Source organism: Myxococcus eversor (genome assembly GCF_010894455.1).
In the GTDB taxonomy this organism is placed as follows: Bacteria; Myxococcota; Myxococcia; order Myxococcales; family Myxococcaceae; genus Myxococcus; species Myxococcus eversor.
Genome location: NZ_JAAIXY010000016.1, coordinates 172,464 through 228,416 on the forward strand (window position 1 = coordinate 172,464; position 55,953 = coordinate 228,416).

50 protein-coding genes and 1 pseudogene (2 of these 51 running past the window's edge) are annotated in these 55,953 nt (G+C 68.6%); 22 read left to right on the forward strand and 29 right to left on the reverse strand.

From position 1 onward, the window contains the following. The 4 genes in view from G4D83_RS29475 to rimO are tightly spaced (at most 32 nt apart) and all read left to right on the forward strand, a layout consistent with a single transcriptional unit that may run on beyond the window. A protein-coding gene (locus G4D83_RS29475) for a ribonuclease J (protein ID WP_163868183.1) crosses the window boundary here: on the forward strand, positions 1–217 show its final stretch. 1,424 nt of this gene lie to the left of the window's left edge; only the last 217 of its 1,641 coding nucleotides appear in the window; its start codon lies off the left edge, out of view; the stop codon is at positions 215–217. Positions 218–241: 24 nt separating this feature from the next. Continuing rightward, positions 242–739, forward strand: coding sequence for a YajQ family cyclic di-GMP-binding protein (locus G4D83_RS29480; protein WP_163868184.1), 498 nt, complete (start codon positions 242–244; stop codon positions 737–739). 8 nt (positions 740–747) lie between these two features. Then, positions 748–1,860 carry a DOMON domain-containing protein gene (locus tag G4D83_RS29485; protein WP_163868185.1) on the forward strand — a complete coding sequence of 371 codons (1,113 nt, stop codon included), beginning with the start codon at positions 748–750 and terminating at the stop codon, positions 1,858–1,860. 32 nt (positions 1,861–1,892) lie between these two features. Next, positions 1,893–3,290 (forward strand): 30S ribosomal protein S12 methylthiotransferase RimO, encoded by a 1,398-nt coding sequence (gene rimO, locus G4D83_RS29490; protein ID WP_217911968.1) that lies wholly within the window; start codon positions 1,893–1,895, stop codon positions 3,288–3,290. Positions 3,291–3,391: 101 nt separating this feature from the next. Here the strand turns inward: rimO and G4D83_RS29495 are convergent, their stop codons facing one another. From G4D83_RS29495 to rplU, 6 genes are all read right to left on the reverse strand, one after another. Further along, positions 3,392–5,197 (reverse strand): ribosomal eL19 family protein, encoded by a 1,806-nt coding sequence (locus G4D83_RS29495; RefSeq protein ID WP_240356731.1) that lies wholly within the window; start codon positions 5,195–5,197, stop codon positions 3,392–3,394. A 10-nt stretch (positions 5,198–5,207) separates the two neighbouring features. Continuing rightward, positions 5,208–6,098 carry an outer membrane lipoprotein periplasmic chaperone LolA gene (lolA, locus tag G4D83_RS29500; RefSeq protein ID WP_163868188.1) on the reverse strand — a complete coding sequence of 297 codons (891 nt, stop codon included), beginning with the start codon at positions 6,096–6,098 and terminating at the stop codon, positions 5,208–5,210. 77 nt (positions 6,099–6,175) lie between these two features. After that, on the reverse strand, positions 6,176–6,856 hold the full coding sequence (locus tag G4D83_RS29505) for a TrmH family RNA methyltransferase (RefSeq protein ID WP_163868189.1): 681 nt from the start codon (positions 6,854–6,856) through the stop codon (positions 6,176–6,178). Positions 6,857–6,860: 4 nt separating this feature from the next. Next, complete coding sequence (obgE, locus tag G4D83_RS29510; protein ID WP_163868190.1) at positions 6,861–8,390, reverse strand: GTPase ObgE; 1,530 nt, start codon at positions 8,388–8,390, stop codon at positions 6,861–6,863. A 129-nt stretch (positions 8,391–8,519) separates the two neighbouring features. Beyond that, positions 8,520–8,792, reverse strand: coding sequence for a 50S ribosomal protein L27 (gene rpmA, locus G4D83_RS29515; RefSeq protein ID WP_163868191.1), 273 nt, complete (start codon positions 8,790–8,792; stop codon positions 8,520–8,522). A 38-nt stretch (positions 8,793–8,830) separates the two neighbouring features. Beyond that, positions 8,831–9,139, reverse strand: a complete 309-nt coding sequence (gene rplU, locus G4D83_RS29520; protein WP_163868192.1) for a 50S ribosomal protein L21 — start codon at positions 9,137–9,139, stop codon at positions 8,831–8,833. Between the two features lie 264 nt (positions 9,140–9,403). Here rplU and G4D83_RS29525 point away from each other — a divergent pair, with 264 nt between their 5' ends. Beyond that, positions 9,404–9,760, forward strand: a complete 357-nt coding sequence (locus G4D83_RS29525; RefSeq protein ID WP_163868193.1) for a hypothetical protein — start codon at positions 9,404–9,406, stop codon at positions 9,758–9,760. A gap of 38 nt (positions 9,761–9,798) precedes the next feature. Here G4D83_RS29525 and G4D83_RS47105 read toward each other — a convergent pair whose 3' ends face one another. Both G4D83_RS47105 and G4D83_RS47285 read right to left on the reverse strand, forming a co-directional pair. Further along, positions 9,799–11,679 carry a PilZ domain-containing protein gene (locus G4D83_RS47105; protein WP_420826666.1) on the reverse strand — a complete coding sequence of 627 codons (1,881 nt, stop codon included), beginning with the start codon at positions 11,677–11,679 and terminating at the stop codon, positions 9,799–9,801. 45 nt (positions 11,680–11,724) lie between these two features. After that, positions 11,725–12,726, reverse strand: a pseudogene (locus G4D83_RS47285) (serine/threonine-protein kinase); the annotation flags it as partial. 178 nt (positions 12,727–12,904) lie between these two features. On the opposite strand from G4D83_RS47285, the gene G4D83_RS29540 reads away from it, so the two are divergent. Then, complete coding sequence (locus G4D83_RS29540; RefSeq protein WP_163868194.1) at positions 12,905–13,867, forward strand: isopenicillin N synthase family dioxygenase; 963 nt, start codon at positions 12,905–12,907, stop codon at positions 13,865–13,867. A gap of 62 nt (positions 13,868–13,929) precedes the next feature. Then, positions 13,930–14,994 carry a carbon-nitrogen hydrolase family protein gene (locus G4D83_RS29545; protein ID WP_163868195.1) on the forward strand — a complete coding sequence of 355 codons (1,065 nt, stop codon included), beginning with the start codon at positions 13,930–13,932 and terminating at the stop codon, positions 14,992–14,994. 1 nt (position 14,995) lies between these two features. Here G4D83_RS29545 and gatB read toward each other — a convergent pair whose 3' ends face one another. Genes gatB through G4D83_RS29565 form a run of 4 tightly spaced genes read right to left on the reverse strand, consistent with a single transcriptional unit; the run spans position 14,996 to position 18,590 of the window. Then, the gene (gene gatB, locus G4D83_RS29550) at positions 14,996–16,435 is read right to left on the reverse strand and encodes an Asp-tRNA(Asn)/Glu-tRNA(Gln) amidotransferase subunit GatB (protein ID WP_163868196.1); all 1,440 of its coding nucleotides are present in this window, start codon (positions 16,433–16,435) and stop codon (positions 14,996–14,998) included. 29 nt (positions 16,436–16,464) lie between these two features. After that, positions 16,465–17,925 (reverse strand): Asp-tRNA(Asn)/Glu-tRNA(Gln) amidotransferase subunit GatA, encoded by a 1,461-nt coding sequence (gatA, locus tag G4D83_RS29555; protein ID WP_163868197.1) that lies wholly within the window; start codon positions 17,923–17,925, stop codon positions 16,465–16,467. Positions 17,926–17,946: 21 nt separating this feature from the next. Further along, complete coding sequence (gatC, locus tag G4D83_RS29560) at positions 17,947–18,234, reverse strand: Asp-tRNA(Asn)/Glu-tRNA(Gln) amidotransferase subunit GatC (protein ID WP_141646512.1); 288 nt, start codon at positions 18,232–18,234, stop codon at positions 17,947–17,949. A 26-nt stretch (positions 18,235–18,260) separates the two neighbouring features. Beyond that, on the reverse strand, positions 18,261–18,590 hold the full coding sequence (locus tag G4D83_RS29565) for a TFIIB-type zinc ribbon-containing protein (RefSeq protein ID WP_163868198.1): 330 nt from the start codon (positions 18,588–18,590) through the stop codon (positions 18,261–18,263). 203 nt (positions 18,591–18,793) lie between these two features. Between G4D83_RS29565 and G4D83_RS29570 the strand changes: the two genes are divergently transcribed. From G4D83_RS29570 to G4D83_RS29580, 3 genes are all read left to right on the forward strand, one after another. Next, on the forward strand, positions 18,794–21,868 hold the full coding sequence (locus tag G4D83_RS29570) for an FtsK/SpoIIIE family DNA translocase (RefSeq protein WP_205522737.1): 3,075 nt from the start codon (positions 18,794–18,796) through the stop codon (positions 21,866–21,868). A 118-nt stretch (positions 21,869–21,986) separates the two neighbouring features. Then, positions 21,987–22,271, forward strand: a complete 285-nt coding sequence (locus G4D83_RS29575; protein ID WP_163868200.1) for an antibiotic biosynthesis monooxygenase family protein — start codon at positions 21,987–21,989, stop codon at positions 22,269–22,271. Between the two features lie 51 nt (positions 22,272–22,322). Continuing rightward, the gene (locus tag G4D83_RS29580; protein WP_163868201.1) at positions 22,323–23,570 is read left to right on the forward strand and encodes a THUMP domain-containing class I SAM-dependent RNA methyltransferase; all 1,248 of its coding nucleotides are present in this window, start codon (positions 22,323–22,325) and stop codon (positions 23,568–23,570) included. On the opposite strand, the gene plsY is transcribed toward G4D83_RS29580, so the two are convergent. Together plsY and G4D83_RS29590 are read right to left on the reverse strand one after the other, a co-directional pair. After that, a complete protein-coding gene (gene plsY, locus G4D83_RS29585) occupies positions 23,487–24,065 on the reverse strand; it encodes a glycerol-3-phosphate 1-O-acyltransferase PlsY (protein ID WP_163868202.1) in 579 nt (192 codons plus the stop codon). The two genes, G4D83_RS29580 and plsY, sit on opposite strands and share 84 nt — an antisense overlap. Before the next feature lie 9 nt (positions 24,066–24,074). Beyond that, positions 24,075–24,506, reverse strand: coding sequence for a DUF2752 domain-containing protein (locus G4D83_RS29590; protein WP_163868203.1), 432 nt, complete (start codon positions 24,504–24,506; stop codon positions 24,075–24,077). Positions 24,507–24,595: 89 nt separating this feature from the next. Between G4D83_RS29590 and G4D83_RS29595 the strand changes: the two genes are divergently transcribed. Continuing rightward, entirely contained in the window at positions 24,596–25,192 is a 597-nt protein-coding gene (locus G4D83_RS29595; RefSeq protein WP_163868204.1) for a DUF4920 domain-containing protein, read from the forward strand. Between the two features lie 3 nt (positions 25,193–25,195). After that, positions 25,196–25,915 carry a hypothetical protein gene (locus G4D83_RS29600; RefSeq protein WP_163868205.1) on the forward strand — a complete coding sequence of 240 codons (720 nt, stop codon included), beginning with the start codon at positions 25,196–25,198 and terminating at the stop codon, positions 25,913–25,915. A 375-nt stretch (positions 25,916–26,290) separates the two neighbouring features. On the opposite strand, the gene G4D83_RS29605 is transcribed toward G4D83_RS29600, so the two are convergent. From G4D83_RS29605 to G4D83_RS29620, 4 genes are all read right to left on the reverse strand, one after another. Further along, a complete protein-coding gene (locus G4D83_RS29605; protein ID WP_176437383.1) occupies positions 26,291–27,208 on the reverse strand; it encodes a hypothetical protein in 918 nt (305 codons plus the stop codon). A 94-nt stretch (positions 27,209–27,302) separates the two neighbouring features. After that, complete coding sequence (locus tag G4D83_RS29610; protein ID WP_163868206.1) at positions 27,303–28,847, reverse strand: radical SAM protein; 1,545 nt, start codon at positions 28,845–28,847, stop codon at positions 27,303–27,305. A gap of 137 nt (positions 28,848–28,984) precedes the next feature. Continuing rightward, positions 28,985–29,707 carry a hypothetical protein gene (locus G4D83_RS29615; RefSeq protein WP_163868207.1) on the reverse strand — a complete coding sequence of 241 codons (723 nt, stop codon included), beginning with the start codon at positions 29,705–29,707 and terminating at the stop codon, positions 28,985–28,987. A 36-nt stretch (positions 29,708–29,743) separates the two neighbouring features. Then, a complete protein-coding gene (locus G4D83_RS29620) occupies positions 29,744–32,956 on the reverse strand; it encodes a TonB-dependent receptor (protein ID WP_163868208.1) in 3,213 nt (1,070 codons plus the stop codon). Between the two features lie 231 nt (positions 32,957–33,187). Between G4D83_RS29620 and G4D83_RS29625 the strand changes: the two genes are divergently transcribed. From G4D83_RS29625 to G4D83_RS29645, 5 genes are all read left to right on the forward strand, one after another. Further along, positions 33,188–33,940 carry an energy transducer TonB gene (locus G4D83_RS29625; protein WP_163868209.1) on the forward strand — a complete coding sequence of 251 codons (753 nt, stop codon included), beginning with the start codon at positions 33,188–33,190 and terminating at the stop codon, positions 33,938–33,940. Positions 33,941–34,012: 72 nt separating this feature from the next. Continuing rightward, positions 34,013–34,696: a MotA/TolQ/ExbB proton channel family protein gene (locus G4D83_RS29630; RefSeq protein ID WP_141647756.1), complete on the forward strand. Its 684-nt coding sequence runs from the start codon at positions 34,013–34,015 to the stop codon at positions 34,694–34,696. 132 nt (positions 34,697–34,828) lie between these two features. Next, complete coding sequence (locus G4D83_RS29635) at positions 34,829–35,242, forward strand: ExbD/TolR family protein (RefSeq protein WP_163868210.1); 414 nt, start codon at positions 34,829–34,831, stop codon at positions 35,240–35,242. Beyond that, positions 35,242–35,745 (forward strand): ExbD/TolR family protein, encoded by a 504-nt coding sequence (locus G4D83_RS29640; protein WP_163868211.1) that lies wholly within the window; start codon positions 35,242–35,244, stop codon positions 35,743–35,745. The genes G4D83_RS29635 and G4D83_RS29640 overlap by 1 nt, the downstream gene beginning before the upstream one ends. An 80-nt stretch (positions 35,746–35,825) precedes the next feature. Continuing rightward, a complete protein-coding gene (locus tag G4D83_RS29645) occupies positions 35,826–36,449 on the forward strand; it encodes a DUF2378 family protein (RefSeq protein ID WP_163868212.1) in 624 nt (207 codons plus the stop codon). Here the strand turns inward: G4D83_RS29645 and G4D83_RS29650 are convergent. After that, positions 36,350–36,994, reverse strand: a complete 645-nt coding sequence (locus G4D83_RS29650; RefSeq protein ID WP_163868213.1) for a hypothetical protein — start codon at positions 36,992–36,994, stop codon at positions 36,350–36,352. The genes G4D83_RS29645 and G4D83_RS29650 overlap by 100 nt on opposite strands. A gap of 226 nt (positions 36,995–37,220) precedes the next feature. Between G4D83_RS29650 and G4D83_RS29655 the strand changes: the two genes are divergently transcribed. Then, positions 37,221–38,855, forward strand: coding sequence for a YifB family Mg chelatase-like AAA ATPase (locus tag G4D83_RS29655; RefSeq protein WP_163868214.1), 1,635 nt, complete (start codon positions 37,221–37,223; stop codon positions 38,853–38,855). 11 nt (positions 38,856–38,866) lie between these two features. On the opposite strand, the gene G4D83_RS29660 is transcribed toward G4D83_RS29655, so the two are convergent. Further along, positions 38,867–40,246, reverse strand: a complete 1,380-nt coding sequence (locus tag G4D83_RS29660; RefSeq protein ID WP_240356733.1) for an NAD(P)/FAD-dependent oxidoreductase — start codon at positions 40,244–40,246, stop codon at positions 38,867–38,869. A gap of 331 nt (positions 40,247–40,577) precedes the next feature. Between G4D83_RS29660 and recA the strand changes: the two genes are divergently transcribed. Beyond that, positions 40,578–41,606 (forward strand): recombinase RecA, encoded by a 1,029-nt coding sequence (gene recA, locus G4D83_RS29665; RefSeq protein WP_163868215.1) that lies wholly within the window; start codon positions 40,578–40,580, stop codon positions 41,604–41,606. On the opposite strand, the gene G4D83_RS29670 is transcribed toward recA, so the two are convergent. From G4D83_RS29670 to pssA, 4 genes are all read right to left on the reverse strand, one after another. Next, a complete protein-coding gene (locus tag G4D83_RS29670; protein ID WP_163868216.1) occupies positions 41,603–42,106 on the reverse strand; it encodes a DUF1285 domain-containing protein in 504 nt (167 codons plus the stop codon). The genes recA and G4D83_RS29670 overlap by 4 nt on opposite strands. Positions 42,107–42,164: 58 nt before the next feature. Further along, positions 42,165–43,631, reverse strand: coding sequence for a hypothetical protein (locus tag G4D83_RS29675; protein WP_163868217.1), 1,467 nt, complete (start codon positions 43,629–43,631; stop codon positions 42,165–42,167). Next, entirely contained in the window at positions 43,628–44,893 is a 1,266-nt protein-coding gene (locus G4D83_RS29680; protein WP_163868218.1) for a CinA family nicotinamide mononucleotide deamidase-related protein, read from the reverse strand. Before G4D83_RS29680 ends, G4D83_RS29675 begins: the two co-directional genes overlap by 4 nt. A gap of 204 nt (positions 44,894–45,097) precedes the next feature. Continuing rightward, on the reverse strand, positions 45,098–45,961 hold the full coding sequence (gene pssA / locus G4D83_RS29685; RefSeq protein WP_163868219.1) for a CDP-diacylglycerol--serine O-phosphatidyltransferase: 864 nt from the start codon (positions 45,959–45,961) through the stop codon (positions 45,098–45,100). A gap of 119 nt (positions 45,962–46,080) precedes the next feature. Here pssA and G4D83_RS29690 point away from each other — a divergent pair, with 119 nt between their 5' ends. Continuing rightward, positions 46,081–47,205, forward strand: a complete 1,125-nt coding sequence (locus G4D83_RS29690; RefSeq protein ID WP_163868220.1) for an alpha/beta fold hydrolase — start codon at positions 46,081–46,083, stop codon at positions 47,203–47,205. On the opposite strand, the gene G4D83_RS29695 is transcribed toward G4D83_RS29690, so the two are convergent. Further along, positions 47,206–48,579, reverse strand: a complete 1,374-nt coding sequence (locus G4D83_RS29695) for a right-handed parallel beta-helix repeat-containing protein (protein ID WP_240356735.1) — start codon at positions 48,577–48,579, stop codon at positions 47,206–47,208. Positions 48,580–49,074: 495 nt separating this feature from the next. Between G4D83_RS29695 and G4D83_RS29700 the strand changes: the two genes are divergently transcribed. Then, a complete protein-coding gene (locus G4D83_RS29700; RefSeq protein WP_002635502.1) occupies positions 49,075–49,344 on the forward strand; it encodes an HU family DNA-binding protein in 270 nt (89 codons plus the stop codon). 121 nt (positions 49,345–49,465) lie between these two features. Here the strand turns inward: G4D83_RS29700 and G4D83_RS29705 are convergent, their stop codons facing one another. Together G4D83_RS29705 and ltaE are read right to left on the reverse strand one after the other, a co-directional pair. Then, positions 49,466–50,374 carry a M23 family metallopeptidase gene (locus tag G4D83_RS29705; RefSeq protein ID WP_420826663.1) on the reverse strand — a complete coding sequence of 303 codons (909 nt, stop codon included), beginning with the start codon at positions 50,372–50,374 and terminating at the stop codon, positions 49,466–49,468. A 356-nt stretch (positions 50,375–50,730) separates the two neighbouring features. After that, a complete protein-coding gene (gene ltaE / locus G4D83_RS29710) occupies positions 50,731–51,756 on the reverse strand; it encodes a low-specificity L-threonine aldolase (RefSeq protein ID WP_163868223.1) in 1,026 nt (341 codons plus the stop codon). A gap of 48 nt (positions 51,757–51,804) precedes the next feature. Between ltaE and nth the strand changes: the two genes are divergently transcribed. Further along, on the forward strand, positions 51,805–52,527 hold the full coding sequence (nth, locus tag G4D83_RS29715; protein ID WP_240356736.1) for an endonuclease III: 723 nt from the start codon (positions 51,805–51,807) through the stop codon (positions 52,525–52,527). On the opposite strand, the gene def is transcribed toward nth, so the two are convergent. Then, on the reverse strand, positions 52,481–53,014 hold the full coding sequence (gene def, locus G4D83_RS29720) for a peptide deformylase (protein ID WP_163868224.1): 534 nt from the start codon (positions 53,012–53,014) through the stop codon (positions 52,481–52,483). The genes nth and def overlap by 47 nt on opposite strands. 88 nt (positions 53,015–53,102) lie before the next feature. Continuing rightward, a protein-coding gene (locus G4D83_RS29725) for a hypothetical protein (protein ID WP_163868225.1) crosses the window boundary here: on the reverse strand, positions 53,103–55,953 show its 3' portion. It continues 3,719 nt past the right edge of the window; the window shows 2,851 of its 6,570 coding nt (coding positions 3,720–6,570); its start codon lies beyond the right edge, outside the window; the stop codon is at positions 53,103–53,105.

Genomic DNA, 55,953 nt, shown 5'->3' on the forward strand with positions numbered 1-55,953 from the left:
TGGCCCGCAACTCTCCGGCCAGGGCCTGTCCCTGGACGAGCAGGTGATCCTCCCCCGGGTGGCCCAGGAGGCCCGGGCGCTCTTCGAGGAGCTGTCCGTCCAGCTGCGGGGCGACGACGCCCTGGTGCGAGAGGAACTCACCCGGGTGGTCCGCCGTGCGTTCCGGCTGTACACCTCCAAGCGCCCCCTGGTGGTGCCCATGGTCGTCAGGGTGTAGGTATGTTAAGGGCCGCTGCTGCCCATGCCTTCGTTCGATGTCGTCTCGAAAATCGACCTCGCCGAGCTCGACAACGCGGTCAATCAGACCAAGAAGGAGCTCAGCACCCGCTATGACTTCCAGGGCGCCCAGGCGGACGTCCTCGTCGCTCCGGACCACACGGCCCTCACCGTGAAGGCCAACAGCGAGGAGCGCGTCCAGGCCGCCAAGGAAGTGCTTCTGGTGAAGCTGGCCAAGCGGAACATCAGCTTGCGCGCGCTCGAGTACGGCGACGTCGAGAAGACGGGTCTGCACAACGTGAAGCAGGTCATCAAGCTCCAGCAGGGCATCCCCGTGGAGAAGTCCAAGGAGCTGGTGAAGCTGCTGAAGGATTCGAAGATGAAGGTGCAGGGCTCCATCCAGGCCGACCAGCTGCGTGTCACCGGCAAGAACCGGGATGACCTCCAGGCCGCCATCGCCCTGTTCCGTGGGGAGCAGGACCGACTGAAGCTGGACATGCAGTTCACCAACTTCCGCGATTGAAATAGCCCATGCGAGCCGCTGCTGCCCTGTCCCTCTGCTGGTTGTTCTGCGTTCCGGCCGTCGCCTCCGCCCAGGAAGAAGCACCCCGTCCGTCACGGCTGGTGCCCAACATGACCAAGCCGCCGCGCTTCCAGGGAGGCCTCAAGGGCTTCACCTCGCCGCTGGCGCTCAAGTCCCTGGACACCGAGGGCGCCAGCGCGTCCTTCACCGCCAAGGTGGGCTTCCGCAAGGACACGCTCTACGTGGGCGTGGACGCCAAGGATGATCAGCTCCTCGCGGGCGACGTGCTCACGGTGTCCATCTACTTCCCGGACACCGGGCCGCTGACGACGGGCTACACGTGGCGCTTCGGCTTCGATGGCAAGCGCGCGTCGGGAGCGGACAGCGGCACGCCGGAGTTCGCGCAGCAGAAGGTCAATGGCGCGGTGGAGCGCCGGGGCAACACGCTGTCGCTGGTGGCCGCGGTGCCGGTGCGCGCGCTGCCCCGCTTCCCGGCTCGGGACCCGATGGTGATGGACGTGTGCATCACCTACGAGGACCAGGATGGCGCGGGCACCAAGGCGGTTCCCGTCTCCAACTGCCAGAGCGGCACCATGGTGGGTGACGCGCTGAGGCTGCCGGACGAGCCGCGCAAGGCGCTCAAGCTGAAGCCGCCGGAGCACGTCACCGCGCTGGAGCCCGCGGCCACGGGCTGGCTGGGGTGGGACTTGCTCAGCTACCCGGCCTGGGCGCAGGGTGATGAGGACCTGACGCCGGAGTCGCTGCGCAAGCTGGTGGTGACGGACGCGCTGGAGGCCGCGTCGGTGAACGTGAACGTGCCGGATACGTTGAGCCTGCCGGACGGGCGACCGGTCGTTACGGTGCTCTCCGGGAAGAATCCCTATGCCGTCGCGGGTCAGTGTGACGCCGAGAAAGAGCTTCGACTGGGGTTTTACATCGTGACGGGGAAGACGGCGGCTCGAGTGCTCGAGTGGCCGGCTGCTACGTGTGCCCTGGGGCGTGCGTCCTCGGTGGAGCTGGATGAAGAGGACGGGTTGACCATCCGTTACTCGAACGGCGCGACCATGAACTTTGCCTGGAGTGGTGACCACTTCACGCGAACCGAGCTTGGAAATAGGTAGACGCGGTGGAACCAACCAAGAACCTGTACATGATGACCCTCGGCTGCCCGAAGAACCGGGTGGACTCCGAGGTGATGCTCGGCACGCTGAAGCACCGCGGATACACGCTGGTGCAGGAAGCGTCCGAGGCCCAGGTCATCGTCGTCAACACCTGTGCCTTCATCGGTCCCGCCAAGCAGGAGTCGGTGGACTCCATCCTGGAGATGGCCGAGCTGAAGAAGTCGGGCAGCTGCAGCACCCTGGTGGTGACGGGGTGTCTGTCGCAGCGCTACGGCGAGGAGCTGGCGAAGGAGATGCCGGAGGTGGACCACTTCCTGGGCACCAGCGCCTACGCCCAGATTGGCGACCTGCTGGCGGCCGAGGCCTCCCCGCGTCAGGTGATTCCGGACCCCGACTACATCCACGACGCGAACACGCCGCGCATCAACTCGATGCCGAAGTACACCGCGTACCTCAAGGTGTCCGAGGGCTGCGACAACGCCTGCGCGTTCTGCATCATCCCCACGCTGCGCGGTGGACAGCGCTCGCGGCCCATCGACGACATCATGATCGAGGCCCGGCGGCTGGCGGACAGCGGCGTGCAGGAGCTGAACCTCGTCGCGCAGGACCTGACGGCGTACGGGCATGACCTGCCGGGCCGCCCGAAGCTGCATGACCTGCTCAAGGCGCTGGTGCAGGTGGACGTGAAGTGGATTCGCCTCCACTACGCCTACCCGCGCGTGTTCCCGGACGAGCTCATCGACGTGATGGCGTCGGAGCCGAAGATTGCCCGCTACCTGGACATGCCGGTGCAGCACGTCAGCGACAAGCTGCTGTTGTCGATGAAGCGTGGCCGCAACTCGGAGTTCCTCAAGGGCCTCCTGACGAAGCTGCGTGCGCGCGTGCCGGGGCTGGTGATGCGCACCTCGCTCATCGTCGGTCTGCCGGGTGAGACGGAAGAGGACTTCGAGATGTTGAAGGAGTTCGTGAAGACGCAGCGCTTCGAGCGCCTGGGCGTCTTCCAGTACTCCGACGAGGAAGGCACGGCGGCGTTCGATTTGCCGGACAAGGTGCCGCAGAAGACCATCGAGCGCCGGTGGCGCGAGGTGATGGCCATCCAGAAGCGCATCAACCGCGAGCAGAACAAGAAGCTCGTCGGCAAGCGGCTGGAGGTGCTGGTGGAAGGCCCCGCGCCGGAGACGGAGCATCTGCTCGTGGGTCGGCACCAGGGACAGGCGCCGGACATCGACGGGCTCGTCTACATCAACGACGGCCTGGCGTACCCGGGTGAGCTGGTCACCGTGGAGGTGACGGAGGCGCACGACTACGACCTGGTGGCTCGCGTGGTGGAGCGCCCGGACCCGAAGCAGCGTCAGCACACCGCGCGTGACGCGCACCCGGCGCCGATTTCGCTGGTGCCCGCGCCTCGGCCGGTGACTCGGTTGGAGTAGTGGTTCTTCCCGGGCCGCCGCCCGTGTGTCGTGAGCGCGGCCCGGGAGTTCGTCGGTGGACCCTGGCTGGGTGTTGAACCGCCAGGTGGGGAGCGCTGGAGCTACCGGGGATCTTCGGGTTCCAGCTCGCGCTCCTCGCGCGGTGGCTCGCGGGAAGGGGCCTTGCGGGACGGCGCGGCGACACCTTCTCCCAGTGGCGTGGGCTGGCACTCGCACACCGTGCGACGTGAGGACGTCTCAGTGACGAAGGCGCACGCCGTGGGGCACTCGGGCTGACTGCCTTCCTCGAAGAGCGCCAGGGTGAAGCCTCGCGCTTGAACGAGCGCCGCGTGGCACACGGGCAGGGCTTGTGCGAGCGACGGCCAGGGCAGGCGGTGCTGAGTCGTGAGGCCTCGACTGGTGGCCGGGAAGCTCAGGCCGATTCCGCACCCGGACTCCAACCGCTGACCGTCCGGGCCTACTGGTTCAAGGTGCAGGCGCCCGCCTTCAGGCAGATCTCGGAACACCGCACCCACCACGGAGATGCCGCCCTCGGGCTCCTTGCGCACGTGCAGGCCGTAGCAGGCCTCTTCGCTGAAGACGCCGTGTGCATCGGTGCACTGCTGTCGCTTCACGACGGGGCTCGGAGTCGCCGAGCGTGGCGGCTCCGACGAGGACTGCGGAGGAGTCGAGGAGTCACCTGGAGACTGCGCCGAGGGGCCCGCAGGCGCCGTGGGCAGTGCTGGTGGCTGTGACGAAGGTGAAGCGATGCCAGAAGCCTTCGGTGCAGTGCCGGCAGTCGTAGCAGGGGATGTCGTGGAGCGTGACGGAGGCGAGGCAATACTCCCCGAAAGCACTGGTGCGGCACCCACTGTCGCCGCAGGACGCGTCAAGGATGCACTCGCCCCCATTCCTCCTGGGCCTTCTGTCTCCGTGGACCGTGGTGAAGCGGCAGCCGCATCGGGTCCCTCCGCCCTCCCCGCCCGTAGCGATGACACCGAGCCCACTTCAGTCGCATCCGCTGCACGGACTCGCGGACGCCGCAGCACCAGCACCCCGCCCTTCGCATCCAGCGTCGCGGTGAAGCGTCCCCACACGTCCGGCCCCAACCGACCCAGGCTGCTCGGCGAGTCCCATCGTCCCGCGGCCTCCACCACGAGAGGCCGCGCGCCCACGCCCTCCGCCACGTCCATCGAATCCACCGCGAAGGTGCGCGGTGGCAGATGCGCTGCCGTCTCCAACGGCTGGAGCCCCTGCGCCTCTGCGGGCGCCACCGCGATGCGCGAGAAGGGCTCTCTCGTGGCGAGGACAAAGGGGCCGGTGAGCTCCGCCTCTCCTTGAGTCACCCGCACCGCCAACAGCGGCCAGTCACCCACTGGCTCGCGGCTCAACTCCACGCGGTGCACCTCCCGCGCGGCATCCGGAGCCGCCACCTCCGCCGTCGGCTGCGCCTCACGCGAACGCGACGCGGTGAACGTCACCTCTCGCCGCAGCGGGTCCACCGTGAGCGCATACGGCTCCAGCACGTCCGAGCCCAGCGTGACCGAGCAGGGCTTCTCCCCGGACAGCCCCGCGGTGCGCAGCGGCACCGTAGCTCCTCCCACCGTGAGCACAGGCAACGCCACCACTGGCCAGGCCCGGAAGCCTCCCGCGATTTCGGGCGCGCGCACGGTGCCTTCGGGTGCGGGCGCGCCTCCGTCGAAGCACGCCTGGGACACCATCGACAGGGGCCGCGCCACATCCAGCACCACAGGGACGACGCGCGCCCCCAGCTTCCCCGCGACGGTGAGGCGCAGCGCCGGCGAGGCCAGCAGCGGCAGCGTCCGCCCTGTCAGTCCTTCGGAACGTGAAGGGCCGGACGCCACCTCTCGGTGACACCCGGCCCCCACCACACTCAAACCCACCCAGAGCAGGAACGCGCCGCGCACGGCGCACAGGTTACTGCTTCTTCTGCTTGGTGAAGTCATCCACGCGAGTGTCGTCCGGCACATCCATCTTGAAGCTGTCCGCGGAGATGCCCACGTTCGTCTTCAGGTCCAGGAAGGAGATGGCGTTCTCGCTGCCGTCCGGATCCACCACCGTGCTCTTCAGCACCTGCGCCGTCGCGGGGTCCACCTCCAGCCTCACCTGCTTGAAGCGGGGCTCCACCTTCAGCGGATCCAGCACCAGCAACGTGCCCTTGCAGTCCTTGCAGGCCCCCTTGCTGATGGCGAACTCATCCGCGAGCTTCCCCTGTCCGAAGAGGAACGTCACCGAGGCGGAGAGCTGGCTGGTGTCCATGCTCGCCACCGTGAGCGACTGGGCCGGCGGGTCGTACATGTACACTTTGTTGCCGGCCAGGACGAAGGTGCGCACGGAGGGCTTCTGGTACTCCCACCGCATCAGCCCGGGCTTCTTGTAGGTGACGACCCCCTCGGACGTCTGCGTGCGCTTGAAGGTCTTGTACTTGTAGTCCTGTCGGAAGCCCGCCTTGAAGTCGCCGGTCTTCTCGTAGAAGGCCTGCATCCGGTCCACCAGGGTCTTCACCTCGGGCGTCATCGGCGGAGCCGTCTTCACCACGGGCTTCGCATCCGAAGCGCTCGCCTGGGGCGCCGCGACAGCCGGCTTGCCCGACTCGACGGCGGGGGGCTTCGCGGTGGGAGCGGAAGTCACCGGATTCACGCCCTGCGCGGCGGGAGCCTTCGTCGCGCCCGTGGGAGGCGTCACCAGGGGCTTTCCAGCACCGGCCGGAGCGCCCTGGGCCACCAGGACGGGCTGCGCGGGGACGGCCTGCGCGGCGGGCACGGCTTGCGAGGACAGGAGCGTGGCGAGCAGGGTTTCCAGGAACATGGCGTGCGTCTCCAGGGGGCCAGGTAGGCCCACGGCGTCCATCTAACCCATCCCGACGCCCCCCGGGGGGCCGGCATTCACGGCTGCTTCTTGAACAGCCGCTTCCTCTGTTTGATGGCCAGCACGTAGAAGCGCTCACGCAGCGCCTGCGCCTCTTCTAGCGGCAGGTCTCCGGACCCTCCCGCCAGGTGCTCATCCCGCCAGGCAATCGCCCGGCTGACGCAGGCCGAGGCGGCGGCGGAGATGTTGAGGCTCTGGCTGAAGCCTCGCATCGGAATCCAGAACGTCCCGTCCACGGCGTTGAGCACGTCGTCGCTCACCCCGTAACGCTCGTTGCCGAGGACGATGGCCACCTTCTCGTCGAAGCGCAGCGTGTACAGGCTCGTCGCGCCGTCGCGGATGGCCGAGGCATACAGCTTGAAACCCCGCGACTTCAGGTGCTCCCGACACTCGGCGAAGGACTTGTAGAGCTTCACGTCCAGCCACTTGTCGCAGCCCTGAGCCACCCTCGAGTTCGGCAGGAAGGGTGCCTCCGGGTTGATGACGACGTGGACTTCCTGGACCCCCATGGACTCGCAGGTGCGAAGCACCGCGGCCATGTTGAAGCTGTCCTCCAGCCGGTCCAGGACCACCACGAAGTTGCGCGTACGCTGGCTGACGACGCGGTCGATCTTCTCCTTGCGCACATCGAGAAGGAACTGCTCCGGATCCAACTTGTCCTTCTCGACGCGCTCGTACCGAGGACCGCCGCCAGCCATCGTCTCAGCCCCTTCCGCCTGACTTGCGCGACGCGGGCTTCTTCGCGGCCGTGGACCGCTTCGGCGCGGTGCCCTTCTTCGCCAGGACCTTCGCCGGAGCCTTCTTCGCGGCAGCGGCCTTCTTCGCCGGAGCCTTCTTCGCGGCAGCGGCCTTCTTCGTCGCGGCGCCCTTCTTCACGCCCACCGACTTCTTCGCCACGGCGGCCTTCTTCGCGGGGGCCTTCTTCGCGGCCACTGACTTCTTCGCCACGGCGGCCTTCTTCGCCGGAGCCTTCGTCGCCGCCTTCGCCACCGCGGCCTGCTTCACCAGAGTCGTCTTCACATGAGCTCCCTTCGCACTGCCTTGCTTCGTGGGAGCACTCTTCACAGCAGCGCCCTTCGCCCGCCCCAGCTTCGCGGCGGTCGCCTTCACCACGGCGGCGGCGCCCTCGGAGAGGGCCTCGCGCACCTTGGCGATCGCGGCCTTGGCCACGGACTTCTTGCTCGCGCCCTTTGCTCGGGGCGGAGCCTCGACGTGCAGCTTCTCGGTGCGACCGGTGAACAGCACCTCCGCCACCGAGTCCATCAGCGCCGGCATGCCCTCGCCCGTCACGCAGGACACCGGATACACGCGGATGCCGCGCTCACGCAGCGCCTCGCGGAAGGTGTCCAGACGGGCCTGCGCGTCCGGCAGGTCCAGCTTGTTGGCGGCGACCACCTGCGGCCGGCTCGCCAGCTCCGTGCTGTACTTCGCCAGCTCGCGGTTGAGCACGTCGAAGTCGTGCAGCGGCTCGCGGCCCTCGCCCTCCGCCCCCATGTCGATGAGGTGGATCAGCACCTTGCAGCGCTCGACGTGGCGCAGGAACTGGTGCCCCAGGCCCACGCCCTCGCTGGCGCCCTCGATGATGCCGGGGATGTCCGCCATCACGAAGGACAGGTCGTCCTTGTACTGGACCATGCCCAGGTTGGGGACCAGCGTGGTGAACGGGTAGTCGGCGATCTTCGGCCGGGCCCGGCTCACCCGCGAGATGAACGTGCTCTTGCCCGCGTTGGGGAAGCCCAGGAGGCCCACGTCCGCCAGCAGCTTCAGCTCCAGCCGCAGCGTGACTTCATCGCCCTTCGTCCCATCCTGGGCGAAGCGCGGCGTCTGCCGCGTCGAGGTCGCGAAGTTCATGTTGCCCAGCCCGCCCCGCCCGCCCTTCGCCGCCACCCAGCGCTGACCCGGCTCGCTCAGGTCCACCAGCAGCTCTTCGGTGTGGTGGTCCTTCACCAGCGTGCCCACCGGCACGCGGAGGATCATGTCGTCGGCCGCGCGACCGTTGCAGTCGCTGCCCATGCCATGCTCGCCATTCTTGGCGCGGTGGTGCTGCTGATAGCGGTAGTCCAGCAGGGTGGTGAGCTGCGGGTCTCCCACGAAGATGACCGAGCCACCGTTGCCGCCGTCACCACCGTTGGGGCCACCGCGCTCGATGAACTTCTCACGCCGGAAGGACACGGCGCCGTTACCGCCATCGCCCGCCTTCACGAAGATGCGGACCTCATCGACGAACTTCATGAAAGCGTCTCCTGAAAAACGCAGAGCGGGCCGCCTCGCGTCCTGGGCGCCGGAAAGGGCGCGTGGACTGGAGAAGCGACCCGCTCGTGGATGCCTCGCGGCGACCGGCCCTGTGAGGCCGGTTTACCGTCAGGCGCTGGCCTGCTCGGCGGCCGGATAGACCGAGACCTTCTTGCGGTCGCGGCCCAGGCGCTCGTACTTCACGACGCCGTCCACCACCGAATAGAGGGTGAAGTCGCGACCGAGCTTCACGTTCTCGCCCGCGTGGATGACCGTGCCGACCTGGCGAACCAGGATGCTGCCAGCCGAGACTTCCTGGCCGCCGTACACCTTCACGCCGCGGTACTGCGGGTTGGAATCGCGACCGTTTCGCGAAGAACCCTGTCCCTTTTTATGGGCCATGACACCTTGCTCCTGAAGTTGAGGTGAAACCGTCCGGACTAGCCGGAGATGGAGGTGACCTTCACCTCGGTATACGGCTGGCGATGGCCACGGCGACGGGTCCAGCCCTCCTTCTCCTTGCGGAAGTGGAGGACGCGGCGGTGCTTGTCCTGCGCGAGCACCTTGCCCACGACGCGAGCGCCGGAGACCGTGGGACGACCCACCTTGGGGCTATCCGTGCCGCCCAACAGCAGGACATCGGTAAAGGACACCTCGGCTCCGATGTCGCCGGCGATCTTCTCGATCCGGAGGACATCGCCCTCGGCGACGCGGTACTGCTTTCCGCCCGTGCGAATCACTGCGTACATCGTCTAACCCCTGTCAGCTTCGGGTTGGGTCAACCCGTGGAATCGGCCGCGCATTTCGGACGGACGGACCGCCCTTGTGGCGCAAAGGACGGCCGGATTTACGGGAGATGCCCTGGGGAGTCAAGACGGTTGCTGGATCATCTCGTCCGGCAGTCCAGATTGCCCCCGGGAAAGAGCGAACCTACCTGATGGTCCGGCCAGAGCAAGCCCGGCCGATCAGCGCTCCACCAACAAAACCGTCTGTCCCCCGGGGGGAATTCCACAATGAAGAAATTCATGTTCGGCCTGATGGCCGCCGTCACCCTTTTGTTCGGCGTCGGCTGCGGCGGCAACGCCTGCGATGACCTGGAAGACGCGAACAAGGCGCTCAACGACAAGGTGGCGGCCTGTGGCGACGACACCGGCGGGGACGAGGACGTGTTCAACAAGGGCGTCTGCGAGGACGCGCTGGATGCCTGCTCGGACAGCGACAAGGACCGGCTGAGCGACCTGGCGGACTGCATCCAGGACCTGCCGGACTGCCAGGTGGGCAGCGAAGTGGACTGGATCAACCAGTTCAGCGAGTGCTTCAACCGGACCGAGGGCATCAGCGCCTCCTGCGCCGCGGCCGCTGGCGGGTAGTCACCCACCTCTTCCGCTTCACCGGGCCCGGCTTTCCCTCAGGAAGGTCGGGCCCTGTCGCTGGTGCGCTCCGTGGCGCCGCGAGCATCCAGGGCCCGGCGGACGGTGCGGTAGCGGTGGTGGAGGCTCGACTCCAGCGGGTCCAGCGCCAGGCCCCGCTCGTAGGTCTCCAGGGCACGCATCAGTTGCCCTTCCCGCTCCAGCGCGGAGCCGGAGAGATAGTGCACACGCGCCATCCCCGCGGACTGGGGCCTGCGCGCGAGGAACTCCCGCCGGAGCGAATCGAGCTGCTCCGACGTCAGCCCTGCCTCCAGGCACCGGGCCACGCCTCGGTGGTTGCCCCGCCAGGCGTCGTACAGCGCCCGCTGCGTCACCGTGCCCAGGACCTCTCCGGCCTCGTGCAGCCGGCCGAGCACGGAGTCGAGCAGGAGGCACTGCGAGGAAGACAGGGGTCGCTGGCGCAGCGATTCCAGCGTGCCACGGGCCTCGCGGGTGCGGGCACGCAAGGCGGTCATGTCCAGGTCGGGAGGCACGGCGAGCACCGCGTAGTAGTCACCCGACAGCCGCGTCCGATAGGCCTCCAACACATGGGCGGCTTCCGCGTCGTCCGCCATGGGCACGAGCGGCGGAGGACGGCGACCCGGGCCCGCGCGAAGGAGCGCGTCCACGGAGGCCTTGAGCGCCAGGGTGGCCTCGACGAACTGGACGCCGAAGCCGGTGGCCATGCCCCAGACCCGGGCCTGCTCTTCCGGCACGTGGCGAACGACCTCGCAGACGACGGAGTGAGGACCAGAGTCCAGCTCCAGCACCATGGGAAGGCGCGCGAAGAGCGGCGGGAGCAACCCCTCGCTGCGAAGGAACAGCCCGCCGCGCGACAGGTCCGAGCCCGTCAGCCACACCGGAGTCTCTCCGGGACGCAACACCACGCGCACCGGAAGCTCCACCGTGGGCGGCCTCGCGGAGGGCAGCCCATCACCGAAGGGAGCACCCACGCGCGCGACGGCGTCACGGCTCGGGTTCGCCGTTGTCGCGGGAGGAGTCCCCCGTCCGACGGGCGCACCCGGAACACCTTCATGCCTCATGTTCGCCACAGGCGCGGGAGGAGTTCCCCGGCCAATGGGCAGGGCCTGCGCATCCTCGCGACTCGCGCTCACCACAGGCGCCGCCAGAGGCCCCCGACAAATGGGCAGGGCCGGAGCATCTTCGCGACTCGCGCTCACCACCAGCACGGGCGGGGGCCGTCGACCCGCATGCACGCCTGGAACACCTTCACGACTCGCGACGCCCACTGGCGCAGGCGGAGTCCCTCGGCCCATCGGAGCACCCGCGCGATTCGCGACCCCCATCGGCGCAGGCGGAGTCCCTCGACCAATGGGCACTCCTGGAACACCTTCACGACTCTCGTCAAGCAGTGGCGCGGGCGGAGTTCCTCGGCCGACGGGCATGCTCGGAAAGCCTTCTCGACCCGCGTTCATCACCGGCGCGGGCGGAGTCCCTCGGCCGATGGGCACACCCGGAACGCCTTCTCGACCCGCGTTCATCACCGGCGCGGGCGGAGTCCCTCGGCCGATGGGCGCGCCCGGAACACCTTCTCGACCCGCGTTCACCATCGGCGCGGGTGGAGTCCCTCGTCCAGCGGATGCAACTGGAGCCCCCTCACGACTCGCGACGCCCACCGGTCCAGCAGGAGGCCCCCGGCCAACGGGCACACCCTCACGACTCACGACTCCCATCAGGCCTGGAGGAGGCCCCCGGCCAACAGGCACACCTTCTCGACTCGCGATACCCACGGGCATGAGCATCGGAGGCGCCAGTGGCTGCGCAGCCTCCAGAGCATTCCGAGGAGGCGATGCGGCCCATCCCGGAGCCACGGGGCGTGGCGCCGGAGACCAGGGCGCGATGAGGTCCTCCGCCACCATGACTTCCGGAGCCACCACCGGAGGCACGGTCCGCACAGGCACGGGAGGACGCGCCGGCTTCGTCCGCGCACGCGCCTCTTCCGCCAGCGCCCCCTCCAAGGCCGCGCGCAGGACGGCCGCCGTCGCGTACCGCTCCTCGGGAGCCTTGGCCAGGGTCCGCAGGATGACCCGCTCCAGCGCCACGGGCACCGCTGCGTGCACCGAGCGAGGCGGAGGCGGCGCCCGCATCTGATGGGCCACGAGCTGCGCCGTCAGCCCCTCGTCCCCGAAGGGCAGGCGCCCGGTGACGAGCTGATACGCGATGACCCCCAGCGCATACAGGTCCGCGCGTCCATCCACGCGGCGACTCAGCGACTGCTCTGGCGCCATGTACTCGGGCGTGCCCACGATGATGCCGGCGTGGGTCTGCGGCATGCTCGCGTCCGCCAGCTTCGCGATGCCGAAGTCGAGCACCTTCACGAAAGGCGTGCCCCGCCCGCGCCGTACCAGGAACACGTTGTCCGGCTTGAGGTCGCGGTGGACGATTCCACTCAAGTGCGCGGCCTGGAGCGCGTCGCACACCTGCGAGAGCACGGACACCACCGCGGGCGCGGGCAGCGGCGTCCCCACCCATGCGGACAGCGGCGCGCCGTCCAGGTACTCCATGATGAGGTACGGCCGGGGCGGCCCCGCGTTCAGGTCGAAGATGCTGACGATGTTCTCGTGGCCAATGACATTGACGGCCCGAGCCTCCGCGTGAAAGCGCTGCACCAGCTCCGGGTACATGGCCAGGTGCTCGTGCAGGACCTTCACCGCCACCCGACTGCCGATGGACACGTGCTCGCCCAGGTACACCGTGCCCATGCCGCCGCGCCCCAACCGGCGCACCAGTCGGAAGCTTCCCAGGCGGGCACCTACCAGGGGGTCTGAGTCCTCGCTCGCCACGGGGCACCTCGGCCTGGGCGCCGGCCCCTCACCTTCCGCGCGAACCAGCGTCGAGCAAGACGTCGCCGACCCATGTCGCTGGCCGCACGCCTCGCACGCATCACCGCTGCTCACCTCGGCCATGCCAGTCCCCCAGGCCTGCCCAGCTAATCTGGACATTCCCGTCCCATGCTGACCACTGGCGCCCCGCGAGGATGTCGGCTGGTGGGACGCAAGCCAGCGCCGCGGTACATGAAGACGGTCCACCGGCCGACGCTGTCGCTGCCGACAATCCATCACGCTCGATTAAGGTGCGCGGCCCATGTCCGGAACCTCACGCCGCATCCCTCTCCTCGACCTGTCCCACTACCGAAGCGGCACACCCACCGAGCGCGCTCGTTTCGTCCAAATCTTCGGTGAGGGACTGAGGGAGTTCGGCTTCGTCTCCATCGTCGGCCATGGCATCGACGACGCGCTCATCCGTCGCACCTACTCTGACGTGGAGCGACTGTTCCAGCTCCCCGAGGACGTGAAGACGCGCTACGCGGTGCCGGAGCTGGCGGGCCAGCGCGGCTACACCGGCTTCGGCAAGGAGCACGCGAAGGACCGCAAGGTGGGGGACTTGAAGGAGTTCTGGCACGTGGGCCGCGAGCTTCCGGCCGGCCACCCGTACCTGAAGGACTACGGCGCCAACGTGTGGCCTGGAGAAGTGCCCTCCTTCCGGGAGAACACCCTGTCGCTCTTCCGCGAGCTGGATGGCGCCGCCGGCGTCATGCTCCAGGCCCTGGCGGAGTTCTTCGGCGTGGCGCGCACGACGTTCAGTGACATGGCCACGGATGGCAACTCGGTGCTGCGCCTCATCCACTATCCGCCGCTGCGCGAGCGCTTCATCCCCGGGGGCGTCCGCGCCGCCGAGCACGAGGACATCAACCTCATCACCCTGCTGTGCGAGGGCACCGCGTCCGGTCTGGAGCTGCTCACGCGCGACGGCGAGTGGCTGCCGGTGGACACGCTGCGCGGGCAGATTGTCGTGGACTCCGGCGACATGCTCAGCCGCGTGACGAACGAGGTCATCCCCGCCACCACGCACCGGGTGGTGAATCCGAAGAGCGCGGACGAGGACACCGTCCGCTACTCGCTGCCCTTCTTCGTGCACCCCTATTCGGACTGCGTGCTCAAGCCGCTGCCCTGCACCGAGACGCCGGACAACCCAGCCCGGCACGCGCCCATCACCGCAGGCGCCTTCCTGCAGCAGCGTCTGCGGGAGAACGGACTGTTGAAGTAGGCACACGCTTCTGCCCGGTGGACGGCGCAAGCTCGCGCCCCACCGGATGCCCCGGCCTTTTCGTGAACGACGCCCTGCCTCCCACCCACGTCGAGCTGTTCGCCCTCCAGCCTCGTGTCTCGCTGGAGGACTACGCGTCCCCCGCATCGTTCACCGCGAAGCACCGCGCGCTCGCGGCGAGAGTCGATGCGCTGCGTGCACGCGATACATCCGGGCGACCCCTCCACCCCGCCCTCGCGGTGTGGCCGGAGCTGGTGGGCGCGCCCCTGGCGATGATGGGTCACCTGCCTCGGGTTCAACGCCACACGACGACCCGAGGCGCCATGCGCCGCGTGGCCCTGGCCGAGTGGGCCCCCATGTGGCGAGCCTGGAGAACGCTCCAGCCGCCGACGCGGGAAGAGTGCCTCTACGCCGCGCTCGCCTCCCGCGTGCATCGAGTGGTGCACGAGACCTTCTCCGGCATCGCCCGGGACTTCCGCCTGTGGGTGGTGGCGGGCAGCGCGTTGCTTCCTGACAACCGACGAGGACTCGGCACCCCGGACTTCGAGCCCCGAGGCGCGCGCACGTACAACACCAGTCACACCTTCGACCCCGAGGGTCATTGCGTGGCGGTGACGCGCAAGGTGAACCTGGTGCCCGGCCGCGAGGACGTGCTGCACCTGAGTCCCGGACGTCCCGAGGACATGACGGTGCTCGCCACGCCCTTCGGCCGACTGGGAACGCTGCTGGGCTACGACGCCTTCCGAAAGCCCCACACCGCGAAGGAGCCCTGGTTCGTGCCCTGCGCGCAGTACCTGGACGCCTTGGGGGCGGACATCCTCGCCCACCCGTCCGCCAACCCGTGGCCGTGGGACTCACCGTGGCCCTTCGAGTCGGCGGGAGGCAACCCGCGCACGGGAAGCCAGCACTGGTTCGACGAGGGCATTCCCTCCCAACTCTCCACGTTCCGCCGGGTCCGCTACACCGTGACGGCCCAGCTCGTGGGAGACCTGCTCGACAACCACTTCGAGGCGCCCTCGCTCATCCTGGAGCGCACGGACGCCGCGCAACCACGGGTGCTCGCCTGCTCGGAGAACCCGCGGGACGAGGACGTGCTCCACGTCACCGTGCCCGCGTGCACCCCGTAAATCAGTCGCCGAGCTTCTTCTTGAGCAGCTCGTTGACGAGCGCGGGGTTGCCCTTGCCCTTCATGGCCCGCATCACCTGGCCCACGAAAAAGCCGAACACCTGCTTCTTGCCCGCGCGGTACTTCTCAATCTCGCCCGCGTTCTTCGCGAGGATGTCGTCCACCACGGCTTCAATCGCGCCCGTGTCGCTCACCTGGGCGAGGCCCTTCTCCGCGATGATGTCCGGGGCCGAGCGGCCCGTGCGGAACATCTCCGCCAGCACGTCCTTGCCCGCGTTCGCGGACACCGTGCCCTGGTCCACGGCGCCCAGGAGCTCCGCCAACTGCGCGGGCGTGAAGCGCACCGAGGTCACCGTCGAGCCCTCTTCCTTCAAGAGCCGCAGCAGCTCTCCGAGGAACCAGTTGGCGAGCTTCTTCGCGTCCGGGTAGCGCTCGGCGCACGCCTCGAAGAAGTCCGCGAGCGGGCGCTCCGCGGTGAGGATGCGCGCGTCATACACGGGCAGGCCATACTGACTCACGAAGCGCTGGAGCTTCGCGCGCGGCAGCTCGGGCAGCGTGTGGCCCACCGCCTCGATGACCTCCGTCGTCACGTGCAGCGGCGGGAGGTCGGGCTCCGGGAAGTACCGGTAGTCGTGCGCGTCCTCCTTGCTGCGCATGGAGCGCGAGACGCCCTTGTTGACGTCCCACAGGCGCGTCTCCTGGTCCACCTTCCCGCCGGACTCGATGACATCCACCTGCCGCGAAATCTCGTACTCGATGGCCTGCTTCACGAAGCGGAACGAGTTGAGGTTCTTCAGCTCGCAGCGCTGGCCATAGGTGTCGGAGCCCTTGAGCATCACCGACACGTTGGCGTCGCAGCGGAAGCTGCCCTCGTCCAGGTTGCCGTCGTTGACACCCAGGTACACGAGCACGTCGCGCAGCGCCTTGAGGTACTCCACCGCCTCGTCCGCGTCGCGCAGGTCCGGCTCGCTGACGATTTCCAAGAGCGGCACGCCCGCGCGGTTGAGGTCCACCAGACTCTGCCCGCCACCCGCGTCGTGCACGCTCTTGCCCGCGTCCTCCTCCATGTGGATGCGGCGCACGCGGATGAGCTTCTCGCCCTGCGGCGTGTCGATGAGCAGCTTGCCGTGCTCGCAGATGGGCAGGTCGTACTGCGTAATCTGGTAGCCCTTGGGCAGGTCCGGATAGAAGTAGTTCTTCCGGCTCCACACGCTCTTCGCGTTGACGCGGCACTCGAGCGCCAAGCCCGTGCGGATGGCGAAGTCGACGACGCGCTCATTGAGCACGGGCAACACGCCGGGCATGCCCAGGCACACCGGACAGGTGTTGCGATTGGGCTCCGCGCCGAACGCGGTGGAGCAGCCGCAGAAAATCTTCGACTGCGTGAGGAGCTGCGCGTGGACCTCGAGGCCGATGACGGGCTGAAAATCGCTCACGGGCATGGCGGTGTCACCGATGCGGACCTCGTGCCCTAGATGGGCGCGAGGCGGCGGAAGAAGTCGTGCTCGCGCTCGAAGGCCCGAGCGATGCGCAAGAGGAGGGCCTCGTCGAAGGGCCGTCCCAGAACCTGGAGCCCCACCGGCAGCCCCGCCTTCGTGAAGCCGCAGGGCACCGACAAGCCAGGCACGCCCGCCAGGTTGCAGGGCAGCGTGTAGACGTCCATCAGGTACATGGACAGCGGGTCATCCACCTTCTCGCCCAGCTTGAACGGCGCCACCGGAGAGATGGGAGCCACCAGCGCATCCACCTCCTTGAAGACGCGCGTGAAGTCCTCGCGGATGAGGGTGCGGACCTTCTGCGCGCGCAGGTAGTAGGCGTCGTAGTAGCCGGCGGACAGCGCGTACGTGCCCAGCATGATGCGGCGCTTCACCTCCGGCCCGAAGCCCCGCTCACGCGTCAGCGAGTACAGCTCCTTGAGGCCGCGCGCGTCCTTGGCCCTCAGGCCGTAGCGCACGCCGTCGTAGCGGGCCAGGTTGCTGGACGCCTCGGCGGGAGCGATGAGGTAGTAGGTCGCCAGCGCGTACTGCGTATGTGGCAGCGACACGTCCACCAACGTCGCGCCCTGCCGCTCGTACTCGCGCAGGGCCGCGCGCACGGAGGCCTCCACCTCCTCCTCCATGCCCTGGGCGAAGTATTCGCGCGGCACGCCCAGCTTCAGCCCGCGCACGCCCTGCTCCAGCTCCGCCGAGTAGTCCGGCGTCGTCACCGGCGCGGACGTGGAGTCCCTCGGGTCGTGCTGGGCGAGGATTTGGAGCAGCGCCGCCGCGTCCGACACCGTGCGCGTCATCGGACCGGGCTGGTCCAGCGACGAGGCGTAGGCGATGACGCCGTAGCGCGACACGCGCCCGTACGTGGGCTTGAGGCCCACCGTGTTGGTGAAGGCCGCGGGCTGGCGGATGGAGCCGCCCGTGTCAGTGCCCAGCGCGCCGAACACCTCGCGCGCCGCCACCGCCGCCGCCGAGCCTCCCGAGGAGCCTCCCGGCGTGCGCGTCACATCCCAGGGGTTGTGCGTGGGGAAGTACGCGCTGGACTCATTGGAGGAGCCCATCGCGAACTCGTCCAGGTTGAGCTTGCCCAGCAGCGGCAGGCCCGCCTCGCGCAACAGGCGAACCACCGTCGCGTCCAGCGGCGGCACGAAGCCCTCCAGCACGCGCGAGCCGGCGGTGGTCTCCAGACCCTCGGTGAGGAAGAGGTCCTTGAGTCCCACGGGCACGCCGTCCAGGCGGCTCGCCGGAGTGCCCGCCTTGCGACGCGCGTCACTGGCCTCGGCGGCGGCCAGGGCACCGGCCTCGTCCACGCGCAGGAAGGCTCGAATCTTCGGGTCCACCCGCTGGATGCGCTCCAGACACGCGCGGGTGGCTTCCACGGAGGACACCTGACCCGCGGCCAGCTTCTCCGCGAGCTCCAGCATCGTCAGGTCCGTGAGCTGCATGACGTGGGGCTCCCCTCCTGGCTACTCGATGATTTTGGGCACCGCGAAGGACGTGCCCGACTTCGCCGGGGCGTTGGCCAGCGACTTCTCGGGCGGCAGCGAGGGCCGCGTCACGTCCTCCCGAAGGAGCGAGGCCGTCAGCGTGGCGTGCGACGTGGGCTCCACGTTCTCCACGTCCAGCGACTGCAACTGAGTCACCGCGTCCAGCACCGCCGACAGCTGCGTGGACAGGCGCTGCTCCTCCTCGGGAGTCAGCGCCAGCCTCGCCAGCGTGGCCACATGTCGCACCTGCTCGAGCGTGAGGGCCATGCGTGGAAGCCTCCGACCGCGAGTGACTACTTGCGCTTGAAGAGGTTCAGGATGGCGCCCATCACCTTGCCACTGCCCTCGTGGCCGTGGTGCGCCATCAGCTGCTCCAGCTCACCGGAGTCCAGGAAGACGCCGCCACAGTTGAAGCACGTCTCCAGGTCCACGTTGCCCTGCTTGAGCGTCTGGAGGTCCATGCCGCACTTGGGGCACTTCATCCAGTGGAGCTTCTTGAGCTCCTCGCGCTGCTTCTCCGCCGTCTCCGCGGCCTGCTGGAGCGCCAGCTTGCGCTTCTTTTCGATGTCCTCCCGGGCGAAGTACTCTTCCTCGCTCGAGGACGGCTTGTCGGTGTCTGCCATGGCGATGCTCCTCCAAGAAATCGTGGCGGCACCATACCCCCTCTGGTGGAGGGCGCAGCCGAAATGTAGGCCCTGTGTCCGGCACCGTCCGCCCGGACTGGAGCGACTGCCGGAAAATTGACCAGACCCCCTCCCTCCCTACACTCGCGACGGGCATTGCTACAGCCCGCTACGCGGCTGAGACGCGCAGAGGGAAGAAGGTCATGACGGCGAAGAAGGGTCGGGCGGAAAAGGCGGTACTCTCCCGTCAGGAGATCGCGACGCGTCGCAAGGCGCTCGCGGACAAGCGACGGAAGGCGGGCGCCGAGGGAGGCGACGGCAGCGCGGGGCGTGCCATCACCGGCGTGTTCCTGCTCGCGGCGTCGCTCTTGTCCTTGTTGGCGGTCGCCACGTTCGACGCCCATGACAGGGTCGGACCGGGCTTCCGCAACGCGGTGGGCCCCATGGGCCACCTCATCGCGGAGACGCTGCGAGGGATGCTGGGCGTGTGCGCCTACCTGGCCCCCGTGGGCGGGCTCTACACGGCCATGGTGCTCTTCGTGGGCAGCCGCGAGCGCAAGCGCGGCCCTCAAATCATCAGCCTCTTCCTGCTGACCGTGAGCATCTCCGTCCTGGCGCAGCTCATGTTCGCCGGAGACAAGGGCTGGGCACATCCTCCCGGAGGCGCGCTGGGCGCCAGCCTGGGTGGGGTGATGGAGGGGCTGTTCTCCACCGTCGGCACCGTCATCCTGGTGACGGCCATCAGCGCCGCCGCCCTCATCGTCGGGACGCAGTACACGTTCTTCAAGCTGTGCTCGCTGGTGTGGGCCGGCCTGAGCGTCCTGGGCCGCCGCGTCGCCGAGTCCGCGAACGTCTTCTGGGAGGCGCAGAAGGCGTCCTACAAGGTCCGACAGGAGCGCGCGGCGGAGGAGAAGCTGGAGGAGGCCGCCTTCCTCGCGCAAATCGAGGCGGATGAGGAAGAGCTGGCCGAAGCCGAGCGCGCCGCCGAAGAGGCCGAAGCCGCCGAGGCGGAGGCCATGGCCGAAGAGGCCGTGCGCCTGGCCCGGCAGAACGAGAAGGAGCAGGCCCTCGCCGCGAAGCTGGCCCTCAAGGACGGGCGCGAGAAGGGGGAGAAGCGCAAGGCACTGCCGCTCCCCGCCGAGACGGACTCGCTGCCACCCACGTCGTCGCCGTCCCTGCCCGCCGACAACAGGCTCGCGCTGCGCGCCGAGAAGCGTCCCGCGCCCGGAGCGGACCCGGCCTGGGCCGCGTCGTTCCTCGCCCCCGCGCCCCACTCCACCCCGATTGTCCCCGAGGGAGTCGAGCCCCCGAGGAGCCGCCGGAAGACGCCCAACATCGTCACCGGTCCGGGCACGCCGCCCGTCGCCGCGCTGCCCGAGAGCCACGAGCCCGTAGCGCCCGCGGCCCCCATCATCGCCGCGCCGGTGCCTCAGCCCGTCGCGCCGGCCCCTGCCCCGGCTCCCGCGCCTGCCACCCCGGCGGCGGCGCGCATGCCGCTCATCGTGGCGCCCAAGGCGCTGGCCGCGCCCACCGTGAAGAAGGCCCAGGACCAGTTCGAGTTCGTGGGTGACCGCAAGAGCTTCACGCTGCCGCCGCTGGACGTCCTGGAGTGCGACAAGCAGGAGCGCTCCGAGCTGGACAAGGACGCCTTCCTCTCCACGGCGGAGAAGCTGCGCGCGAAGCTGGCCGACTTCGGCATCGTCGGCGAGGTGGTCGAGATTCGTCCCGGCCCCGTCGTCACCATGTACGAGTTCCTGCCGGGACCGGGCATCAAGGTGAGCAAGATCGCAGCGCTCGCGGACGACCTGGCCATGGCCATGGAGGCGATGCGCGTGCGCATCGTCGCGCCCATCCCCGGCAAGGGCGTGGTGGGCATCGAGGTTCCCAACAAGGACCGGGAGACCGTCTACCTCAAGGAGATCGCCGAGCAGGACGCCTTCATCAAGAGCGCCAGCAAGCTGACCATGTGCGTGGGCAAGGACATCGAGGGCATGCCGTATGTCTTCGACCTGGCCAAGGCGCCCCACCTGCTCATCGCCGGCACCACCGGCTCCGGCAAGTCGGTGGCCGTCAACTCCATGATCATGAGCATCCTCCTCAAGTCCACACCGGAGGAGGTCCGCTTCATCATGGTGGACCCGAAGATGTTGGAGCTCTCCATCTACGAGGGCATCCCCCATCTGCTGCTGCCCGTCGTGACGGACCCGAAGAAGGCGGCGCTCGCGCTGCGCTGGGCCGTGGAGGAGATGGAGCGCCGCTACCAGCTCCTCTCCGAGGCGGGCGTGCGCAACATCGCCGGCTACAACAAGCTGGTGGAGAGCTCCGCCACCGAGGTGAAGGGCGCGTCGGGCACTCCCGAGGCCGCCCCGAAGAAGAAGTCGAAGCCCAAGAAGATGCTCGTGCTCGACGTGGAGGGCGGCGACAAGCCCTCCTCGGGCGGGGACGGACTGGGCGTGGCCGTGCCTCGGGACGACGACGAGATGCACGAGGCGCAGGGGTCCGACGCGCCGGACGAAGTGCCCGAGGTGGAAGCCGAGGCCGACGACGAGTCGGACGTGCCCTTCGTGTCGGCCAGCGACAAGCCGGAGAAGAAGGAGCTCAAGAAGCTGCCGTACATCGTGGTCATCATCGACGAACTGGCGGACCTGATGATGGTGGCCAGCCGCGAGGTGGAGACCTACGTGGCGCGCCTGGCGCAGATGGCGCGTGCGTCCGGCATCCACCTGATGGTCGCCACGCAGCGTCCGTCCACGGACGTCGTCACCGGCGTCATCAAGGCGAACTTCCCCACGCGCATCAGCTTCATGCTGCGCTCCAAGCCGGACTCGATGACGATTCTCGGCACGGTGGGCGCGGAGGCCCTGCTGGGCATGGGCGACATGCTCATCATGCCGCCCACGAGCGCGCACCTGCAGCGCGTGCACGGCGCCTACGTGTCGGAGAACGAAATCAAGAAGGCGGTGGACCACCTCAAGGCCCAGGGCAAGCCCGTCTTCGACGAGACCATCCTCAAGCCACGCGACGAGGACGTGGAGTCCGGTGGCGAAGAGGACGAGCTGTCCGACGAGCTGTACGACCAGGCGCTCGCGACGGTCAGCGAGATGCGGGCCGTCTCCATCTCCATGCTCCAGCGCAAGATGCGCATCGGCTACAACCGTGCCGCACGCATGATTGAGCGCATGGAGCGCGATGGCGTGGTAGGCGCGGCGGATGGCGCCAAGCCCCGCGAGGTGCTCATCCGGGGTGTGGGCGACATGCCCGGCGCCGGAGCCATGTAGCCACGCGGGGCCGCGAGGGACGGGCCCCTGCATCGAGGATTGTTCAAGCGTGGGGGTGTCCGGAGCGGTCCGGGCGCCCCCATCTTCGTTTCCCCCAGCACGTCCCAGGTGAGCGCCCATGATTGTCGCCATCTCCCGCTTCCGCCCCGCCCCCGAGGAGGTCGAGCGCCTGATTGCCCGCTTCCAGGAGCGCGCGCGGCGGGTGGACACCCATGACGGGTTCCTGGGGCTGGAGGTGCTGCGGTCCTTCGAGCGCTCGCCGGAGCTCCTGCTGGTGACGCGCTGGCGGGACAGGGAGGCCATGCGGAGCTATTTCCAGTCGGAGGACTTCCGGCGCGCCAAGGAAGCCAGCGCCGAGCAGGACGGGGCGACGTTCGCCATCTACGAGGTGGTGGGCACCTGAGGCGTCTTGTGGGTTCCCAAGCAGTCCCAGGTCGTCTAAGGGCGGTGTCTTATGGCTGAACGCATCGCCCTTTTCGCCACCACGGCTCGCGGCACCGAGGACCTGCTCGCGGACGAGCTCAAGGAGCTTGGCGCGCGCCGCATCCGTCAGGACCGCGGCGGAGTCCGCTTCATGGCCTCGCTGGACGAGGCCCTCATGGTCTGCCTCTGGTCCCGCATCGCCATGCGCATCCTCTACCCGCTGGGCACCTTCGAGGCCCACGGCGCGGAGGGCTTGTACGAAGCCGCCGCGAGCGTCCCCTGGGAGGAGCACCTGACGCCCACCACGACGTTCGCCGTGGATGCGACGCTGAAGGACAGCGAGCACAGCCACTCGGGCTTCGTCGCGCTCAAGGTGAAGGACGCCATCGTCGACCGGATGCGCACCAAGGTCGGCACCCGGCCGGACGTCAATACGAAGGACCCGGACGTGAGCGTGGTGGCGCACCTGTCGCGCGAGACGCTGTCGCTGTCGTTGGACCTGTGCGGCGACGCGTTGAATCGCCGGGGCTACCGCGTGCGACCCACCGTCGCGCCGCTCAAGGAGACGCTGGCCGCCGCCGTGCTGCGCGCCGCGCACTACACGGGCGAAGAGGCGCTGGTGGACCCGATGTGCGGCTCCGGCACGCTGCTGATTGAAGGCGGGCTGATGGCCCGTCGCCGAGCCCCCGGACTCAACCGCGACTTCGCGGTGGAGCGCTGGCCCGTCATCGGCCCGCGCGCGAAGGAGCTGCTCGTGGACCTGCGCGCGGATGCCCGCCGCAACGAGCGCAAGGTGGAGGTCCCCATCTGGGGCTTCGACAAGGACCCGGAGGCCCTGGAGGCCGCCCAGCGCAACGTGCAGGCCGCCCGGCTCTCGGAGGAAATCATCCTGGCCGAAGCCGACGCGACGGACCTTCCGCACCTGCCCGCCGCCAGTGGCCTGCTGCTCACCAATCCGCCCTATGGAGACCGCCTGAGCGGCTCCGGCGGACAGAAGGGCATGAAGAGCTTCTATTACAAGCTGGGCGAGTCCCTGCGCGTGCACGGCTGGCGCGTCTGGGTGCTCTCCGGCAACCCGGCCTTCGAGAGCGCCTTCCATGCGCGCCCGTCCGCGCGCCGGGAGATGTGGAACGGCCCCATCGACTGCACGCTGCTCGGCTACCGGGCCGTGGGCAGCGGCCACCTGGACGAAAACTCAGAAGCGCCGCTCCGTGCGCCGAAGCAGCCGGCCAATGTTGCTCCGGTGCGTCCACAGCATGAGGGCGAAGAGGACAGCTGAGAGGCCGGTGTACTCCGCGGCCCGGGCGGTGAAGGCAGAGGTGCCCACCGCCGTGGCTCCGGCCGCGAGCGAGCCCAGGGAGCTGACCCGCCACACCGCGAAGATGGAGATGTACGCGGCGCCCGCGGCCAGCGCGGCCAGCGGCGCGAGTACCAGCAGCACGCCCAGCGCGGTGGCCACGCCCTTGCCACCGTGCAGCTTGAGCCACACGGGGTAGACGTGGCCCAGCACCGCGGCCAGTCCCACGAGGACGTGCACGGTGGGCAGGTCCGGCACCAGCCGCAGCGCGAGCGCCACGGGCAGCGCGCCCTTCACCGCGTCCAGCACGAGCACCAACGCGCCCAGCTTCTTGCCCGCGACGCGGGTGACGTTGGTGGCGCCGATGTTGCCGCTGCCGCTCTGGCGCACGTCCACGCCGCGCAGCCATCGCGTCAGCAGGACACCGAAGGGAATGGAGCCGGCGAGGTAGCCGAGCAGGACGAGCGCGAAAGTCACGACCCCACGCTATAGCAACAGGTGGGGGAAGCGCGTCTTCACCACCACGTAGGCGTAATTCACCAGGAGGATGGCGGGCATCACCCTCTGGAACGTCTTCCACTCCCGGGGCGAGAGCGTGATTTCGGGGATGGGGACGGCGAAGACGAGGTGCAGCACCATGGCCACGACGGCCAGGGTGAACAGGAAGGCGGCCACCGTCCCCAGGGGATTGGCCTCCCAGGCCCCCACGAAGTTGAAGTGGGCGAAGCGGTCGGCCGCGCGCGTCAGCCCGCAGCCGAGGCAGGGCCAGCCTGTCCGCTCGCGCAGCACACAGCCCCAGAAGGGGATGAGCCGGGCCACGGGGATGTACCGGGCCACGAGCAGCCCCACGAGGCCGATGAGCCCCAGGTAGTCCACGGTGCCGAGGCGTCGATTGCGAGGAGGGAGGAAGACCTTCATGCGCGCCTCGCCAAGAGGTGTGCGGGAGTCACACTCTAGTACGGGCGTCGCCTTGCCGGGGCAACGAGTTTTGGCTAAGCGAGCGAGTCATGAACTCGCTCCGCACGTCCCTGATGCTGCTGGTCGCTGTTCCCCTGATTGCGTTCGCCGGCGACAACAAGACGCCCGCCAAGGACAAGACGGCGGACAAGGCCGCGGCGGCCGACTGCCACCACCCCGCCGAGGCCGCCAAGGCCGCGCCCAAGCCCGAGGCGACCGCCGCCGCCACGGCGCCTGCCGCCGCGCAGGAGAACTGGAAGCTCACCCGGGGCGAGGCGCTGAAGGGCGCGTCTTCCGTGAAGCTCGCGGACCTGCTGGCGAAGCCCCAGCCCCATGACGGGAAGACGGTGCGGCTCGAGGGCACGGTGCGCAAGGCGTGCGAGAAGAAGGGCTGCTGGATGGAGCTGGCAACGGACCCCCAGGCCAAGGGGCCGGGCGTGCGAGTGACGTTCAAGGACTACGGCTTCTTCGTCCCGCTGGACTCGGCGGGTTCGCAGGCGCGCGTGGAGGGCGTGGTGAAGGTGGCGGAGCTGAGCGAGGGCCACGCGTCGCACTACGAGGCGGAAGGCGCCATCGTCCCGCGCGGCGCGGATGGCAAGCCGCGCGAGGTCCAGCTCGTCGCGACGGGCGTCGAGCTGCGCCGCTAGGACATGGCGCGCAGCTTCAGCATGAGGGGCGTGCAGGGCGCGGCGGACCGCGCCGTGCAACACGCTCGGACGTGGTTGCTGGAGACGGAGCCGGGCTCGCGCGTGCATGACGTGCAGTCGGACCCCCGCTTCCAGCACCGGGGCGTGGACCTCCTCTGGGAGCTGCCGACGGGAGAGGTGCGCGGCATCGAGGTGAAGGGCGACCGCAACGCCACCCGCCGCCGCTACTTCTTCGAGCTGGTCTCCAACCTGGAGAAGGACACGCCGGGCTGCTTCCTCTACAGCGGCGCGGACCTGCTCGTGTACGTCTTCCTCTCGCAGGGAGAGCTGCACGTGCTGCCCCTCAAGGCGGTGCGTGACTGGTTCCTGCCGCGAGCGAAGGAGTACACCCTCAAGCACGCCTTCACCCAGACGGGCGCCATCCGCTACACGACGGTGGGCGCCGTGGTGCCCACGCGCGATGTCGTGGAGGGCGTGCCCCGGGTGCTCAAGATTCCGTTGAAGCGCTCGACGCCCCTGGCGACCCAGGAAGTCGTCGCGCCGGAAGTCGGAGTCGCCTCGCCCGAATCACCTCCAGCCGTGATGACGCAGGGCGGAGGCGAGGTCTCCGCCGAGCAAGCGACCCCGCGGGCCCCGGAGGTAGCGAGTTCCCCGAAGAAGAAGGCGCGGCGCAAACAGCCGGCACGTCAGGCACAGAGCACAGGCTCGAACACCGCAGAGTAGGGGCTCTCCAGGGCGCATCGACGGTCCTGCGGTCTCCCCTCGCCGCATGCGCCTCGAGTTCACCCGTTCGCCGAAGAGACTTCTCAGGGGCAGTGCGCCGCGAGCGACTCCTCATCGCATGCGCCTTGAGCTCACCCGTTCGCCGGAGAGACTCCTCGGGAGGCAGTGCGCCGAGAGCAGTTCTCTCCGCATGCGCCTCGAGCCCATCCACGTTCGCCGGAGAGGCCTCACGGAGCGGCGCCCCGCGAGCAATTCCTCGTCGAATGAGCCTCACCGGCTTCGCGTTTTCGGGCACCCCTGGAGGCGCCGGTGGCACGCCCTGCCCTTCCGGACGCGACGCGCGAGCTCTCGCCCGCGCGCCGCCAGGTGCCGGCTTCAGCGCCCGTGACGGTGACGGGTGTGGCCGGGATGGATGCGGTCGTGCTCCGCGTTGAGCCGGTCAGCGGTGCGCACCAGGTCCAGCAGGGAGACGCGGTCGTTCTGCGCCTTGTAGACGTGCTCCAGGCGGGGAACGAGGTCCAGCGCCAGGTGCAGGTCCTTGGTCGACTCGGCCCACTCCAGCAGCATGCGGCCGGCCTGCGCGGCGGGCCCGTTCGCCTTCAGGTGGATGAGTCCATCCACGGCCAGAATCCGGGCGATGGGAGTACGCGCGGTGTCCTCGGTCAGCTTCACCAGGTCGGTCACGGCCCCGTCCTGCTCGCCGCGGGCCGCGCGCACCATGGCGCGGGAGATGCCCTTGCGGTCCGGCAGGAAGAACTCCTCCAGGTCCGCGAACGACTCCGCGTGGTCCGGGTGGCCGGAGCGGGCCAGCGTCTCCGCGAGACTGTCGAACAGCTCCGCGTCCTTCTCCGAGAACGGCGCCAGCGCCTCCTGCATGAAGCGCTCCTGGGGGCCGCCCTTGTCATCCACGGGCAGCCGCGCGCGCAGGCTGGTCATCTTCTCGAAGGCGGGGGCCACCGACGCGTCGGCCTTGCCGTTGAGCAGTTGGAGCAGCTCCTTCATGAGCGAGGCGAGCGTGTCCGTCAGCTCGTACGGCGCCACGCGGTCCGGCAGCCAGCGGCGCCACAGCTCCACCGGCGCCGCCACCACGAAGTCCTTGAAGGGGCCCGTGCCCTTCCACCTGGCCTTCCACTGCTGGGCGATGCCCAGCGGGAAGGTCGTCTCCGAAAGTTTCCGGAAGTCCTCCTCGGCCACGGGAATACCGTAGTGACCGAGCGTTCCGACCAGGGCCTCCGTCGAGTACTCCTTCAGGCCCTTCTGCTGCCACGCCTTGTCCACACGCTGCGCGCTCACCTGGTTCTCCGCTGCCCCTGGGCGCCGGCCATCGGCGCCAGCGGACTTCTAGCGGAAGCGGAGCCCTCGGTGCAGTGGCTCTTGCACTTCTCCGTCACGCGGCCGTGGCGGGGGGCGCCATCTTCGGCACGGTGGGCCAGTGGACGGGGTTGCGCCGCTCGTCCGCGACCCGACGCGCCAGATAGGGCTCACAGCCCCGGGCCTCGAACGCCTTCTTCCAGGCCGAGAAACTCCCCCCGGCCCGCCAGGCATCCATCGCGGCCAGCCCACCCTCCGGGCCACACTGGGCCAGCATGTACTCCACCCACGCCCACCGCGCGGACGTGGGGCGCACCTCGGCCCGTCCACGCAGGCCCTTGCGCAGCCGCTCCAGCCGGTTCTCGACCTCCTTGATGCCCGCGAAGGGCGCCCCGTCCAGCGGCGTGTTCCGCTTGGCCACGAAAGGCGCCACCCCCAGCGCCACGGGAAGGATGCGAGACAGCTCCGTGGTGAAGCGGATCAGCTCGTCGATGTCCTCGTCCCCTTCGAAGGGGAGCCCCACGACGTTGTACACCTTGAGCTGCTTCATGCCCGCAGTGCGGGCGAACCCCGCCGCCCGGACAATCTGTTCCTCCGAGTGCTTGCGGTCCACCATGTCCCGCATGCGCTGCGAGGCCCCGTCCGCCGCCACCGTCAGGTTCGTCGCCCCACCCCGGCGGAGCTGATCCACCAGCTCCTGCGTCAGGCGATCCGCCCGGAGCGACGACACGCCGACTTCCTTTCCCGCATCCACGAGCGTGCGAAGCAGCTCGACGATGCGGGGATGATCCGTCACCGCCGCCCCCACCAGTCCCACCCGGCGGGCGTGCGCGGGGATCAACGACAGCACGCGCTCCGGAGGGACCGTGCGCATGCCTCCATTCGTCGTCCGGCGCATGACGCAGTAGTGGCAGCCCCGCGAGCACCCCCGCTCCGGCTCGATGAGGAACATCGAGCGCAGCTCGGTGTGGGAGGTGATGATCTGCGTGCGAGCGGGCAGCCGCGAGTCCGTGGCCCGGGCCACGTGGTAGCGCTGCCCTCCCCGCCCTGGCACCCGGAAGCCGGGGATGCGCGCCAGGTGGTCCAGCAGGGCCTCGCGCTCCATGGTGGCCGCCGCGTCCACCAGCACGTGGATGAGGTCCTCCGCCTCGCCCTGGACGAGCACGTCCACGAAGGGCTCCAGCGGATCCGGATTGGAGAAAGTCAGGGGCCCCCCCGCCACCACCAGGGGATGGCCGCCCTCCCGGCGCTCCTCCGCCAGCACGGGCATCCCCGCCAGCTCCAGCATGGTGAACAGGCCGGTCAGCTCCAGCTCATAGGCCACGGAGAACGCCAGCATCGCGAAGCTGGAGACCGAGGCCTGGGACTCCCAGGTGAACAGCGGCGTCCGGGTCTTCTTGAACGCCTCCACGTCGTCCGGGAGGAAGACCCGCTCCGCGGTGGCGCCAGGGTGCTGGTGAATCTCCCGGTAGATGGCCTGGAAGCCCAGCGAGCTCATCCCCACGTGGTAGGGGCTCGGGTAGCAGAGGGCCACGCGGAAGGGAGCCTCTTTGTAGAGAGTGCCCTCTTCGTCGTCCAGCAGCGAGCGGACGTGGTGGATGAGTGAGTAACGGCCCTCCATGTGCCTCCAGACAGAAACAACCCAGACCGACAGGTACAGCCCATCAAACACCGCGGCCCCGTCAGTCCACTCCCTGAGGAGGGCTGCCGGGGCCGCGAGGCGCCACCCGGTAGGTGGCGCTGTTCAGCGATTCACGACTACTTCAGCGAAGGAATGGCCTTCGCGGGGATGCAGTAGCTGAACTGACGACCACCCGACGTTCCCAGCACCGGACCGCACTCCGCGGCGAAGTCCGGGTTCAGCGTCGAACCCTCGCCGCACAGCTCGGCAGGACCCGTCGCGTCACCAGTGGGGAAGCAGGGGATGGCGGGCCACAGCGCGCGGATGGTGTAGTTCGAGGTGCATCCATCACGCGTGTACTTCAACTGACCCGTCAGCTGGGTACCCGGCAGGGACGGCGCCGCGTACACCTGCACATCGCTGAACTGGTAGGTGATGTTCGTGGCGGGGTTGGTTCCAGCCGCCGCCGCGACGACCTTCGCCTCGGTGAAGTTACGCCCCGTGCAGAAGCCCTTGTCGTCCGGCTCCGTGTCGAAGGCGCCCGTGGCCGTCTGGTCCGTCGTGGGACCCGGATCCCGGCTAGCGCGGCTAGCAAGGCCGTTGGGGCGGATGGTGATCTCCGCCTTGCTCAGGTCGTCCGGATCCACGAACTTGTAGACGCCCAGGAGCTCGGCGGGCGGCGCCCTGACTTCACAAGCGCCGGTGCCATCCGTGGGAGTATCGAACGAGTCGTAGATGGCCGCCCAGCTGGTGCTGTCCTGCACGAAGCAGGGAGCCTCGGGCTGGTCGAAGTTGCAACCGGTCAACAGACCGGCGGCGCCAACGAGAACCATCGCAGCATTGAGAATGTTCTTGGTCATGTGACTTGAAATCCCGGTTCCGTGAGTGGCCAGAGACTAGAACGTGTACCGGACGCCAAGACGCATCTGACGCGGCGGCTGGTAGCTGGTCGGGTTCTTGAAGTTGGGGTTGGTGTCGCCGTCGACGGTGCCGAAGGGCTCGTCGCGCTCCTCGCCTTCCTGCCACGTCACGTTGCCCGGAAGGTCGGACGGCTTGCCGTTCGCAATCGGCGCGACGTTGCGCAGGGTATAGGTCTGGTCGACCGTGTTGACGCCCTGGAAGTTGAAGAGGTTGAAGACGTCCAGGGTGACGGAGACGACGCTGTCCTTGCTGACGCGGTAGTTGACGCCAATGTTGGAGTCAATGACGTTCAGCCAGGGCGTACGGCCACCAGCGCCACGGGGAAGGACGAAGGACTCGTCCGGACCGTAGAGCGCGTGCGAACCGAAGTAGTTGATCGGCGTACCGGAGTTGCCGCGGTAGGACAGACCCAGGCTCGCGGACAGCTCGTTGGTGAAGTTGAACTCCTTCGCGCCGAACACCTTGATCTGGTGGGTACGGTCGAACGGGAGCGGACCCGTGCGGTTCGCCAGGAGGCTGACGAGGTCGAAGTCCGACAGGATGTTCGGGTCGAGCTGAGCCGTCTCCGGGCGGAACAGACCGGGGTAGTTACCCTCCAACTTGGACCAGGTGTAGTTCGCCTGGGCCAGCCAGCCGTCCGAGAACGTGCGGTTCAGGTAGACGGTGACGTTGTTGTAGTTGCGCTCCGGCTTCGGGAATTCCTTCGCGAAACCGCTGCCCGGGTTGCCGAGGAAGTACGAGTTGCCGTCATCGCGGCTCATGTCCTCGATGACCATGTTCATGTTGCGGTACGTGTAGCTGGCGCCCACGCGGGTGTTGGCGATGAGCTCGTACTCGCCGCCGACGACGAGTTCGTTGGACGACTGCGGGGAGATGTCCGGGTCGATCGGCTCGTTCTCCACCTTGCCGCCCGTGTAGAGGCGGTTCGGGTTGCGGCTGCTCTCCGGCTGCGCAATCACGTTGGCAGGGTCACGGCACTCCGTCTCCTGGCTCGTGCGGTCAGACGGATCGCAACCCGCCTCACCCGTGCCCGGCTCCGCCATCACGCGGCGGGCGTTGTAGCGACGCTCACCCGGGAAGGCGCGGTCGAGCATGTTCAGCGGAACCTGCTCGTAGTAGCGAGCGAAGTTCACGAAGAACTTGGTGCGGCCGTTGGCGAACGGATCGACGATGGCGCCGATACGGGGCGACCACTGGTTGCCGAGGATGAGGGCCAGCTCGCCGTCACCGCCGTACATCGCCTGCACGTCGTAGCGCACGCCGAGGTTCAGCGTGAGCCGGTTGGCGATGGACCAGGAGTCCTGCAGGAAGCCACCGATGGTGGTGCTGGTGGTCTTCGACTGCTGGGTCAGCTGGGTGATGGGGCTGTCAGGCGACGCCTGGTAGCCGTAGCGACGGTAGTCAGCCAGCGCCGCGCCAGCGTAGGGCGCGCCATTGAGCGTCGCACCCGCGTACGGAGCCGACTCCTGGAAGAACACGCCACCGCCGTACGCCTTGGTCTGGTCGTACGACAGGAACTCCGTGTCGACGCCCGCCTTCAGCACGTGGGTGCCGAGCGCGTTCAGGAGGTAGGTGGCCTTCGCGTTGATCTGGTAGCGATCCAGCTTCGCATCGCTCATGAAGCCAGGGCCGCCGACCGAGTACCCGGTGATCGGGCAACGCTCGATGACTTCCTCTTCCGGGGTGCCCTCGTTCAGGACGAGCGGATCACAAGCGCCCTCCTGGCCGGCGGGCAGGTTCTCGAACTGGGTCAGCCGGCGCGGGTTGACGTAGGTCATGCGGGAGTAGCCCGCGAGACCCTGCGTCGAGCCCAGCTTGCTGCCGTCCGCCGGAAGGGTGGACGCCGTCTGGTGGAACCAGCCGAGGTTCGCGTCGACCAGGACCTTCTTGTCCATGAACGCGCCCGCGTACTTCAGGGCCAGCGACGTGGCGTTCGCGTTGGTCTCCGTGAAGGCGTAGTCGCCCGGACGAGCGGCCAGCGCGCCCGGCAGACCACCGGACTGCGGGTTGATGCTCAGCTTGCCCATGCCACCGGTCGTCGTCGGGGTGCCGTTGAGGGCAACCGAGACGTTGTGGTCCTGGTTGATGAGGTACGTCAGCTTACCCATGTACTGCACGGTCCGGGTGTCAGCGAAGTACTGACGGTCCGAGCCCGCGATGGGGTCGACGACGGTGAAGCCCTCGTCGTTGATCGCCGTCGAGCCGTCCGAGTTCAGCCGGATGGCGTTCAGGGTACGGGTGTGCTGGTAGCGCGTGAACGACGGCGCGAAACCGGCGAAGAACCACAGCTTGTCCTTGAGGATCGGACCACCGAGGGTGGCGCCGAAGTCGCCCAGGTTCTTCAGCTCGTTGAGGCCACTGATGACAGTGCCCTCTTCCTGGATCAGCTTGCGGTTACCTTCGAAGGTGCCCGGCGTCAGGTTCGCGAACACGGAGCCGTGGAACTCGTTGGAGCCGGACCGGGTGACCGCGTTGATGACACCGCCCGTGGAGCGACCGAACTCCGGCAGATAACCACCGGTGATGATGTTCACGTCCTGCACGAACTCGATGCTCATCGGGCTGGCGTTCACGCCGTAGGCGGGGTCGTTCGTGGACAGACCGTCCACCACGTACCCGTTCTCAGGCGAGGTCGCGCCGTTGATGGACACACCGTACTGGTCGTTCTGGGCGCCAGGCGCCAGCTCGGCCAGGGACTCGAAGGAGCGAGCCGCTCCTCCCTTGCCACCCGGGCGGGCCACGGCGATGCGCTTGATGAACTCCTGATCCACGTTGACGCCCGTGGTCGTGGAGCCCACGTCGATGGTCGGCGGCGCGCCGACGATCTCCACCACTTCACCGAGGGACTCGGGGAGCAGCTCGACGTTGACGCGGATGGTGCGGTTCAGACGCAGCTGGACGTCAGAACGCGCGTACGGCTTGAACTGCTCCTTCTCGAACCGCAGGGTGTAAACACCAGGCGGCAGCTGGGGAATACGGTAGTTGCCCTGAGCGTCGGTGACCACGGTCTGCTCACCCTGAAGGTTGGGCGAGGTCGCGGTGACAACAACGTCAGGAACAGGCTGCCGGCTTTGAGCGTCGATGACAGTACCGATCATCGTGCTCGACTGCGCGAAAGCCGCCGATCCATAAAGCAGACCTGCGGCCAGGACAACTCCGGTTTCCCGGAGCACTCGGTTAAAGTGCATACCAGACCCCTCCAAGGTGGGCTGCAACCGAAAATGACTGGGGAAAATATCCGAGGTCTATCAGTTGTCAATAGACCGTTGCTTTTTGGTAACCAGTGGGGCAATTGCGCGATCACGTCAGTTACCCTTGACCGTGCTTGCTTGAACCCGGAACGCGTTTCTGTATGGTAGCGCGCCCTTTCAGCCGGGCGGGGCGTGGTGGGTGTCCACTGGTGATGAGGAGTCTAGTACATGTTTGATTCAGTCCTTGACCGCGGTCAGGCGCCCAGAGCGCGGTTCGGCGTGGGGACCACCATCTCCGTGATCCTGCACGTCGCGTTGTTCGGCGTGGCCTACTTCCTGTCGACACGGGAACCGGTCGAGGAGGAGAAGGAGATCGAGGTGACGCTGAAGGCCACCATGGCCCCGCCTCCTCCTCCCCCGCCGCCTCCTCCTCCGGCGGCGAGCACCAAGCCGAAGACGACCCCCAAGAAGCCCAAGAAGCCCGACACCATCGTCCAGCCCAAGGAGATCCCGAAAGAGGTCCCCAAGGAGGCCGAGCCGGCCGAAGAGCCGGAAGAGGCTCCCGAGGAGGCCAGCGAGGAGCAGGTCGAGGGCGGTGTCGAGGGTGGTGTCGCCGGCGGTGTGGTGGGCGGCGTCGTGGGTGGCGTGATCGGCGGCGTCGTGGGTGGGCAGTTGGGCGGGACGGGGACGGAAGTGCTGCCGTTCGGTGCGGGCATGACCCGTCCGGAGAAGCTTTCCGGCCCCAGCCCGGAGTACACGCGGGAGGCGCTCGAGTCCCGCGTGCAGGGCACGATGATCGTCAAGTGCGTCATCACCATCGAGGGCCGGGTGGAGCGCTGCCGAGTCATCAAGCCCCTGCCCCACATGGAACAGGCCGTCATGGACGCCCTGGCCTCGTCACGCTACAAGCCGGTCACGTTCCAAGGCCGTCCGGTCCAGGTGGACTACACCTTCACCCTGAATCTGAAGTTGCCGCGCTGATCCGGGCGCGCCGTAGAGAAAGCAGCACCGCTGACCACCCCGCGCTCGTGAGGAGGAGCGCTTAATCAAGCCATGCAATTCACTCTCATCGATATTTGGCACCACACGGGCACCTTCGCCCGTATGATCATCTTCACCCTGGCCATCATGTCGGTGGCGTCCCTGGTCGTGATGGCGGAGCGGATGATCGTCTTCCGCAAGACCCGGTCCGACAGCCGCAACTTCGCCGCCAAGATGGGTGCCATCCTGGCGAAGGGCGACCTGACCACCGCGGCGAACACGAACCTGGGCAAGGACGTGGGTCACCTGGGTCGGGTGATCAACTCCGGCCTCACGGCGTACCGCATCAGCCCCAACAACAAGGACATCGCGGTGGAGTCGGTGGCGCGGGCGCTGGAGCGTCAGGCGCAGCGCGAGGTGCAGAGCATGAAGCGCGGTCTGGGCCTGCTGGCCACGGTCGGCTCCACGGCTCCGTTCGTCGGTCTGCTCGGCACGACGATGGGTATCGTCAACGCCTTCCAGCTGATGGCGGCGGCGGGCTCCGGCGGTCTGGGCACCATCTCGGCCGGTATCGCCGAGGCGCTCATCACCACGGCCTTCGGTCTGTTGGTCGCCATCCCCGCGGTGATGGCGTACAACTTCCTGCAGGGTTGGGTGGACGCTCGTTCGGTGGACATCTCCGAGTCCTCCAACGAGTTCCTCGACGTGGTCGCCCGCCACATGGGCGGCGGCGCGCACTCCTCGCACGCGGCCTGATTGGCAGTCACCGGCGAGCCCGGGGACGACCCGAGGCCCGCCTCCCGACGTGAACGCGGCCCCTGAAGTCGAAGGGGCCAGCGACGCCACCCGGGACGGCGGGCTTCCACCACCTGGAAGCAGGTTAAACGCATGGGAATGTCAGCTGGCCCCAAGGGGGGCATCAAGAGCGAGATCAACGTCACGCCCCTGGTGGACGTGGTGTTGGTGCTCCTCATCATCTTCATGGTCGTCACCCCCATGCTCCAGCGCGGCAAGTCCGTGGAGCTGCCGAAGGCCACCGAAATCGAGAAGGAGAAGGGGAAGGACTCAGACCCTCTCTACGTCTCCATCACTCCGGACAAGAAGGTGTTCCTGGAGAATGACCAGGTGGACGAGCAGGCACTCCAGGACCGACTGGCGGAGGAGCTGGCGAAGGACCCGGGCAAGAAGATCCTGCTCAAGGGTGACAACACGGTGAACGTGGGCGACGTGCGCAGGGTGCTGGACGTGGCCCGCAAGGCCAAGGCCAAGCAGATCGCGCTCGGCGTCGAGGAGAAGAAGTAATGGCCGGGCACAAGCAGCGTCAGTGGGTGAAGCCGCAAACGCCGCCCAACTCGGAGATCAACGTCACGCCGCTGGTGGACGTGGTGTTGGTGCTCCTCATCATCTTCATGGTCGTCACGCCCCTCCTGGAGAAGGACATCCTGGTGCGCGTGCCGGACACCGAGGTGGAGAACGAACCGCCGCCGGACCCTGATGCCCAGCAGTTGGTGGTCCTGCTGGACAAGGATGGTGGCTACTCCATCAACACGGAGAAGGTCCCCACCGCCGACTACGTTCCGCGGCTCAAGCGGATGCTCGCGGCGAAGAAGGCGGACGACAAGGTCGTGTTCTTCATGGCGGACGACGCGACCAACTACGGCCGCCTCATCCTGGCCATGGATGGCGCGAAGGGCGCTGGCGCGAAGGTCCTCGCCATGGCGACCGAGCTGCCGTCGAACGCCGTCATCCAGGGCACGCAGGTGGACACCGGCACTCCGGCGCCCGCCCCGACGCCGACTCCCTGAAAACCTCCGCCCGGGGCCCTACGCTCCGGGTTGGAGTCGCGGTTCACAATCAGAAGCTCGTCGGCTAGAGTTCACTCCTCATGGCTGACGAGCTTCTCGTCTTTGAACAGACCATCGAAGCCCTCTTCCTGCGCGCACTGCACGGGCGGTTGACACCCGCTTGCAAGAATCGCCTGCGCCAGGCGGGGCTCGACGTGGACCAGAAGCTTCGTCCCGCCTACGCCTTCCCGTCGTGGATGGCCTTCCTGCGAATCGCCGCGGAAGAGCTCTTTCCCCAGGAAGCCATCGGCCCCGGCACGTGGAAGCTCGGCGAGGCCTATATCGAGGGCTTCCGCGAGACGATGCTGGGTCGCGCGGTGCTGTCGCTGCTGCGGGTGCTGGGGCCTCGCCGGACGCTCATGCGGGCCACGCAGAACTTCCGGGCGGGCAACAACTACACCGAGTCGAAGCTGGTGGAGGTGACGCCCACCCAGTTCGAGCTGTGGATGAACGAGGTGGGTGACTACCCGGACTTCACCGCCGGCATCATCCACGCGGGGCTGCGGGTGGCCGGCGCTCAGGACGTGAAGGTGGAGGCGTCCGGCTACGACGGCCACGCCTGCACCTACCGCATCAGCTGGAAGGAGGCCTCGGTCTCCTCGGGCGTCGCGGGCAGCGGGGACTCCAAGGCCGCCATGAGGTCGGGGTCCATCAGCTCCCTGTAGATGAACTCGGCGATGAGGCCGGTCACCATCCAGATGGGGAGGATGTAGAGCGACGTCATCTCCCAGAAGATGGCGCCCGCGTCCGCGTAGTACCAGATGCGGTAGCCGGTGAGCCGCTCCAGCATCACCCCGCTGAAGCCCTCGAAGAGCAGGATGCCGACGCCGTAGACGGCGGCTCGGAGGCTGGCGTGCTGGTAGAGCATCCAGCGGTAGACGGGCTCCACGAAGAAGAAGCACGCGACGCCGTAGATGAGGAACATCCACAGCGAGCACTGGCCATAGGCCGTGATTGCGGGCGCGTCCCAGATGGCGTTGAGGGCGAGCCGGTCATCCACCCGCCACTGGAACTGGAACAGCGCCCCGAGGACAGGCACGTCCCGCGCGATGCGCACCAGGTTGTAGAAGAAGATCTCCGAGCTGATGCCCACCATGCCGTAGAGGCAGAAGCGGAACATCGCGAAGGCCACCTTCATCCGCTGGCCCCGCTTCATATCGGCCCGACGGATGCGGACCGGACGCCGCCGTTGAATGACCTGCGACCCCATGCGCGTCATCTCCCCCTGCGTTCCCCAGATACCCGCCAAGGTACCCAAGACGCACCCGCCCTGGCTAGACCCTCTGCACTAATCCAATGTTTCTGGAATCGTGACGCAGGGGCCCTTGGGACGGGTATCCGCCACGGGAGATTGGGTCGACTCGGGCTTCACGTCGGGAGGACGCCGGTACGGGGGTTGCTCCGCGAAGGAGCCGGCGTCTGGGGAAGGGCGGGACATGCTGGCGAGGGTGCGGTCGGGGGCGTTGATGGGAATCGACGCGGTGGTGGTGGAGTGCGAGGTCGACATGGCGCTCGGGCTCCCCTACTTCAACGTGGTGGGGCTGCCAGAGGGCGCGGTGCGGGAGTCGAAGGTGCGTGTCGTCTCCGCGCTGAAGAACACGGGCTTCGAGCTGCCGCAGAAGCGCATCACCGTGAACCTGGCGCCCGCGGACTTGAGAAAGGACGGTGTGGCCTTCGAGCTGCCCATCGCCCTGGGGGTGCTGGCCGCGGCGAAGCTGCTCGAAGACGAGCCCCTGGCGAGATACCTCTTCGGGGGAGAGCTGTCCCTGGACGGCTCGCTCAAGCGAATCAAAGGCGTGCTGCCGCTCGCGGTGGCGGCGAGGGACAGGGGCTTCGAGGGCGTCATGGTGCCGGCGGCCAACGCGGCCGAAGCCTCGCTCGTTGAGGGCCTGACCGTCATTCCGGTGACGAGCCTGCGCGAAGCGGTGGACCATCTCACGGGCACCCACGTCATCACGCCATACCGCCGTGAAGGCGCTTCGGTGACGGCGACCCGGGGGCGGCCCGAGCCCGACATGGCGGACGTGCGCGGACAACCCGAGCTCAAGCTGGCGCTGGAGCTGGCGGCGGCCGGTGGCCACAACGTGTTGATGTGCGGACCTCCGGGCTCCGGCAAGACGATGCTCGCGCGGCGCCTGCCCAGCATCCTTCCGGCGATGACCTTCACCGAGGCGCTCGAGGTGACGAAGGTCTATTCGGTGCTGGGCCTGCTCGGCGAGGGGCACGCGCTGGTGAGGGAGCGGCCCTTCCGCGCTCCGCACCACACCCTCTCCGACGCGGGTCTCGTGGGCGGAGGGCCCATGGCGCGTCCTGGAGAGCTCTCGCTCGCGCACCACGGCGTACTCTTCCTGGATGAGCTGCCAGAGTTCCGGCGCAATGTGTTGGAGGTGCTGCGCCAGCCGCTGGAAGAAGGAATCATCCACCTCGCGCGGGCGAACCAGAACGTCAGCTATCCCTGTCAGGTGATGCTGGTGGCGGCGATGAACCCCTGCCCCTGCGGCTACTTCAACGTGCCGGGCCACACCTGCACCTGTCCCGAGCATCGGGTGTTCGACTACCACGCGCGAGTCAGCGGCCCACTGCTGGACCGCGTCGACATCACGCTGCAGACACGTCCCGTGGAGTACCACCACCTAGCGCGCGCGGAGCCGAGAGAGAGTACGAGCCGCCACCATCGGGAGCGCGTGGAGGCCGCGCGCCAACGCCAGCGGGAGCGCTATCACGACGAGCCCGGCGTGCACTGCAACGCCCAGCTTCCCTCTCACCTGCTGCGGCGCCACTGCATCCTGAGTCCGCGAGCAGAGAGGATGCTCGAGCTGGCGGTGCGTCACCATGGCTTGTCGGCACGCGCGCATGACCGGCTGCTGAAGCTGGCCCTGACTCGCGCGGACCTGGAAGGACATGGGCGCATCGAGGACGTGGACATGCAGCTCGCCATCGACTGCAGGGCGTTGGACCGCCGCGGATGGCTGCACGCCAACACCCACGGCGGCGGTGCCTCGCACGCCCGCTCCGGAGCCCGAGGGCCGTGGATGCCTTCCGGCCCCCGTCCACCCGAGCATCCGGAGTAACGCGCGGAAGGTCAGTGCGTGGAAGGAGGAGGCGCCGCTCCTCGCGAGGACGATGCGACAGCCGTCACGACCTCCCCATCCCCCACCAGTATCTGCTCACCACGAGCCATCGGGAGGCGGAGCTGGTCCAGGCGAGGCGTGGGGCCGGTGATGATGCGGGCCGACTTGCTGAACGTCAGATACGAGTAGGCCCAGTCGAGCATCACCGCCAGCTTGCTGCGGAAGCCGATGAGGAACATCAGGTGGATGAGGAGCCAGGCCGACCAGGCGAGGAAGCCCGACTGCTTGAAGCGACGGAAGGCGATGCCCACCGCGTGGCCGCGGCCAATCACCGCGTAGGAGCCACGGTCCCAATACTTGAATGGCACCATCGGCTGCCCTCGCAGCCGGCGGAGGATGTTCTGGGCCGCGTGCTTGCCTTCCTGCATCGCCACGGGTGCGAGCCCCGGCACCGGCGTGCCATCCGCCTGCATGAGCGAGGCGAGGTCTCCCACCACGAAGACCTCTTCGTGCCCCGGCACCGTCAGCTCGGGCGTCACGTTCACCCGGCCCGCGCGGTCCAGTGGCACCCCTAGCGAGCGGGCCACGGGCGAGGCGGCGACACCGGCGGCCCAGATGACGGTGCGGGCCGCGATGTGCTCCGTGCCGATGTAGACACCCGACTCGTCGATGTTCGTCACCCGGGCGCCCGTGCGGACTTCCACGCCCAGCTTCTCCAACGTGCGCCGGGCCTTGTCGGCGAGGTCGTCGGGATAGGCGGGCAGGACCTTGCCCAACCCCTCGATGAGGATGATGCGCGCGTCGCGCGTGTCGATGTTCTTGAAGTCTCCTGGCAAGGAGCTCCGACTTATCTCCGCCAACGAGCCCGCCATCTCCACGCCCGTGGGCCCGGCTCCGATGATGACGAAGTTGAGCAGCGCCCGGCGGATGGTCGCGTCCGTCTCCCGCTCGGCCATCTCGTAGGCCAAGAGGACGCGGCGCCGAATCTCCACCGCATCCTCGATGGACTTGAGGCCCGGGGCGAAACGCGCCCAGTGGTCATTGCCGAAGTACGAATGCGTCGCGCCAGTGGCGACGACGAGGAAGTCGTAGTTCAGCTCACCGTCCGACAGCAGCACCCGCTTGCTCGCGGTGTCCACTCCCGTCACGTCCGCCAGCACCACCGCCACGCCCTTGGGGCCCAGGAGCGAGCGCAGGGGCGCGGCGATTTCACTGGGGCTCAGCGTCGCCGTGGCCACCTGGTAGAGCAACGGCTGGAAGAGATGATGGTTGTGCCGGTCCACCAGCGTGATTCGAACGGGGGCCTTGAGAAGCTGTTGCGCGGCACGGAGCCCGGCGAACCCTCCGCCGAGGATGACCACATGGGGCAGGTCTTCGCGTTGGGTTTTCACGAGAAGAAGGTCATGCCGCCCCCTCCAAACTTCAACGCAAAGCGCCGTGTAGCCGGCAGGCAGACAGGCGCTCCCATGCCGCGCGTGGAAGTCGAAATGATGCCGCTCATGAATTCGAGCTGAGCAGCCTGCTCGGACCGCGAGCCCGCAGCGCGCACCCTCCACCATCCGGGACACCCCGCCGCTCACGCGGACGCATCGCCGCAGGTGAGTGAGAGGAGAACACACCCCGGCATGCGTGTTGCTCAATCCCACATCGATGCGCTCGTCACCTCCATATGGAGGACACGGAGCGCAGCACAGACACCAGGACAGGGCGGCGAGGGAGTCGATGAGCAAGCTGACGGAGAAGCTGAAGGCAGTGGCGGCGGCGGTGGCGTCCATCGAGAAGCAGTTCGGACGGGGCTCGGTGATGACGCTGGGAGCTGACGCGCACGAGCAGAAGGTCGCGGTGATTCCCTCGGGCTCGGTGGGGTTGGACCGAGCGCTCGGCGTGGGTGGCTATCCCCGAGGGAGGGTGGTGGAGGTGTTCGGCAATGAGTCGTCGGGAAAGACGACGCTCACGCTGCATGCGATTGCCCAGGTCCAGGCGGCGGGAGGCGTGGCGGCCTTCATCGACGCCGAGCACGCACTCGACATCCACTACGCGCGCAAGCTGGGGGTTCGCGTGGAGGAGTTGTTGGTGTCCCAGCCGGACACCGGAGAGCAGGCGCTGGAAATCACCGAGCAGCTCGTGCGCTCGGGAGCCGTGGACCTCATCGTCGTGGACTCGGTGGCGGCGCTGGTGCCCCGCGCGGAAATCGAAGGAGAGATGGGGGACGCGCACATGGGCGTGCAGGCGCGACTGATGAGCCAGGCGCTGCGCAAGCTCACGGGCGCGGTGAGCCGCTCGGGCACGTGCATCGTCTTCATCAATCAGATTCGCATGAAGATTGGGGTGATGTTCGGCAACCCGGAGACGACCACCGGTGGCAATGCGCTGAAGTTCTACTCCTCGGTCCGGTTGGAGATTCGCCGCACGGGGAACCTCAAGGACGGGGATGCGGTGGTCGGTTCGAGGGCCCGGGTGAAGGTGGTGAAGAACAAGCTGGCTCCTCCCTTCCAGGAAGCGGAGTTCGACCTGCTGTACGGCAGTGGCATCCACCGCACGGCCGAGGTGCTCGACCTGGGTGTGACCGCGGGACTCATCGACAAGGCGGGCAGCCACTTCAGCCTGCGGGGAGAGCGCATCGGCCAGGGGCGGGAGCGCGCGGTGGAGTGGCTGCGCGAGCACCCCGACGCGATGGAGACGCTGGCCCGGGAGCTGGCGGGTACACCGCCCCTCCCCTGCCCCACCGCGCCCGTCGAGGCAGCGGCCTAGCCGGCCAGCTCATCCAGGGAGAGGGCCACGGGATAGCGCCGCTCACCCGCGCGGAGCAGGAGCCCTCCCTCGGGAGCCGCCTCCAGCAACTGGCCCAGTTGGTACTGCGCGTCTCGGGAGAAGCGGGCCTTGGCCCTCCCCTGCTTCACTCGACACGAGAGGACCCCATCCGGCTCGACGGCCAGGGTGGGGAGGTCCAGCACGTCGGCGGTGCGGTCACTCAGCCGGATGGACACGCGCTCGTCCGGCGTGACGTCCACGGTCCGCACCTCGTACGCGGCATCCGCCACCTCCACGAAACACCAGTCATTGCCGATGCGGAGCTGGTAGCGGCCCGTGTCGTCCAGGATGAGGGACGCGTTGAAGAGCTCGATGATTTTCGGATGTTCGATGGGCTCGTCGTCGTGCCACCAGCGCAGGCGGGCATCGAGGCGGATGCCGCTGTCCTCGCGGGTGTGCCAGCGCTTGCCGGCAGGAGGCTGTCCGGTGGGAGGTTGCATGGCCTCTTTCTATCTGCGCGCGGAGCCCGGGGGATTCAAGCCCTCGGGTTCCGATGGCCTACCAGTTCCGGACAAGCTCCGTGTAGCCCCGGAAGGCCACGGCGCCCCAGAAGTTCACCAGCACGCCCAGCGCCACCGTGCCCAGCACCACGCGCTGACGCAGGGACCAGCCGCCAATGGCGAAGAGCAGCAACAGATAGGGCGTGTAGTCCAGGCTGAAACGGAAGCCGAACTGCATGTAACCGGTGTTCTGGTAGAAGAGCCCCGGCAGCGCGCACACGGCCACGGTGAGCCACAGCGGCCAGTGCAGCCGGGGCTTCAGCTTCGGAATCAGCAGGAAGACGAGCAGCGGCAACGTCAGCAACAGCGTGAGCCCTCGCGGGTCATAGCCGAGCTTGAGCGGCGTCAGCGACAGCGACGGCCACTTGAGGAAGGCGGCCTCCAGGTTGCGGCCCAGGTATTGCCAGTGGAAGAGGCCCCACCGGTCGATGTCCACGTTGACGCGGTTGTTGAAGAGGAAGGCGTGGCCAAACTCGCTCAACCGGCCGAAGCGATACACGTTGTAGCCAGCGGCCAGCAGCCCCAGGGGCGCGGCACCCAGCGCGAACAAGCCGAGCTTCCGCGCCGCGGGCTTCCAATTAAGTCCCAGGGCCTTGAGCTGCTCCAGGCGCGGCTCCGGGCCCGGACACAGCGCCTCCAGCACGAAGAAGAGACCCGCGAAGAACAGCGGCGTGCGCGTGAGCGTCGCCATGGAGAAGAACACCCCAGCCAGCACGGGCCGGTGGGCGCGCAGGGCGTTGCGCACGTAGAGGCAGGTGAGGGCCACGCCCATGACCTCGGCGCTGAACCACACCTCGCCCCGAATGGCGCAGTAGAAGAACAACGTGCCGAAGGCGAGCGTGAGCGCGAGCACGACGTTCTCATCGCGGGTGCGCGCCGTCTCGCCCTCCTTCGCCAGGAAGCGCAGCAGCGAATAGAAGAGCGCCACCGCCAACGCGCCGACGATGACGCCGAACGACGTGTCGTTGAACTGGTAGCCGTGCAGCGCGACGAAGGGCAGCATCGCCACTGCGGGGAAGGACGGGAAGCTCACGAACCAGCGGTCATCCGGAAGAGGCCGGCCCTCACAACGGACCTTCTCGCCACCGACCCGACGCACACAGGCCCAGTCCTCCAGGTTGGGAAGCACCTGGGGGTCCACGTCCAGCCGCCCCTCCAACCACGACTGGGCCTGATAGATGAAGTGCGGCGCCGCGCTCTGTCGCAGGAAGCGCTGGGAGCTGAAGCTCGAGAGCACCAGGAAGGCCACCACGAACAGCAACACCTCCACGCGGTAGGCGGCGAACCACACGCGAAGGATGGCGCCGGGCGCGCTCACCTGCCGCGCGGGCGCGTTCGGAGTGGGCGGGGCGTTGGACTCCGGAGGCGACTCGGCAGCGGGGGTGACCGACACCTCGGGGACTGGAGCCGTGACGCCGGGCTCGGGAGTGGAGGGCTCGGGGCGCTTGGACTTGGAGCGGCTCATGGGTGGGCGGCGGCGGACAGCAGGTGCTGCCGCAGCATCTCCAGCGTGTGGGAGGCAGCGAAGAGGCGCACGCGCTCTCGGTCTCCGGAAAAGGACATGCGCTCACACCGCGTCGCCAGGTCCGGGCCCGCGAGCGCGCAGTACACCGTGCCCACCGGGTCCTCGGCGGTTCCTCCTCCGGGCCCCGCATACCCCGTCACCGACAGGCCATACGTGGTGCCACAGGCGGCACGCACTCCTTCGGCCATCGCGATGGCCGTCTGGGAGGACACGGCGGAATGACGCTCGAGCACCTCGGGTGGAACCCCCACCCATGCGGACTTCATCTTCTCCGAATAGACCACCGCGCCCCCGACGAAGACGGTGCTGGCTCCCGCCACCGCCGTGAGCCGCTGGGCGATGAGGCCCCCCGTGCAGCTCTCCGCCGTCGCCAGCGTGGCACCCGCCCGGCCCAACATGCCCAGCAGCACCGGCGCATACTCCTCCGCATCCGCGCCGAAGACTCGCGCGCCCAGCACCCGTCGGCACTCGACCTCGGCGGCCGCCAGCGCCGCGTCGGCCTCGGCCTGCGAGGGGGCCTCCGCCATCAACTTGAGGTGGTTCTCCGGGGCGTGCGTGCGGAAGCCGAACACCACCCGGGGATGGCTCGGAGCCAGGGGCGCGACGGCGAGGTCCAGCTCCGACTCGGGAAGCCCCACCGTGCGCAGCAGGCGGAAGGAACGGAACACGCGGCCGGGGCTCGCCTCCAGCTCCGCCTGGATGCGCGGCAGGACCTCGCCCTCCAGCAGGGCACGGTACTCGCGTGGCACACCGGGCAGGAAGAACAGGCGACAGCGCCCCAGGGTGAGGACGACGAGCGGCGCGGAGCCCGCCGGGTTGCGCACCGGCTCGGAGCCCCGGGGGATGCGGGCCATGCGCAGAGCGCTCGGGTTGATAGGGAGGCCGCGAGCCGCGTAGCGCTCTTGCAGCCACCCGAGCACCCTCGCGTCTTCCTCGAGCGGTACGCCCGCGGCGGCGGCGGCGCACTCCAGGGTGAAGTCGTCCGCCGTGGGCCCCAGACCGCCGGAGACCACCACCACTTCGGCCCGGGACGACGCCTCCAGCAACGCCTGGGTGATGTCGGGACGGACGTCGCCCACCAACACCACCCGCTCCACCTTGATGCCCAGGTCGAAGAGCCGGGCTTCCAGCCAGGTGCTGTTCGTATCCGTGATGAGGCCGGTGACCAGCTCGTCACCAGTGCACAGCAGCTCGACGCGCATGGGCCGCGCATCCTAGCGGCAGCCGCCGGCCACGGCACGGACGGAAGCGCCTCCGTGGCTCGCTCACCCGCCAGGGCCCCGGCCGAACGACAGTCTCCCCGCTGCCTGGGCCTGGCGCCCCTTCCGTCAGGAAGAGCACGGCTCACGCGAAGACGCGAGGTGGGCAGAGGGGCGGAGGAGCCGGTTCAGCCCCTCTCGCATCGGTCAGAGGAAGGCGGGCCCGTCGTTGCCAGGGCCGGTGCCGTCGTCCTCGGCCTCTTCGTCGTCATCCTCGTCGTCGATGACGGTCGCCACGGCGGCGGAGCCAGCCGCCACCTTGCGCGCCGCCAGATGCGTGCGCACCTGCACCGCGGACTCCACCAACCCGAGCGCGAGGTACGCACCACAGAAGGCCACGAGCAGCCACGCGGGATGGTACTGCGTCGCGATGGCCACGCCGCCCACCACCATCAGCGTGAACACGGCCGCGCTCTTCCGGCTGGGGTGGGTGTCCTTGAAGGTGCGGTAGCGCACCGTCGACACCATCAGCAGCGAGAGACCGACCACCGCCACCGCCACGGGGACGTAGGCCGCCTCATGCAGCGGCGCGCCTCGCGAGGCCGCGTGGTGGGAGATGATGACCGAGACGAGCATGCCCGCGGCCAGCGGAATCGGCAGACCCACGAAGAAGCGCCCACCACCGCCGTGGGGATTGCGCGCCGCCAGCACGTTGAAGCGCGCCAACCGCAGCGCGCCACAGGCGGCGAACGCGAACGAGATGAACAGCCCCGCGAAGCCCAGCGGCGCCAACGCCCACTTGTAGACCAACAGCGCCGGAGCCGCTCCGAACGAGACGACGTCCGCGAGACTGTCGAGCTGCACACCGAAGTCGCTCTGCGTCTTCGTCAACCGGGCAACGCGACCGTCGACCCCGTCGAAGAACATCGCGAAGAAGATGGCCAGTGCGGCCTGATACAGCTGGACAGGCCCTGCTTCACCCGTGCACAGCGTGATGGCATAGAAGCCACAGAAGATGGACGTGACAGTGAAGAGGTTCGGCAGCACGAACATCAATTTCCGTAACTTCATCGCTCCCTCGAATTCCTCTGATGCCCGTGAGTTCCTGGCAACAGGACGGCGGGTGAACGAACCTTAGCAGGGTTTTATTCGAGGCACCGTCAGACCAAGGGGTCGGCAAGGAGGACAAGATGGGAGACTGGCGGTGGGTCGTGTGGGTGCTGGTCGCCAGCCTCATCGTCGTTCTGGGCAATGTCCTGTGGGTGGCGCTGGTCCGACGGTGGTACCGGCTCAAGACTCCGCTGCCCCAGGCCTTCAAGGCGAGGTGCGCGGATGGGTGGGAGCTGGCGGTCCATGCCCGGCGCGCGCCCGTGAGGCGCTTCGAGGAGCCGGTGCTGCTGTGCCATGGACTGGCCGCCAACCGGTACACGTTCGACTTCGAGCCTCCCTATTCCGTCGCCCACTACCTGGCCGAGGCGGGCTTCGACTGCTTCAGCGTCGAGTGGCGAGGCACGGGGCACTCGCGCATGCCCCCCCGGGGACGTCGGTACACGGACTTCACCATCGATGACCACATCCTCCAGGACGGCCCCGCACTGCTGGAGCTGGCCCTGAAGGAGACGGGGGCGAAGCGGGCCTTCTGGCTTGGCCATTCACTGGGAGGGCTGGTGGGGTATGGCCTGGCGCAGGGTCCTGAAGGAGCGAAGCTGGCGGGACTGCTCACGCTCGGCGCGCCCGTGCACTTCAAGTCGGAGCCCTTCCTGCGCACGCTCATCTCACTGGGTGTCCGCGCGGCGTGGCCCGCACGCTTCCGGCAGGAGTGGATGAGCGCCAGCCTGGCGCCGTTCCTCGGGTACGTGACACTCCCGCTGTCGGACCTCGTGGTGAACCCCCAGCACATCCCTCCGCGCATCCAGCGGCAGGTCTACGCGAACATGATGTCGTCGATGAGTCGCAAGGTGCTGCTCCAGTTCCAGGACTGGATTGAGCACGATGCGTTCCGCTCGTTCGACCGCACCCGCGACTGGCGCGCCGGCATCTCCCGCCTCCAGCTCCCCATCCTCGTCATGGGCGGGAGCGCGGACCGGCTGGCCACCGCGGAGAATGTGGAGAGCCAGTTCGCCCTCGTCACCGCCGAGGACCGCACGCTGCACGTGTTCGGCAAGGACCGGGGCGATGCGCTGGACTACGGGCACGGCGACCTCGTGTTCGGCAGCGGTGCGCCAAAGGAGGTCTATCCCATCATCCGTGAGTGGCTGGAGAAGCACGCGACGCCCCTGGAGTCCGCAGCCCCCGCGCCTCCACCTCCTCCGTAGTCAGCGCGGAGCGGGGCCCGGCTCGGCGAATCGCTCCACGCACGCGGCCTCTTCGCCTCGCCTGTCCTCCGCGCGGATGCGGCCCAGGCGCACCCGGGTGACTCCCGTGCACTCGGCCCAGAGCAAGCCCTGTCGGCTTCCCCGAGCGTGGAGCGCGTCCACTCGCAGGTCGCCTTCGCCCATCGCGGCCAATACCGTCTCCCCGCTGTCTCGCGCTTCCACTCCCGTGGCATCCAGCGTCGCGAGCGTGTCCACCATCAGCGCCGCCTGTCCGCAACGCTCCAGCTCCGCATCTCGCAGGAGCACTCGCGCGTTCTGCGCCGCGAGGACACAGACCCCCGTGGTGTGTCGAATCACCACGCCCTCCACGTCCGCGCGAACCTGACGCAGGTGCAGCCCGTCGCCCGTGACTCCGTCCGCCGAGCGCACGCCCACCACGGTTGCATCCCTGAGCCTCAAGCTTCCGCCGACCGCCACCACGCCGTACTCGGCGGCGCCCTCCACATGGAGTCGCCGCACGTCCACGTCCGAGGTCGTGAGCTGAAGCGCGCCGTGGCTGCCACTGCCGCGCACCACGATGTCCTCCAGCAGGACACCTCGCGAAGCGACCACGCCCAGTCCCGCCCGCTCCGCGCCCACGGAGAGCAGGCCATGGACTTCGAGCCGCGCACGCATCGCGGAGACCGCGAGCTCGTGCCCCAGCACTCGCACGTCCCGCATCACCAGATTGCCTTCCACCACCGAGAACGCCGCGCCTCGGCCCCCTTCCGCTCCGGCGCGGCGAACCTCCGCGTGCCCCCCATCCATCCCCACCGCTGTCACCGGACCCGAGAAGCGCAGGTCCTCGAGCAGGGCCTGGGACTCGGCGCCTCGGAGTCGTACCGCTCGACGAAACGGCCCCGTGAAGGACGTTCCTCGCAGCCAGGTGCTTCTGGGCGGTGATGGGGATGGCGCGTCTTCGGGCGCCTCGAGCAGGACTCCCACGGTCTCGGAAACGGAGGCCTCGAAGCGCGCGTCCACGGCCTCGAACCTTCCGGAGTTGACCCGCACCGCGCCCTGGCGCTGGCCGCTGAAGCCCACCTTCTCCACGGAGACCCGCACACTCCCCGCCACCTCCAGGCCCCAGGTTCCTCCCCTGACCTCCAGGTTCCGAAGGAGCACTCCGTCCACCCCTGGGTTCCCGGGTGACCCACCTGTAGGTCCGGCGGCCCGCAGGACCGTGCCCTCGGGCCCTTCCACCAGGAGGACCGTGGCGGGTCCCTCGCCCTCCAACCGGACGTCCGCTGGCAGTGTAAAGGGCCCTCGGTACTCCCCCGCCGCCAGGTGCACCGTCAGCGGCCCCGGCCGGGCCAGCGCCTCCGCCAAGGACCTCAAGGGCCGCTCGCGAGCTCCGTCCCCCGGCCGCCACCACGCCGCGTCCACCCATACCTCGGCGCGGATCCCCCCCCGACCCTGGGGGGAACTCGCGGCACCAGAGGGCCCCGGGCCCCGGCAGCCGCCCAGCAGCAGGATCATCAACGTTGGAAACGTTCGGAAGCGCACGCAGGCGGAAACCCTAGTCCATTCCCGCCCACCCCGGCCCATGCGCGATCAGCAACACACGCCAAGTGATCGAAATCCCAAAGACTTTCTTCCAATCGCGATCAACCCAATTGTTTTCGCCGTGATGATTCCACACGGTGTGTCGGTGTCTCGGGCGCGGATTTCTCCCTCTGTCTACGCCCGGTGTTTCATCGAGCCAACTTTTCGTCCGGAGGCCGATTTTCCGGCCTCGGAACGCGGTCAGCATTGACAGGGAAAAGAGCGATTTGTTACCACCGGTTGGCTTACGCGCAATCAAGGCCAGACAACGCAGGACGGAGGGGCGTAATGACCAAGGCAGAGCTCGTCGAGGTGGTGGCGGCGCAGACACGTCTCACCAAGAAGTCGGCGGCGCAGATCCTCGACATCGTCTTCACCAACATCGGCAAGGCGGTGAAGAAGGACGCGCGATTCAGCTACCCGGGCTTCGGAACCTGGTCGGTGCGCTCCCGCAAGGCGCGCAAGATTCGCAACCCGCAGACGAACGAGATGATGAAGCTGAAGGCCTCGAAGACCATTGGCTTCCGTCCGGCCAAGGAGCTGAAGAACTCGCTGTAAGTCGCTGACGCCACCCCGGTTCATGCCGTGGCGTCCCAGGGACTCGCGATGGACCGGGCACTCCCCTCAGGGGCGCTACCTCAGCCGGTGGCGCCCCTGATGCGTTGCGGGCTTGCTCACCTCACGAGCCCGCACCACCCCGCGCCATGGGCGGCGCCTTCAGATGCTCGTCACCCTCGTCGCCGAGCGCGTCCAGGGGGTCCATCACCTCTCCGTCCCGCCACAGCTCGAAGTGGAGATGCACGCCCGTGGCCAGTCCCGTCTCTCCGGCCAGCCCCACCGCGTGGCCCTGCTCCAGGATTTCCCCCGGCTCCACCAGCACCCGTGACAGGTGGCTGTAGCGCGTCACCCAGCGCCCATCGTGCTGCACCTCCACCTGGAGGCCGTGGTCGCCGTTCCAGCCCGCACGCAACACCACGCCCTTCGTCGCCGTGTAGACAACCTGGCCCTGCTTCGCCGCCAGGTCCACGCCCAGGTGTCGCCGCTGCTCGCCCAGGATGGGGTGCCAGCGCTGGCCGAAGACGCTGGTGATGGTCACCGGATCCACCGGCCAGGCCAGTCGGGGCAGCCCGTTGACCTCCTCCGGGTGCTCCAGGCGCCTCAGCTCCGCCATGCGGACGGCGAGCCGGCCCACTCGCAACACCACGGCCTCCGCCAGGGCTCCGGGCATGTCGCCATAGGTCCGGCCGTCCTGCTCCAGTTCGGCCTCCAGGACGCCTCGGGCTCGCTCCACATCGCGGGAGTCCGTGCGCTCCAAGGCGCGCTCCAGGAAGGCATCCAGCATGCCGTTCATCGACTCCCAGCTCTCCACCTGTCCCAATGGCATGGGCCCGCCCCTCGACACCTTCCGGCGGTTCGCGCGGGCCCGCTCCTTGAAAGAGGCCAGGGCATCTTGCAGCTCCATGGAGGGCTCGGGCGCGGCCAGGCGCACACGGCCTCGGGGCGCATCGGAGGTGCTCTCTGGGACGGCGGGCGAGGAGGCCTCGGCAGGAGGACGCTCCGCGGTGCTGTAGACCTCATCGAAGCTCATCTTCTGCTCCAACCGGGAGGTGGAGCAGGCACAGACGCTGACGAGGGCGAGGAGGGGGAGTCGACGCACGGCCCGGCGAGCCTACCACGCCCCGCTCGGTGGCTTCCCTCGCCTGGCGGCCACGGCTTCGCCCGGAGCGGGAGCGGGCGAGCAACCTCCCGGGGCGCGACTCAGGCGCGGACCTGAGGCACCGCCATCCGAGAAGACTTCTTCGTCCCGCGCGCTTCGGCGCGGGGCGCGGCAAACATGCCCATGTGTTCGCGTGGAGAGACCGGGCTCTGGCGCGGACCATTGACACCCGTGCGCGAGGGCGGCTCGGCGGACACCGCCCTCACACGAGGTGAGCCTCCGACTGTCTACGCCAGGGCCCGCCGGATGCGCGCCACCGACTCGTCGATGTCCGCCGCCGACAGGTCCAGGTGCGTGACCAACCTCACCGTGCGCGGTCCTCCCGCCGGGTTCGTCAGCACGCCGTGCCCTCCCAGCAGCGTCACCATCTCCATGGCCGGGCGGTCGAACTCCGCGAACACCATGTTCGTCTCGACTCGCGCCGCGTCCACCTTCACTCCCGGCACCTCGGCCAGCGCCGCCGCGAGCCGGCGCGCATTCGCGTGGTCCTCCGCGAGCCGCTCCACGTGGTGGTCCAGCGCGTACAGCGCCGCCGCCGCCAGGATGCCCGCCTGCCGCATGCCTCCACCCAACCGCTTGCGCAGCCGACGCGCCTCCTTGATGAGGTCCGCGCGGCCCGCCAGCGCCGAACCCACCGGCGCCCCCAACCCCTTCGAGAAACACACCGACGTCGTGTCCGTCAGCCGTGCCCACGTCGACGCAGGCACCCCCGCCGCCACCTCCGCGTTGAACAACCGCGCGCCATCCAGGTGCACCGCCAACCCCGCCTTGCGAGCGACGTCCACCACCGCGCGGAAACGCTCCACCGGCCACACCGAGCCGCCGCCCCGGTTGTGCGTGTTCTCCAACGACAGCAGCCGGGTGCGCGGGTTGTGCATGTTGTCCTCACGCACCGCCGCCGCCACGTCCTCCGGATTCAGCAGGCCCCGCTCGCCTGGCAGCGGCTGCGGCTGCACGCCCCACAACGCCGGCACCGCGCCGCCCTCGTAATGCAGGATGTGGCTGCCCGCCTCGGTCAGCACCTCGTCCCCCGCCCGGCAGTGCGCGCCAATGGCCACCTGGTTGGCCTGCGTGCCCGAGGGGACGAAGAGCGCCGCCTCCAGCCCGAGCCGCTCCGCCACGCGCGCCTCCAGGCGCAACACCGTGGGGTCCTCTCCGTACACGTCGTCTCCCACCTCCGCTTCCGCGATGGCCCGGCGCATGCCGGCCGTGGGCTTGGTGACGGTGTCGGAACGAAAGTCGATGGGCTTCATGGTTCTCCCGCAGGGTGGCGACAGCCAGGACTTGGGTGCACGACAGGGGTGACATACAACGGCCGCGTGCCCGGACGTGAGACAGCGGCGACGAAGCGTGAGCGCGCGGTGAAGGTGATGGAGCGACTGGAAGCCTCCATGCCCGATGCCCACATCGAGCTGGATTTCCACTCCCCCCTGGAGCTGCTCGTGGCGGTGATGCTCTCCGCCCAGTGCACCGACAAGCGGGTCAACATGGTCACCCCCGCCCTATTCCAACGCTTCCCCAGCGCACACGCCTTCGCGCAGGTGCAACCCACCGACGTGGAGCCGTTCATCCGCACCTGCGGTCTGTACCGCGCCAAGGCGAAGAACATCGTCGCGGCGGCGAAAATCCTCGTGGAGGAACATGGCGGCCAGGTGCCCCTCCGTCGCGACACGCTCGCGGAGCTGCCCGGCGTGGGCCGCAAGACGGCGGGCGTCGTGTGCATCCACCTGGGCGGCGACGATGCCTTCCCCGTGGACACCCACGTCAAGCGGCTCGCGTACCGGCTCGGCTTCACCACGCACGAGGACCCGGACAAGGTGGAGACCGACATGCGGGCCGTGCTGCCCACCCCCTGGTGGACAAAGGGCCACCAGTTCCTGGTGTGGCATGGGAGGCGGACGTGCTTCGCCCGCTCACCAGAATGCCAGCGCTGCGTCGTGGCCGAACTGTGCCCCAAGAAGGGCGTGGCCCGAGCGACTACCGAGAAGCCGACGGGTTCAGCTCGCTCTCGCGCGAAGCCTTGAGCTTCTTCATCCGCTTGCGGATGAACTCGCGCTTCAGCGTGGAGACGTGGTCCACGAAGACAGTGCCGTTCAGGTGGTCCGTCTCGTGCTGCACGGCGATGGCGAGCAGCTCGTCACAGCGCAGCGTCTGCTCCTGACCGTCCACGTCCAGGTACTTCACCGTGACGACGGCGGCGCGGTCCACGTCCTCGGACTCACCGGGGAGCGAGAGGCAGCCTTCGTTGTAGGTGGTCTCACCCTCGAGCGCGATGAGCTCCGGGTTGATCATCGCCAGGGGCTTGGACTCGGGCTGACGCGGCGTGGTGTCCAGGACGATGACGCGCTGGAGCACGCCAACCTGCGGCGCCGCGAGTCCCACGCCGTCGGCGGCGTACATCGTCTCGAACATGTCCTTGACCAGCGCGCGGGTGGAGTCGTCCACCTTCGTCACGGGCTTGGCCTTCTGCTTCAGGATGGGGTCGGGCCAGATGAGGATCTCACGAACCATGGAGGCCCTCTTAACTCCCCCCGCGCGCACGGGCAACCCCGTGCGGGCAGCCCTCCCCCACCCCGGCGCACGGGACGTCCACCCCCTGTCAGTCGAGCAGGCTGCGTGCGTACTCGGAGCGCAGCCGGTCATCCCCCAGGGCCTGGGCCGCCTCGGACAGGACTCCTCGAATCTGCTGCGCGCGGTGCTGGAGCGCCGGGTCCGGATGGCCCGCGAAACGCAGCGGGTGGAACTCGGCGGCGAGCAGCTCGAATGCCCGCTTGACCTCCTCACTGCCCGCCGTGCGCGCCAGCCCCAGCACGGTGAAGTAGTCCGCGTCCTGAATCTCCTCGAACTTCGCTTCCAGCCGACGGACGTCCAGCTCGGGCGGCAGCTCCCCGGAGTCGTCCGCGTCCGCCGGGTGCAAGACGATGAGCCCGAGCGTCCGCGCCACCGAGAGCGCCTTCAGGGCCGAGTCCTGCGGCACCCCCGCGCCCAGGAGCAACGCCTCCACCGTGTGCTCGCCGTCCACCTGGGAGAGCAGTTGGAGATCTCTCGGCGGCAGGCCGAAGTCATCGGGCGCGAGGTGCAGGTCGCCTCGGGCGACACGGGCTCGGAGGCCACCCGCGGAGGCCAGCAGCGACTCGGCCGTCAGCGTGTTGCGCAGGGCCTCCGCCAGCAGGAACAGCGGGGGACGCGTGGCCGCGGCGAGCGCCACTTCGTGCGGCGCGGGCTCCTGGACCAGCCGGTACAGGGTCGACGGCTCGGCCAGGGCATCGAGGAAGACCTGCTCCGTGTAACGCTGCACCAGCGGCACGGCCTCCGACTCGCGCAGGTAGCCTCGTCCTCGGAGCGCGTCGAGCAACGCTCCGGTGGTGGCGCTGCGCACCAGCCGCAGCTCGCTCTCCTGACGCGCGTCGATGAGGCCGTCCGCGCGGGCCCGGTCGATGAGGGACTCTCCGGACGCGGAGGACACGGCCCCCACCAGTGAGCCGTCGCGCAGCCACAGCACGCGCAGCGCGTTCATCACCTTCAACTCCAGGCGCACCTCCATGCGCGCCTCGCAGAGTCGCAGCACCAGTCGGGACAGGCCCTCCTGGGTGACGCTGCCGCTGCGGGATACGGCGAGCTCGGGACGGCCCGGAGGGGCTTCCAGGGGGAGCAGCGCCGCACGGGCCTGCGCCGCGGCCTCCTCGGCCTCTCGGTGGCCTCGCTCCTCCAGTGCCAGGCGCTCGCGCTCGGACCGGGCTCGCTCCTCCGCCGAGTCCGCTTCCAGTCTCGCCTTCTCCGCGTGCAGCGCCTCCAGGGACTGGCGCGCTTCCTCGCGTTCGGTGCGGACCTGGGCCAGCTCCTGTTCCACTTGTTGGAGGCGGGACTGGAGCTGCGCGAGCTGCTCGGCGATGCGGGCGGACTCCAGTTGCGCGTCGGTTCGCGCCTGGGTCTGTTCGTCGATGCGGGCCTCGATGGCGGCTCGCTGGCGCGCTTCGGCGTCCAGGCGGACTTCCAGCGCGGTGCGGTGACGGCCCTCCGTCTTGGCGCGCGCTTCCGCTTCGGTCAGCGCCTGGGCCGCCTTCTGGGCTCGGAGCTCGGCCTCCGCTCGGACCTCGGCTTCCGCGGCGGCTCGGGACTCCGCTTCCGCGCGCTGCCTCGACTCCGACTCCGCTCGGGTCTCCGCGACGACGCGCTGCTTCGCGTCGGACTCCGCTCTCGCCTCGGCCTCCTCGCGCAGACGGGCTTCCGTCTCCGCTCGGGCTTCGGCCTCCTCGCGCAGGCGGGCTTCCGTCTCCGCTCGGGCTTCGGCCTCCTCGCGCTGCTTTGCCTCGGACTCCGCTCGGGCCTCTACTTCGGCGCGCTGCCCTGCTTCCAGCTCGGCTTGCGCCTCGGACTCCGCACGCTGTCGGGCCTCGGCCGCGGCTCGGGCCTTGGCCTCCTCGCGCTGCTTCGCCTCGAACTCCGCTCGGGACTCGAACTCCGTGCGCTGCTCCGCCTCGGCCGCTTCGCGCCGCTTCGCCTCGGATTCGGCTCGGGCTTCGGCCGCTTCGCGCAGCTTTGCTTCGGACTCGGCTCGGGCCTCGGCTTCTTCGCGCTGCTTCGCTTCGGACTCCGCTCGGGCTTCGGCTTCTTCGCGCTGCTCCGCTTCGGACTCCGCTCGGGCTTCGGCTTCCGCTCGGAGCTTCGCTTCGGACTCCGCTCGGGCTTCGGCCTCCTCCCGGTTCTGGGTCTCTATCTCCGCGCGAGCCTCTGCCTCCGCACGCTGCTTCGCCTCGGACGCCGCTCGGGCTTCCGCCTGGGCTCGGGCCTTGGCCTCCTGGTCGAGTCGCTCCTTCGCCTCGGCCGAGGAACGGGACTCCATTTCCGCGAGCGCGTGGACCTCCACCTCGGTCTGGGCCTCCAACTCCTCGCGGGCGCGAATCTCCGCCTCCGCACGCGCCTCGGCTTCGAGCCGCGCGCGGGACTCCAGCTCCGCCTGGGCCTCCGCCTCCGCTCGCGCACGCGACTCCTTCTTCGCGTGCGTCTCCGCTTCGATTCGCTCCGCGTCCGCGGTCGCCGCGCGCGTCTCGGATTCCGCTCGCGCCAGGGCCTCGGCGCCGGCGCGGGCTTCTGCTTCGACCAGCGCCACCTCCGCCGCCTTCACTCGCGCTTCCAGGCTCCGCTGCGACTGCGCTTCCGCCTCGGCCCGGGCCTCGGCGTCGACCCGCCCCGCGGCCTCGGACTCGAGCCGAATCTCGATTTCCCTCAGCGCCTGTGCCGCCGCCGCCTCACGCGTCTCCGTCTCCTGGAGCTTCTCCTCCAGTTCCACGAGACGCGACTCAGCGTCGGCTCGCGCCAGGGATTCCTGGTCGCCACGCTCCTGGGCGTCGTCCCTCGCGAGGAGCGCTTCTTTTATCTTCGCCTCCGCTCGCGCGACGTCTTCCGCCCTCAGCCGCGCGAGTTCGCGGGCCTCAGACGCCGCGGCCTCC

Excerpts from the sequence above, each read along its gene's own strand:
- def (WP_163868224.1), bottom strand. The coding sequence starts at position 53,014 with ATGGTTCGTGAGATCCTCATCTGGCCCGACCCCATCCTGAAGCAGAAG.
- lolA (WP_163868188.1), bottom strand. The coding sequence starts at position 6,098 with ATGTTCCTGGAAACCCTGCTCGCCACGCTCCTGTCCTCGCAAGCCGTG.
- G4D83_RS29645 (WP_163868212.1), top strand. The coding sequence starts at position 35,826 with ATGGCTGACGAGCTTCTCGTCTTTGAACAGACCATCGAAGCCCTCTTC.
- G4D83_RS29705 (WP_420826663.1), bottom strand. The coding sequence starts at position 50,374 with ATGAGCTTCGATGAGGTCTACAGCACCGCGGAGCGTCCTCCTGCCGAG.
- G4D83_RS29655 (WP_163868214.1), top strand. The coding sequence starts at position 37,221 with ATGCTGGCGAGGGTGCGGTCGGGGGCGTTGATGGGAATCGACGCGGTG.
- rimO (WP_217911968.1), top strand. The coding sequence starts at position 1,893 with ATGACCCTCGGCTGCCCGAAGAACCGGGTGGACTCCGAGGTGATGCTC.
- G4D83_RS29675 (WP_163868217.1), bottom strand. The coding sequence starts at position 43,631 with ATGAGCCGCTCCAAGTCCAAGCGCCCCGAGCCCTCCACTCCCGAGCCC.
- gatB (WP_163868196.1), bottom strand. The coding sequence starts at position 16,435 with ATGCCCGTGAGCGATTTTCAGCCCGTCATCGGCCTCGAGGTCCACGCG.
- obgE (WP_163868190.1), bottom strand. The coding sequence starts at position 8,390 with ATGAAGTTCGTCGATGAGGTCCGCATCTTCGTGAAGGCGGGCGATGGC.
- G4D83_RS29670 (WP_163868216.1), bottom strand. The coding sequence starts at position 42,106 with ATGCAACCTCCCACCGGACAGCCTCCTGCCGGCAAGCGCTGGCACACC.
- G4D83_RS29680 (WP_163868218.1), bottom strand. The coding sequence starts at position 44,893 with ATGCGCGTCGAGCTGCTGTGCACTGGTGACGAGCTGGTCACCGGCCTC.
- G4D83_RS29610 (WP_163868206.1), bottom strand. The coding sequence starts at position 28,847 with ATGGAGGGCCGTTACTCACTCATCCACCACGTCCGCTCGCTGCTGGAC.
- G4D83_RS29540 (WP_163868194.1), top strand. The coding sequence starts at position 12,905 with ATGTCCGGAACCTCACGCCGCATCCCTCTCCTCGACCTGTCCCACTAC.
- rpmA (WP_163868191.1), bottom strand. The coding sequence starts at position 8,792 with ATGGCCCATAAAAAGGGACAGGGTTCTTCGCGAAACGGTCGCGATTCC.
- rplU (WP_163868192.1), bottom strand. The coding sequence starts at position 9,139 with ATGTACGCAGTGATTCGCACGGGCGGAAAGCAGTACCGCGTCGCCGAG.
- G4D83_RS29595 (WP_163868204.1), top strand. The coding sequence starts at position 24,596 with ATGAACTCGCTCCGCACGTCCCTGATGCTGCTGGTCGCTGTTCCCCTG.
- gatC (WP_141646512.1), bottom strand. The coding sequence starts at position 18,234 with ATGGCCCTCACGCTCGAGCAGGTGCGACATGTGGCCACGCTGGCGAGG.
- G4D83_RS29480 (WP_163868184.1), top strand. The coding sequence starts at position 242 with ATGCCTTCGTTCGATGTCGTCTCGAAAATCGACCTCGCCGAGCTCGAC.
- G4D83_RS29640 (WP_163868211.1), top strand. The coding sequence starts at position 35,242 with ATGGCCGGGCACAAGCAGCGTCAGTGGGTGAAGCCGCAAACGCCGCCC.
- G4D83_RS29590 (WP_163868203.1), bottom strand. The coding sequence starts at position 24,506 with ATGAAGGTCTTCCTCCCTCCTCGCAATCGACGCCTCGGCACCGTGGAC.
- G4D83_RS47105 (WP_420826666.1), bottom strand. The coding sequence starts at position 11,679 with ATGGTGGCGGAGGACCTCATCGCGCCCTGGTCTCCGGCGCCACGCCCC.
- G4D83_RS29565 (WP_163868198.1), bottom strand. The coding sequence starts at position 18,590 with ATGGCAGACACCGACAAGCCGTCCTCGAGCGAGGAAGAGTACTTCGCC.
- G4D83_RS29615 (WP_163868207.1), bottom strand. The coding sequence starts at position 29,707 with ATGACCAAGAACATTCTCAATGCTGCGATGGTTCTCGTTGGCGCCGCC.
- G4D83_RS29700 (WP_002635502.1), top strand. The coding sequence starts at position 49,075 with ATGACCAAGGCAGAGCTCGTCGAGGTGGTGGCGGCGCAGACACGTCTC.
- G4D83_RS29575 (WP_163868200.1), top strand. The coding sequence starts at position 21,987 with ATGATTGTCGCCATCTCCCGCTTCCGCCCCGCCCCCGAGGAGGTCGAG.
- G4D83_RS29625 (WP_163868209.1), top strand. The coding sequence starts at position 33,188 with ATGTTTGATTCAGTCCTTGACCGCGGTCAGGCGCCCAGAGCGCGGTTC.
- G4D83_RS29650 (WP_163868213.1), bottom strand. The coding sequence starts at position 36,994 with ATGGGGTCGCAGGTCATTCAACGGCGGCGTCCGGTCCGCATCCGTCGG.
- gatA (WP_163868197.1), bottom strand. The coding sequence starts at position 17,925 with ATGCAGCTCACGGACCTGACGATGCTGGAGCTCGCGGAGAAGCTGGCC.
- G4D83_RS29505 (WP_163868189.1), bottom strand. The coding sequence starts at position 6,856 with ATGGCTGGCGGCGGTCCTCGGTACGAGCGCGTCGAGAAGGACAAGTTG.
- G4D83_RS29620 (WP_163868208.1), bottom strand. The coding sequence starts at position 32,956 with ATGCACTTTAACCGAGTGCTCCGGGAAACCGGAGTTGTCCTGGCCGCA.
- pssA (WP_163868219.1), bottom strand. The coding sequence starts at position 45,961 with ATGAAGTTACGGAAATTGATGTTCGTGCTGCCGAACCTCTTCACTGTC.
- G4D83_RS29570 (WP_205522737.1), top strand. The coding sequence starts at position 18,794 with ATGACGGCGAAGAAGGGTCGGGCGGAAAAGGCGGTACTCTCCCGTCAG.
- ltaE (WP_163868223.1), bottom strand. The coding sequence starts at position 51,756 with ATGAAGCCCATCGACTTTCGTTCCGACACCGTCACCAAGCCCACGGCC.
- G4D83_RS29630 (WP_141647756.1), top strand. The coding sequence starts at position 34,013 with ATGCAATTCACTCTCATCGATATTTGGCACCACACGGGCACCTTCGCC.
- G4D83_RS29485 (WP_163868185.1), top strand. The coding sequence starts at position 748 with ATGCGAGCCGCTGCTGCCCTGTCCCTCTGCTGGTTGTTCTGCGTTCCG.
- G4D83_RS29690 (WP_163868220.1), top strand. The coding sequence starts at position 46,081 with ATGGGAGACTGGCGGTGGGTCGTGTGGGTGCTGGTCGCCAGCCTCATC.
- G4D83_RS29580 (WP_163868201.1), top strand. The coding sequence starts at position 22,323 with ATGGCTGAACGCATCGCCCTTTTCGCCACCACGGCTCGCGGCACCGAG.
- G4D83_RS29635 (WP_163868210.1), top strand. The coding sequence starts at position 34,829 with ATGGGAATGTCAGCTGGCCCCAAGGGGGGCATCAAGAGCGAGATCAAC.
- recA (WP_163868215.1), top strand. The coding sequence starts at position 40,578 with ATGAGCAAGCTGACGGAGAAGCTGAAGGCAGTGGCGGCGGCGGTGGCG.
- G4D83_RS29600 (WP_163868205.1), top strand. The coding sequence starts at position 25,196 with ATGGCGCGCAGCTTCAGCATGAGGGGCGTGCAGGGCGCGGCGGACCGC.
- G4D83_RS29525 (WP_163868193.1), top strand. The coding sequence starts at position 9,404 with ATGAAGAAATTCATGTTCGGCCTGATGGCCGCCGTCACCCTTTTGTTC.